The following is a 57,671-nucleotide window of genomic DNA, read 5'->3' on the forward strand; positions in this document are numbered from 1 at the left end:
CGGGACAGCTCGAAGGCGGTGGCCACCACGGCGTCCGTGGTCTGCTCCACGCGGACGATCTCCACCAGGGGCATCTGGGCCACCGGGTTGAAGAAGTGGAAGCCCACAAGGCGCTCGGGGTGCTCCAGCACCTCAGCCATGCCGGCCACGGACAGGGAGGAGGTGTTGGTCATGAGGATCGCGTCCTCGCGGACGATGCCCTCGAGCTCGCGGACCACGGTGCGCTTGACCTCGAGCTCCTCGAACACGGCCTCGATGACCACGTCGGCGTCCGCGTAGACGGACTTGTCCGTGGAGCCGCTGATCAGGCCGGCCAGCCCCTCGCCCTGCTCGGCGGTGAGGCGACCGCGCTCGACCTGCTTGGACACCTGCTTCTGCACGAAGGCGAGGCCGCGCTGCACGCGCTCGTCGTCCATGTCCGTCATCACCACGGGCACCTGCAGGTGCTGGGCGAACAGCAGGGCGAGCTGACCGGCCATCAGGCCCGCACCGACCACGCCGACCTTCTTCACCGGCATCGCACGGTCCGCACCCGGATCGCCGACCGGCTTCTTCGCCCTGCCCTGGACCAGGCCGAGGAACGCGTAGACGGTGTGGCGGAACTCGTCCGAGGCGATCAGCTCGGACAGCGCCTCGGCCTCGGCCTGCGCAGACTCGGCGCGTGTGCGGGTCCTGGCGCCCACGAACAGCTGCTCCAGGCGGCGGCGGGCCGGCAGGTCGGCGCCGGGGCGGGCGGCCTGGAGCGTCGCGAAGGCCTCGACGGCGCGGTCCCAGGCGGCGTCCGAGGTGTCCCGGTCGCGGTGGGCGGCCAGCTCGGCGGCCACGGCCTCGTCACCGGTGACCAGGGCGCCCGCCAGTTCGAGGCCGGCCTCCATCAGGTCGCCGTCGACGATGCGGTCCATCAGGCCCAGCTCGTGGGCCTCGGCGGCCTTGAGCAGACGGTTGTTGTCCAGCGGATTCTTGAGGACCACCTGCACGGCGGCCTCGGGGCCGATCAGGTGCGGGACGCGCCAGACGCCAGACCAGCCGGGGATCAGCCCGAGGCGCACCTCGGGCAGGCCGAATCCCTTCGCGTCGGCGGACACGATGCGATGGTCCGCGGCGAGAGCCAGCTCCAGGCCGCCGCCGAGGGCGAGGCCGTTGACCAGGGCGACGGTCGGGGCCGGGAACGCGCTGATGCGGTCGTAGACGGCATGGCCGAGCAGCGCGAGGTCGGCGCCTCGGGAGGTGTCCTCGAAGGAGGCCACCAGGGACAGGTCGGCGCCGGCGGCGAAGGTGCCCTCCACGCCGGTGTAGGCCAGCGCCTGGATCTCACCGGCCTCGGCGCGGCGGGCCTGGGCCTCGACCACGCGGCCGAGCTCCAGCAGGGTGCGCGGGCCGAGGGTGGCCGGGCGGCGGGGTCCGGCGCCGTTGTCCAGGGTCAGCAGGGCGAGCGTGCCGGCGCCGCCGGGCAGCTCGTGGTCGGTCACCTCGGCGGTGGTCAGCACCTCGTCCGGCGCCATGGCGGCGAGGGACTCGAACTGCTCGAGCGGGGCGGGGGTGTGCGCGGTCATGAGGCTCCTGTTCGTCGCGAGAGAGGGAGGCGTACCGCGTCTCATGCTTCCCGACGACGGCCGCTCGCCTCTGTCCTGTCCGTCACATTACCCGTGGGTAACCTTCCGGCGCATCCGCGCCGCGCTCAGACCGGCATGGGGTTGAGGAAGGAGACCGTGAGGATCGCGGCGGTCTGCTCGACCTGCCAGGGGCGGGCGCCGAGCCCGGCGAGGGCCTCCGCCACGGACTCCGGGGTCACGACCGCCGGCGGGTTCCAGCAGATCCGACGCAGGGTGTCCGGGGTGAGCAGGTTCTCGGTGGGCATGCCGATCTCGGCGGCGCGCCGGGCGACCCAGGGCTTGGCGGTGCGCAGGCGCGCGTCGGCCTCCGGGCAGCGGTCCTTCCACAGGCGGGGCTGCGGGGGACCGTCGCCACGGCCGCGGCGGTGTACCTCCGGGGCGTCGCCGTCGGCGGCGCGGTCCCGACCGGCCTTGATCGCCGCCACCCACCGGGCCGCCTCCCGACCGGCGGCGCGGCCGTGGAAGCCCTGGGTGGCGCGCAGCTGTGGGACGGTGCGCGGCTGGGCCTTCGCCGCGGCCACGATCGCCGAGTCGGGGAGCAGGCGGCCGGGGGCGATGTCCCTGTGCCGGGCCAGGTCGTCGCGGGCCTGCCAGAGCTCGCGCAGCACGGCAAGCTGGGTGCGGCTCTTGAGCGCGTGCGCTCCGGAGGTGCGGCGCCACGGGTCCTCACGCGGTCCGGGAACGGGGGTGGTGCGGATGTGCTCGAACTCCTGCTCGGCCCACTCGCGCTTGCCCTGGGACTCGAGCAGCGCGAGCAGGGCCTCGCGCAGCTCCACCAGCAGCTCCACGTCGAGGGCGGCGTAGGTGAGCCAGGACTCGGGCAGCGGTCGGGTGGACCAGTCCGCGGCCGAGTGCTCCTTGGCCAGGGTCACGCCGAGCATCTGCTCGAGGACCGCGGCAAGGCCCACACGGGGCAGCCCGGCCAGACGGGCGGCGAGCTCGGTGTCGAAGAGCCGGTCCGGCCAGAGGCCCAGCTCGGACAGGCAGGGCAGGTCCTGCGTGGAGGCGTGCAGGATCCACTCGACGCCCTTCAGCGCCGCCACGAGCGGGGACAGGTCGTCGAACGCCTCCGGGTCGATCAGCCAGATGCCGGAGCCGGTGCGCTTGAGCTGCACGAGGAAGGCGCGCTGGCCGTAGCGGATGCCGGAGGCGCGCTCGGCGTCGACGGCCACGGGTCCGGTGCCGCCGGACAGGGCCTCCGCGCAGGCGGCGAGACCGCCGGGAGTGTCGGTCAGCAGGGGGACCCCGTCGGCCGGCTCGGTGATGAGGCGGGGTGCCTCGGAGGCGGCGGTCTGCGTCGCGGCGGGGGAGCCGCCGTCGTGCTTCTGCGACGAACGGCTGGAGGGGGTGCGGGTCATGCGTCCTTCCTGGGGACGGGCAGGGCGGTGACGCCGTCGGGCTGCGGGGGCAGGCCCGCGAACGCACAGACCATCTCGGCCCAGGCCTCCAGGTGGGCGCCCATGGCGCGGCCGCCCGGCGTCCAGGAGGCGCGCATCTCGATCTCGGTGGCGTCCGGGCGCTCGGCGAGGGTGCCGAACGACTCGGCCAGGATGCGGGTGGCGGTGCCGCCGGCGGCCGTGTAGTCCGCGTGGCGCAGCTCGAGGGAGTCCACGAGCCAGGTCCAGGCGACGGCGCCGAGCATCGGGTCCTCGGCGACGTCCAACTCCAGGCCGGCCTTGATGTAGGTGACCACGCGGAAGGTGCCCTGCCAGAGCTCCGAGCCCTCCGGGTCATGGAGGAGGACGAAGCGGCCGGTGGCCACGGCGGGGGGGATGTCCTCCGCGTCGGACAGGGGGCGCACGTCCGCGGCCAGGGCCACCGCGTGCGGGGCCAGGCCCTGGGGTGCGGCGATCTCGCGCAGCCGGACCTCGCGGCGCGGGGAGGCGTCCCGCAGCTCGCGCAGGGCAGTCCGGAAGGCACCGGGCAGGGCAGGGGACGCCCCGGGACGTGCTCCGTTCTGCAGTCCGACGAGGGTCATACGGAACAGCGTAGGACCGGCCGGCCCGGACACGGCGAGGGCGCGCCGGTGTCGGGCCGGACAGGCTCCGCTCAGGGCACGAGGGCGCGCCGGTGGCGGGCCGTATGGGACCCTCGCACGCCGCGGGGGCGACGGCTCAGCCGTGCGCGGCGACGGCCTCGGCCACGGCGTCGGCGAAGTCGTCCACGTCCTGCTCCGTGGTGTCCCAGGAGGTCATCCAGCGGACCTCGTGGCGCTGCGGGTCCCAGTCGTAGAACGGGAAGCGGGCGCGCACCTGGTCCGCGGCGGCCGGGTCCAGCACCGCGAAGAGCGTGTTGGCCTCCGGACGCTGGGTGAGGACCACGCCGTCGATCTGTTCCACCCGGGCGGCCAGGCGGGCGGCCATGGCGTTGGCGTGGCCGGCCAGCCGGATGCCGAGGTCGTCCGTGAGCAGGGCGAGCAGCTGGGCGGAGAGGTAGCGGTGCTTGGAACCGAGCTGCATGGACGCCTTGCGCAGGTAGCCCAGCGCCTTCTCGGCACGCTGCGCGGCCGAGGACGCGTCCCCGCCGGGCAGGTCCGCGGCGGTGATGTGCCCGGCGGCGAGTATCGCGTCCGGGTTCAGCACCACGATCGCCTCCGCGCCGAGGCCTCCGGCCTTGGTGCCGCCGTAGGACACCACATCCACGCCGGCGTCCGTGGTGAAGGCGCGCAGCGGCACGCCGAGCGCGGCGGCGGCGTTGGAGAGGCGGGCGCCGTCCATGTAGACGGTCAGGCCGGCCTCGTGCACGGCATCCGTGAGCGCCTTCACCTGCTCCACGGAGTAGACGGTGCCGACCTCGGTGGCCTGGGCGATCTCCACCACGGCCGGCTGCACGGCGTGGACGAATCCGTCCCGGTGCACGTGCGGAGCGATCAGCTCCGGGGTGAGCCGGCCGTCCGGGGTGGCCACGGACAGCAGGGAGGTGCGCCCGATACGCTCGGGGGCGCCGCCCTCGTCGTGGCGGATGTGAGCACACTCGGCGGCCAGGACGGCGCCCCACGGCGGAAGCATCGCCTGCAGGGCCACCACGTTGGCTCCGGTGCCGTTGAACACGGGGACGGCGAACGCCTGCTCGCCGAACTCGGCGCGGACGGCCTCGCCGAGGGCTGCGGTGACGGGATCGTCCCCGTAGGAGCGGGCGTGGCCGGAGTCGGCGGCGGCGAGGGCGGCCCAGACGTCCGGGTGGACGGGGGCGTAGTTGTCCGAGGCGAAGGCGCGCGGGCCGGTCATCGTCAGGCGGGTCCTTCCGGCTGCAGGGTCAGGGAGATCGAGTTGATGCAGTAGCGCAGGTCCGTGGGCGTGTCATAGCCCTCGCCCTCGAACACGTGGCCCAGGTGGGAGGCGCAGGCGGCGCAGCGGACCTCCACGCGGCGCATGCCGAGCGTGGTGTCCTCCCGATACTCCACGCGGTCCTCGGCGAGCGGGGCGAAGAAGGACGGCCAGCCGCAGTGGGCGGAGAACTTCTGCTCCGAGCGGAACAGCTCGGCGCCGCAGGCGCGGCAGGCGTAGACGCCCACCGTGTTCGTGTCCCAATACTCGCCGGTGAAGGCGCGCTCGGTGCCGGCGCGGCGCAGCACGTGGAACTCCTCGGGGGACAGGCGCGCGGCCCAGTCCTCGTCGGTCAGGGTGCGGGGATCCTCCGGAGTAGATCCGGTGGTGGGGGTGGACTCGCTCATGGGCGCGACTGTACTCCGCACTGCCCCGGACACGCCGGGGACGGGTCGCGCCGTGTCACCGTGCAGACGCGGCCCAGGAGCATGAGGGACAATGGCGGGCATGTTCGGAGACCTGCCGCGCCCCGCCACGTCCGCCGCCCCGCTGCGCGAGGACGTGCTGGACCGGGTGCGTCGGTCGGTGAGCCGCGGCCTCGACGCGGCCCGCACCTCCCTGGACCTGTCCAAGACGGCCGCCCGCACCTCCGTGGACAAGTCCGTGGACGCGGCCCGTTGGTCCCCGCTGGTGGCCTCCCTCGGGCTGTCCGCCGCGTTCGTGGTGTTCGGCGCCTCCTCGACGCTCGCCTCCGTCTTCGCCAGGATCGTGGTCACCCCCGTGCGCAACCACGCCGAGGACGTGGAGGTCCTCGCCGTGATCGACGGCGACGACGGCACCCGGGTCATCCTGTCGGCGGACTCGGAGACCACGGCCCCGGGCACCTATTCGCTCACCTTCGACGGCGGCGCCTCCTGCGCGCGCATCGGCCGGATCGTCTCCTTCGACCCCCGCGACGGCACCGTGGAGCGCGAGGTGGAGCACGTGTACTCCGGCGACCTGCACGCGGCCGCCCGCGGCCGCTTCACCGGCTTCGTCTACCCGACCCCGCAGGACGCCGGGTTCGACGCCGTGGACGTGGAGGTCCCGGTGGAGAACGGCACGGCCCCCGCCTGGCGTGTGGACCCGCCGGCCGCCGAGGACGGCACGCCACGGGCCGGGGACGGGATGTGGGCGATCATGGTCCACGGCCGCGGGGCCCGCCGCAACGAGGGCATCCGCGCGGTGCGCAGCGCCCAGAAGCTCGGCATGACCTCCCTGCTGGTGTCCTACCGCAACGACGGGGACGCCCCGGACGCCGAGGACGGCCGCTACGGTCTCGGCACCACGGAGTGGCACGACGTCCAGTCGGCCATCCGGTACGCCCTGGACCAGGGCGCCGAGGACGTCGTGCTGTTCGGCTGGTCCATGGGAGGGGCCGTGGCCCTGCAGTGCGTGGACCGCTCCGAGCTCGCCCACCGGGTGCGCGCCATCGTGCTCACCGGCCCCGTGGTCGACTGGATCGACGTGCTCAAGTACCAGGCCGGGCTCAAGCGCATCCCGGAGGCCGTCGGACTCGTCGGGCGCTGGCTGCTGTCCAACCGGGCCGGGCGCCTCGTCACCGGCCTGGCCGCCCCCGTGGACCTGAAGTCCCTCAACTGGGTGGCCCGCGCCGAGCAGCTGCGCGTGCCGACCCTGATCATGCACTCCGAGGACGACGACTACGTGCCCGTCGGCCCCTCCATGGAACTGGCCGAGCGCAACCCGGACCTGGTCCGCTTCGTCCGCTTCACCCGGGCCCGTCACACCAAGGAGTGGAACGTGGACCGGCGCAAGTGGGACCACACCGCGCGCGGCTGGCTGCGCGCCGTCCTCAACGCCACCCGTCCCGGCGCCGCCCGCTGAGCAGACGCCGCCGGGAAGCCCTGGGCCGCCGGGAAGCCCCGGGCCGCCGGGGAACGCAGAGGGCCGCCGGGGAACGCCCCGTCACCGTGTGAGCGCCCCGGCCGGCATCAGGGCTACGAGACCAGCAGGCCGCGGCGGCGCAGCAGCGGCTCCAGCTCGGCGTCCCGGCCGCGGAAGGCCCGGTACGACTCCATCAGGTCCCGGGTGTTGCCACGGGACAGCAGCTCGGAGCGGAACCGCTCGCCGTTCTCCCGGGTCATGCCGCCGTTGGCGCAGAACCACTCCACGGCGTCGGCGTCCAGCACCTCGGCCCAGATGTACGAGTAGTACCCGGCCGCATAGTCGTTGCCGAAGATGTGCTTGAAGCAGCCGGTGCCGTAGCGCGGGGGCACCAGCGAAGAGTCGATGCCCGCCTCGGCCAGCACCTGCTCCTGGAACGCCAGCGGGTCCGCGGTCGCCGCGTCCACGGTGTCCTCGGTGAGGGTGTGCCAGGCCATGTCCACGATCGTCGCGCCGAGGTACTCCACCGTGCGGTAGCCCTCGCCCCACAGATCCGCGGCCTGAAGACGCTCCAGCGTGCCGGCCGGCAGCGGCTCCCCGGTCTCCACATGACGGGCGTAGACGTCCAGCAGGGACGGCTCGCGCAGCCACACCTCGTTCACCTGGGACGGGAACTCCACGGTGTCCCGCGGCACGGACGTGCCGGTCAGCGAGGCGTACTGACCCTGAGCCAGCAGGCCGTGCAGCGCGTGGCCGAACTCGTGGAACAGCGTGGTCGCCTCGTCCAGCGTGAGCAGGGCAGGCCGGCCCTCCGCCGGGGCCGGCACGTTCATGGTGTTGAAGACCACCGGGCGCTCGCCGAGGGCGTCGGCGCGGTCGCGGACGGTGTGCATCCAGGCGCCGCCGGACTTGGTGGCGCGGGCGAAGAAGTCGCCCACGAACAGTCCGATCGGCTCGTCGTCCCGGCAGACCTCCCAGACGCGGATGCCCGGGCGGTACATGTGCTCCGCCAACTCCGGGCGCTCGGCGAAGGTCAGGCCGTAGAGGGCGCCGGCGGCGGCGAACACGCCGTCGGTGAGCACGCGGTCCAGTTCGAAATGCGGGCGCAGGGCGGCCGCGTCCACCGCGAACTGCTCCCTGGCGTAGGCGGCGGACAGGTGCGGCCAGTCCCAGGGGGCCACGGCGCCGCCGTCGGGGGAGACTTGTGCGGCGTCGGCCTTCGCGTTGGCCATGGCCGGGCCGGCCATCGACGCCAGCAGCTCCTGCACCGCGGCCACGGACGGGGCGGCGCGGTCCTTGAGCGCGTGCTCGGCCCAGCACTCGGAGCCGAGCAGACGAGCCTTGCGCAGACGCAGCCGGACGATCTCCATGGCCACGGACAGAACCTCGTCCTCGCCCTCGGTGCCGCGGCCGATCGAGGCCTCGAACAGGTCGCGGCGCAGGTCGGCGTCCTCGAGCTGCGCCAGCTGCGGCTGGGAGACGAACAGGGACAGCGTGAGCAGGTGCTTGCCGGGGTGGCCGGCCTCCTCGGCGGCGCGGGCGGCGGCCTGCACGTCGTCGGCACCGAGACCGGCCAGGCGGGCCGGATCCTCCACCAGCACGGCGCGCTTGGCGGTGTCCGCCACGAGGCGGCGGGTGTAGCGGGCGCCCGCGGTGGCCAGCGCGGTGTTGATCTGCTGCAGCTCGGCGCGGTCGGCGGCGGACAGGTGCGCCCCGGCCAGCTCGAGGCGCTGGGAGAAGAGTTCGTGCAGGCGCGCGTCCTCGCCGGTGAGGCCGGACGCGTCCACGGCGGCCACGCGCTCGGCCAGGCGCGGGTCCAGCAGCAGGGCGTCCTCGTGGGCGGCCAGCTCCGGCATGAGCTCCTCGGACAGGGCCTGGCGGGTGTCGGTGCCGTCGGCGCTGACGAGGGTGAAGAACATGGCGGCGGAGCGGCGCAGCAGGTCGCCGGTCAGCTCGAACGCGCGCACGGTGTTCTCGAAGGTCGGGGCCTCGTCCGAGGCCAGGATCGCCTCGACCTCGCCCCGCTGCGCAGCCATGCCGGCGCGGACGGCCTCGGCCAGCTGTGCGTCGGAGACGGCGGCGAAGTCGGGGAGCCCGTAGGGGAGCGGAGAAGGGGAGGAGAGAGGGTGGTCGGCGGGCAGGGAGATGCCCTGCGTCATCTGCGGTGAGTCCATGGGCGCAGTCTAGGTGCCCGGCCGGCCCGTCCCCTCCGGCCGCCCGCGCCGGTCGGCCTGCCGCCGGTCGCCGAGCACCGACGCGCTCCTGTGACGCGCGCCCGCGGTCGGACCGGGCCGCGCCGCTAAGATGGTGCGCCGAGACATCCCGACGTCGCCGAACCGCGAAGGAGCATCATGGCCGGTCATTCCAAGTGGGCCACGACCAAGCACAAGAAGGCCGCGCTCGACGCCAAGCGTGCCAAGGCCTTCGCCAAGTACATCAAGGGCATCGAGGTCGCCGCCCGCGCCGGAGGTCCCGACCTGGCCGGCAACCCGGCCCTGGACCTGGCCGTCTCCAAGGCGAAGAAGAACTCCGTCCCCAACGACAACATCGACCGCGCCATCAAGCGCGGCGCCGGCCTGACCGGCGAGGTCGTGGACTACACCGAGATCATGTATGAGGTGCGCGGCCCGTCCGGCTCGGCCCTGATGGTGGAGTGCCTCACGGACAACAAGAACCGCGCCGCCTCCGACGTGCGCGTGGCCGTGACCCGCAACGGCGGCACGCTGGCCGACTCCGGATCCGTGGCCTTCCTGTTCGCCCGCAAGGGCGTCGTCCGCCTGCCGGCCGAGGGCAACACCGAGGACGGCCTCCTCGAGGCGATCCTCGAGGGCGGTGCGGACGCCGAGGAGGTCCAGCAGGACGGCGACGTGTTCGAGATCGTCTCCGAGGCCTCCGACCTGCGCGCCGTGGCCGAGGCCCTGGACGCCGCCGGCATCGAGTACGAGTCCGACGAGGCCGAGTTCCTGCCGTCGATGAAGGTGGAGCTGGAGGACGCCAAGTCCGCCGCGACCTTCCTGAAGCTCGTGGATGCGCTCGAGGAGCTGGACGACGTGCAGAACGTCTACTCCAACGTGGACATCCCGGAGTCCGTCCTCGCCGAGCTCGACGAGGACTGATCCGACTGGCGGAACGAGTCGGCCACGGCACCCTGCGCGTCCTGGGCGTCGACCCGGGACTGACCCGCTGCGGCATCGCCGTCGTGGAGGTCGACGCGCGGCGCCGCGGACGGCTCGTCCACGTCCGGGTGTCCGGCACGCCGTCCGACGCGCCGCTCCACGAGCGACTGCTGCACCTGGACCGGGAGGTCACCGAGGTGCTCGAGCGGTACGCCCCGCAGCGGGCCGCCGTGGAGCGCATGTTCGCCAACAACAACACGCCCACCGTGCTGGGCACCGCCCAGGCCGCCGGCGTGGCCATCACCGCCGCCGCCCGCTGCGGGCTGGAGGTCGGCCTGCACACCCCGTCCGAGGTGAAGGCCGCCGTCACCGGCCACGGCAACGCGGGCAAGGAGCAGGTCACCGCGATGGTCACCCGCATCCTCGGCCTCGACGCCCCGCCGCGTCCGGCCGACGCCGCCGACGCGATCGCCCTGGCCCTCGCCCATGCCTGGCGCGGCACCGCCCTCGGCCGGGCCTCAGGGCAGACCGGCCTGGCCACCGGCTCCATGACCTCCCGCGGCGGACGGTCCCGGTTCGCGGAGGCCGCCGACTCCGCCGGGCGCCGGCCCGTCGGCGCGGGGACGTCGCTGACCAGGGCGCAGGAGCAGTGGCTGGCCGCCGAGCGCTCCGGGGCGGCCACGGGCGCCGCCCGCCGCCGCTGACGCCGCCCCTTCCCGACGACGGCCGCGCACCCGGCGCGGTCCCTCGCCACGGCCTGCGGTCGGGTGCGTCCGGGCACCGAGCCGTTCGATAGTATGTTCGAACGCCGGCGGTCCGAATGTGTCCGTCCGGAGAAAGGACCTGTGCCGTGATCGCCTCCCTGACCGGGACCGTCGAGTACGTCGGACTGGACCGCGCCGTCATCGTCTCCGGCGGCGTCGGCCGCCTCGTGTTCGCCACGCCGCAGACCCTGTCCGCCCTGCACGAGGGACGCGAGGCGTGTGTGCACACCCACCTGGTGGTGAAGGAGGACTCGCTCACGCTCTTCGGGTTCGCCACCCGTGCCGAGCAGGAGGTCTTCGAGATCCTCCTCGGCGCCAACGGCGTCGGCCCACGCCTGGCCCTGGCCGTGCTGGCGGTGCACCCTCCTGAGGCGGTGCGCGTGGCCGTCGCCCAGGAGGACGAGAAGGCCCTGACCCGGGTGCCCGGCATCGGCCCGAAGCTGGCGAAGAAGATCCTCGTGGAGCTGGCCGGCAAGCTGGCCCCGACCGGCGCCGAGACACCCGCCGAGGCCGCGCAGGACCAGGTGCCCGCGGCGCCGGCGGAGGACTGGCACGCGGACGTCGTCGAGGCGATGGTCGGCCTGGGCTGGTCCGAGAAGGAGGCCCTCAAGCGCGTCGAGGCCACCCTCGCGGCCCACCCCGAGCTCGACGAGGGCCGGGACGTGGCCGCCCTGCTCCGCGCCACCCTGCGCGACGTCGGTGCCGCCGCCACCGTCCGGAGCGGCCGATGAACGGCGGCGGAACCGACGCCGGGGACCGGGGCGCGGACCGCGTCGTCGCCGGGGACGCGGGGGAGGACGAGCGCCGCCTCGAGGCCGCGCTGCGTCCGAAGCACCTGGACGAGTTCGTCGGCCAGCAGCGCGTCCGCGAGCAGCTGGACCTGATGCTGGGCTCTGCCCGCCTGCGTGACCGCGCCGCGGACCACGTGCTCCTGTCCGGACCGCCCGGGCTCGGCAAGACCACACTGGCGATGATCGTGGCCGCGGAGATGAACGCCCCGCTGCGCATCTCCTCCGGGCCGGCCATCCAGAACGCCGGCGACCTCGCGGCGATCCTCTCGTCCCTGACCGAGGGGGAGGTGCTGTTCCTGGACGAAGTCCACCGCATGTCCCGTCCGGCCGAGGAGATGCTCTACATGGCCATGGAGGACTTCCGGGTGGACATCGTCGTCGGCAAGGGCGCCGGCGCGACCTCCATTCCGCTGGAGCTGCCGCCGTTCACCCTGGTCGGGGCCACCACGCGCGCCGGCCTGCTGCCCGGGCCGCTCCGCGACCGCTTCGGGTTCACCGGGCATCTCGAGTTCTATTCGACCGAGGAGCTCGAGCTCGTCCTGCGCCGCTCCGCCCTGCTGCTGGACATGGACGTCACCTCCGCCGGCTTCGCCCAGATCGCCTCCCGCTCCCGGGGCACGCCGCGCATCGCCAACCGGCTGCTGCGCCGCGTGCGCGACTGGGCGCTCGTGAAGGGCCTGACGACCGTGGACGCCGAGGCCGCCGGCCGGGCCCTGCACATGTACGACGTGGACGAGCGCGGCCTGGACCGCCTCGACCGTGCCGTCCTGAACGCCCTCTGCACCGTCTTCGACGGGGGACCGGTCGGCCTGTCCACCCTCGCGATGGCCGTCGGCGAGGAGACAGAGACCGTCGAGACGGTCGCGGAGCCGTTCCTCATCCGCGAGGGCCTGGTCGGCCGCACGCCGCGGGGCCGTGTCGCGCTCCCCGGAGCCTGGGAGCACCTCGGGCTCCCGGCCCCGGAGCGGGGCTGAGCGGAGCGGGCCACATGCCCAGGCCAGGCGCCACGGACAGGTGCCTGGCCGTCGTCGGGCATCAGACGCCCTAGACTGGTCTGCACTGTGCGCACCCCCACACCCCGGACGGGTGTGCCTGCGCACGTCCTCATCCCCGACGACGACGGAGAGTGTCTCTCGTGACCACCCTCGCCCTGTCCATCGCAGACATGCCCATCGTGCTCGGCCAGCAGGCCGAGGGCGGCGGCGGAAGCATGTTCCTCCTGCTCATGTTCGGCGTCATGGCGCTGCTGCTCTTCTTCTCCTTCCGCAAGGCCCGCAAGGCCCAGCAGGCGCAGACCAAGATGCGCACGGAGCTGACCCCGGGCGTCGAGGTCATGACCGGCTCCGGCATCTTCGGCCACGTCGTCGCCGTGAACCAGGATTCCCAGCGCGTGACCATCGAGGTCGCCCCGGGCACCCACATGGACGTCCACCTGCAGGCCGTCGCCCAGATCGTGGAGCCGGACTCGGTCGCCTCCTCGGGCACCTCGGGCGCCGTCGCCCCGGACGACCAGGACCGGGCCGAGCAGGGCGCCGAGTACGGCGAGCCGCAGGCCCCCGCCGACGAGGACGTGGACCGCCACCGCATCCAGCTCAACGGCGAGGACCAGCCCCGCCACGACGAGCGTCCCTGACCTGTCCGTCCGCGACCCGGCCGCCCCGGCCGGGTCGCTCGATCTGTGGAGAGCCTGAACGCCCATGGCATCGAAGACCCCCGCGAGCGCGGCACGTCGCACCCTGACGTGGCTCGGCGCGCTCATCGCCCTCATGGCCGTCGTGCTCGGCATCGGTGTGGCCACCCATCAGGCCACCTGGGCCCCGCGCCTGGCCCTCGACCTCGAGGGCGGCACCCAGATGGTGCTCGCACCCGAGACCGCAGGCGGCCAGCGCGTCACCCCTGAGCAGCTCGACCAGGCCGTGGAGATCATCCGCGCCCGCGTGGACGGCTCCGGCGTCGCCGAGGCCGAGGTCGCCACCCAGGGCGCCGAGAACGTCGTGGTGGCGATGCCGGGCACCCCGGACGAGCAGACCCGCCGCCTCATCCAGGCCTCCGCGGACATGGAGTTCCGCGCGGTGCTGCAGTCCGGTCCCGCCGAGCCGGTCGCCGAGGACCAGCGCACCCCGAAGGACGACTTCCCGAAGCCGGAGGGCGAGCCGAAGGACGCCTACGACCCGAACTGGCTGACCCCGGACCTGCTGGACGAGTTCCAGAAGACCGACTGCACCGTCCCGCGCGACCCGGGTGCCGAGCCGCTGCCTACGGACAAGGCGGCCGTGGTGTGCCAGACCGCCACCGAGGAGCAGATCGCCGAGGGCACCGGGCAGAGCGCCAAGTACATCGTCGGCCCCCAGGTGATCCCGGGCACCGACATCGCCGACGCCACCAACGACATGGCGAACACCTCCACGGGCGTCTCCACCAACCAGTGGGTCGTCAACCTCTCCTTCAACAGCGAGGGCACCGAGAAGTTCCGCGAGGTCACCCAGAAGCTCACCCCGTACCCGGAGGGCGACCCGCGCAAGCAGTTCGCCATCATCCTGGACGGCACCGTCCTCTCCGCCCCGCAGTCCCAGGCCGTCATCCCCAACGGCCAGGCCCAGATCTCCGGCCCGGGCTTCAACGAGGTCACCACTGCCGAACTCGCCGAGCAGCTGTCCTACGGTGCCCTGCCGATCAGCTTCACCATCGAGTCCGAGCAGCAGATCTCCGCGACCCTCGGCCAGGACCAGCTGTTCTGGGGCCTCGTCGCGGGACTCATCGGCCTGCTGCTGGTGGCCGCCTACCAGTTCTTCCAGTACCGCGTCCTCGGTCTGCTGACCTTCGCCTCGATCATCGTGGCCGGCGTCATCACGTGGCTCGCGATCTCGCTGCTGGGCTGGTCGGACAACTACCGCCTGTCCCTGGCCGGCATCGCAGGCCTGATCGTGGCGATCGGCCTCACCGCCGACTCGTTCATCGTGTACTTCGAGCGCATCAAGGACGAGCTGCGCGCCGGCAGCGCGATCGACGCCGCTGTCCGCGAGGGCTGGAAGCGCGCCTCCCGCACCATCTGGGCCTCGAAGGCCGTGAACCTGCTCGCCGCTGCGGTGCTGTACTTCGTGGCGGTCGGCAACGTCCGCGGGTTCGCCTTCACCCTCGGCCTCACCGCGATCGCCGACCTCATCGTGGTCTTCTGGTTCACACACCCCATGATGGTGCTGCTGTCCCAGACCCGCTTCATCGGCGGAGGCCACCGCATGTCCGGCCTCGACCCGTCCCTGCTCGGCCGTGAGCCGCTGTACAAGGGTGCCGGGCGCGTGCGTGAGTTCAAGACCCCGCCGAGCGATCAGACGGCACAGGGGGCCTCCGGCGGTGCCGAGCGGCGTCGCCGCCGCTCGCGCGGGGAGGCGGCCCGCCGCCAGACCATCGCCGAACGCCGTCGCGCCGAGCGCGAGGCCGCCTCGCCGGCCGCCGGCACCACCACCACCACGTCCCAGCGCACCCAGGAGGACGGCCAGTGAACCGCTTCGCTCAGTGGGGCAACGCCCTCTACACCGGACACAAGTCCTACCCGTTCGTCCAGCGCTGGAAGACCTGGTTCGCCGCCGCGGCGATCCTGCTCCTGGTCGCCGGCGGCCTGACCCTGATGCGCGGAGGCTTCAACCTCGGCATCGAGTTCCGCGGCGGCTCCGAGTTCGTGGTCTCCTCCGTTCAGAACACGGACGTCGCCGCGGGCGAGCAGGCCGTGCGGGACGTCGCCGCCGACGGCATCGCCACGGTCACGAACATCGCCCCGGGCACCATGCGCGTGCAGACCGAGCGCATGGACGACGCCCAGACCCTGCAGGTCGCCCAGAACCTCCAGGACGCCTACGGCGTGACCGCGGACCACGTGACCTCGAACTTCGTGGGCCCCACCTGGGGTGCCGCCGTCTCGCAGCAGGCCCTGATCGGCCTGGTGATCTTCGTGGTCCTGGTGACCCTGTTCATGGCGCTGTACTTCCGCACCTGGAAGATGTCGCTGGCCGCGGTGATCGGCATGCTCTACGTGGTGGCACTGACCGCCGGCATCTACGGCGCCACCGGCTTCGAGGTCACCCCGTCCGCCGTCATCGGCTTCCTGACCATCTTGTCCTACGCCCTCTACGACACCGTGGTGGTGTTCGACAAGATCCGCGAGAACACCCAGACGGTCCACGAGGACGCCGACCGGACCTTCGCGGAGAACGTGAACCTCGCCGTGAACCAGACGCTGGTCCGCTCGATCACCACCTCCGTGGTGGGCATCCTGCCGGTGGGCTCCATCCTGTTCATCGGCGCGGGTCTGCTCGGTGCGGGCACCCTCTCCGACATCGCCCTGGCCATCTTCGTCGGCATCATCGTCGGCACCATGGCGACCCTGTTCATCCAGGCACCGCTCTACGCCCTGCTGCGCCGCGGAGACGGGGACGTCACCGATCACGACGGCGCCGTCCTGGCCCGTCGCGAGTCCTCGGGCCGTGCCCCGGAGGGCGCGACCGAGGGCGTCGACGGGACCGAGCCGGCCGCCAGGGCCTGACCTGGGACCACACGGCAGGCCGCACGTCCGCCGGACACACGCACACGCCGCACGGCGGCGCGAGCGCGGGGAGGTAGACTCCCCGCTATCGCGCCGCCGTTCGCGTCGAGACGGGACACCCCACGTCCCGGGGAGGAGACACGCAGCCATGACCCCGCCCTCCGTGTCCGACGCCGACGCTCGCCGCCCCGAGAAGTCGCCCCGTCCCCGTGGCCGCATGGCACGTCTCACCGGCCGGCACGCCACCGAGTACTCGCCCATCCTCGAGCCGCTGATGCGCACCCTGCGCACGCGCTCCCCGCGGACGGACTTCAAGGAGGTCATCCGCGCCTACACCGTGGCCGAACGCTGCCACGAGGGCCAGATGCGCCGCTCCGGGGACCCCTACATCACCCACCCGGTGGCCGTGGCGACGATCCTCGCCGAGCTGGGCCTGTCCGGGCCCACGATCTACGCCGCCCTGCTGCACGACACCGTGGAGGACACGGACTACTCGCTCGAGCAGCTGCGCAAGGACTTCGGCGACGAGGTCGCCGTGCTGGTGGACGGCGTGACCAAGCTGGACAAGGTCACCTACGGAGCCGCCGCGCAGGCCGAGACCGTCCGCAAGATGGTCATCGCCATGGCCCAGGACGTGAACGTCCTGCTCATCAAGCTCGCCGACCGGCTCCACAACGCGCGCACCTGGCGCTACGTGTCCCCGGCCTCCTCCGCCAAGAAGGCCCAGGAGACCCTGGACATCTACGCGCCGCTGGCCCACCGGCTCGGCATGAACACGGTCAAGTGGGAGCTGGAGGACCTGTCCTTCGCCGCGCTGAAGCCGAAGGTCTACGCGGAGATCGTCCGCCTGGTGGGCGAGCGCAACCCCGAGCGCGAGAAGCACATCGAGCGCCTGCGCGAGGAGATCAGCGCCCGGCTGCGGGACAACCGCATCAAGGCCACCGTCACCGGCCGCCCCAAGCACTACTACTCGATCTACCAGAAGATGATCGTGCGCGGGAAGGAGTTCGACGACATCTACGACCTCACCGGGATCCGCGTGCTCGTGGACTCGGTGAAGGACTGCTACGGCGCGCTCGGCGTCCTCCACGCGCAGTGGAGCCCCCTGCCGGGTCGGTTCAAGGACTACATCGCGATGCCGAAGCTCAACATGTACCAGTCCCTGCACACCTCCGTGATGGGACCGGGCGGACGTGCTGTGGAGATCCAGATCCGCACCTTCGACATGCACCGCCAGGCCGAGTACGGCGTGGCCGCGCACTGGATGTACAAGGCCAACGCGGCCGCCGGGACCGCGAGCTCGTCCACGCCGCAGTGGCTGCGCTCGGTGATGGACTGGCAGAAGGACACCCGGGACCCGGACGAGTTCCTGCACTCACTGCGCACGGAGATCGACGCGGACGAGGTCTACGTCTTCACACCCAAGGGAGAGATCCGCTCCCTTCCCGCCGGCGCGACCCCCGTGGACTTCGCCTACTCCGTGCACACCGACGTGGGCCACCGGACCATCGGTGCCCGCGTGAACGGCAAGCTGGTCCCGCTGTCCTCCCAGCTCCAGCACGGCGACACCGTGGAGGTGTTCACCTCCAAGGCCGAGAACGCCGGCCCCAGCCACGACTGGCTCGGCTTCACCGTCTCCCCGCGCGCCAAGTCCAAGATCCGCCACTGGTTCGCCACACAGCGCCGCGATGAGCAGATCGAGCGCGGCAGGCAGTCCCTGACCCGTCAGCTGCGCCGCGAGAACATGGCTGTCCAGAAGGTCCTCGGCGGCGAGGAGCTTCCCGCCGTGGCGGCCGAGCACGGCCTGAACGACCTGGACGCCCTGTTCGCGCAGATCGCCGACGGCCACCTCTCCGCACAGAACGTGGTGGAGAAGGTCCAGGCGAAGCTGGCCCCACCAGAGGAGTCGCCGACGGTGCCGTCCTCCGAGACCGCGCTGGGGGAGATCGAGCTCGAGGAGATCGTCAAGCGTCCCGTGAAGCGTCCACCGTCCTCGGACGGCGGCGCGACCGGCGTGCTGGTCCAGGGGAACGCGGGGATGATGACGAAGCTGGCACGCTGCTGCAATCCGGTGCCGCCGGATGAGATCTGCGGCTTCGTCACCCGCGGCTCCGGCGTGTCCGTGCACCGCAGCGACTGCAACAACGTGGACACCCTGCTCGAGCAGGAGCCCGAACGCCGCGTGGACGTTGCCTGGGCCCCCACGCGCAACGCCGTGTACCTGGTGGAGATCCAGGTGGAGGCGCTGGACCGCACCTCGCTGCTCTCGGACGTGACCCGTGTGCTCGCGGAGAACCACGTGAACATCCTGTCCGCGTCCGTGAACACCACGCGGGACCGGGTGGCCATGAGCCGGTTCGTCTTCGAGATGGGCGACCCGATGTACCTCAACCACGTGGTCAACGCGGTCAAGCGGATCGACGGCGTCTTCGACGTGCGCCGCACCTGACGGCTGCGCCGGTCAGGACAGCAGCTCGGCCAGGCGCCGGCGGGCCCGGACGATGCCGGGCCTGCGCCGCGGCGGCGCCAGCCGTTCGACGAGTCCCTCCGCCCCGAACCGGGCGATCAGCCGCGCCGCCGCCCGGCCCTCCTGGGAGCCGTCGGCCAGCAGCAGGTCCTCCACTGTGCGCCCCACCGTGGTCACGCGCACCGGGCCGAGAAGCACGACGTCCGCCTCGGCTGGCGCGGCAGACCCTCCGACGGCGGCCACGTCCGCCTGCGTGAACGTCCACCCGGGCCCGTGGTCCCGTGCCGGCGGAGGCCGGTGGTAATGGGCTACGGCGATGTGTAGCGTGCGCGGCAGCGGGCCTCCTGCGTGCAGCCACGCCGCCGTCAGCCCCATGGCCGTCCACCCTGCCGTCAGCAGCGGGCCGGCCACGAGCCAGACCGCGTCCGCGCGCATGAGGGGGTCCACCGGGCGGTCCGCCGGAGCGTAGACCCGGCCCAGCAGGTGGTGCAGGGCCCCGGCCGAGACCAGCGTCTGCAGCTCCGCGTCCGCGAAGTCCGGACCGGCCGCCCAGACCTCGGTCGTCACCGTCCGGTCGGTGGGCGGGGCCGGGATCGGGCCGGGCACTGCGGCGGCGATGGGGACGGGCGCGTCGGCGGCGGAGGATCTCATGGCGTCCATCCTGCGCCAGGTGCGCGCCCGCTGCCGCCGGGGTGTGGACAACGCAGACGGGCGGCCCGGCCGAATGCCGGACCGCCCGTCGGGCGCAGGCCGCGTCGTCCGCGGCGGGACAGGCTCAGGCCAGGTCGGCGGCGGAGGCCTCCAACGCCTTCTTCCACTGCAGGCGGGCGTCGAGCGCCTCCTGGGCCTGGGCGATCTTCTTCTCATCGCCGGCGGCCTTGGCCTCCTCCAGCTCCGCCTCGAGGCCGGCGATGGTCTCCTCCAGCTGGGTCAGCGCGGAGTTCGTGCGGGCCTTGGTCTCCGGGTCGGTGCGGCGCCAGTGCTCGTTCTCGGCCTGCTTGAGGGCGTCCTCCAGCTCGCGGAAGCCGGCCTCCATGCGGCGCACGTCACCGCGCGGCACTCGACCGGCCTCCTCCCAGCGGCCGCGCAGCTCGTTGAGCGCAGCACGGCCGGCCTTGACGTCCGTGAAGGGCAGGAGCTTCCTGCCGTCGGCCAGGATCTGCTCCTTGACCTTGAGGTTGGCGCCGTATTCGCGGTCGATCTCGGCGTTGGCCTCTTTGCGGGCAGTGAAGAACACGTCCTGTGCGGCACGGAAGCGGGCCCAGAGGGCGTCGTCCTCCTTGCGGGAGCCACGCGGTGCGGCCTTCCACTCGCTCATCAGGTCGCGGTACTTGCCGGTGGTCACGCCCCAGTCTGTGGAGGAGGAGAGCTCCTCGGCGCGGGCGATGAGGCGCTCCTTGACCTGCTTCGCCTCCGCGGACCGGGCGTCCAGACGGGAGAAGTGCGCCCGGCGGGTCTTGTCGAACTGGGTGCGGGCGCCCCGGAAGCGCTTCCAGAGGCCGTCCTCGACCGACTTCGACAGGCGCGGGCCGGTCTTCTGGGCGGCCTTCCACTCGTCGAAGAGCTCGGCCATGCGCTTGGAGGCCTTCTTCCACGGCATGCGCTCGGCCGGGGTGGCGGCGAACTCCTCGGCCTCGGCGACGATCGCCTCGCGGGCGGCGAGCTGCTCGGCCTGGGCGGCCTGACGGGCCTCGGCCTCGGCGGCGCGGTAGTCGCCCAGCAAGGTCTCCAGAGCCGCCAGACGGGTGCGCAGCGCGTTGATGTCGCCCACCATCTGGCGCTCCTGCACGGTGGCCTTCATCTGGTTGAGGGCCTTCTGGAGCTCCGAGGACGGTGCGCCGGCGGCGATGCGCTGCTCGAACAGCGCCATCTGTGCGCGGACGTCGTCGTACTTGCGCACGAAGTAGGCCACGGCCTCCTCTGCGGTGGCGTCGGGGACCTGGCCGACGGTGTGCTCCTCCTGGCCGTCCAGCAGCACCACGTGGCCGTCCTCGGTCACGCGGGCGAACTGCGCGGCCGTGGCCGGATCGGTCGGCTCGACGGTCGGGGCCGGGGCGGCGGGCTTGGCTGTCGCCGGGGCGGCTGCGGCTGGGGTGGCCGGCCTGCCCGGCTTCATGGCGGCCGGGGAAGGAGCAGCCGGCTTCGCCTCGGTCTTCTCGACCTCCGGGGCCGCGGGCTCAGCCTGGTGCCCGGCCGGTGCCTGCGCGGCGTCGGCGGTCGGCGCGCTCTCGACCTGCGCCTCGGCGGCGTCGGCGGTCGGCACGCTCTCGACCTGCGCCTCGGCGGCGTCGGCGGTCGGCGCGCTCTCGACCTGCGCCTCGGCGGCGTCGGCGGTCGGCGCGCTCTCGACCTGCGCCTCGGCGGCGTCGGCGGTCGGCACGCTCTCGACCTGCGCCTCGGCGGCGTCGGCGGTCGGCTGCTGGTCGTCGGACTTCTGATTCTCAGTGGTCACCGCTGGAACTCTCCCTGGACGGGCCCGTTCGCGCTGACGTGCGCGGGCGGGTCGGGATGGACACGAACAGGGCAAGCCTAGCCGCGAAAGCACGGAAGCGCCCGGCAACCCCGGCCACCTGCGTGGGCGAGGCGGTGGACGAACCCGACGGCCGTCGTCGCGCCCCTGGTCACGGGTGCTCCCGGGCACCCCGCCGGGGGGAGGGCCACGTCCCGGACCGCCGCCGCACCGGCCGCACCGCAGCGGGGCCGCCGCCTAGACTGGGCGGGTCAGTCCCGTCCGCACGACGGCCCGATCCGAGACGAAGGAACCCCATGGCCCGCAAGTCCTCCCTGTCCGGCTTCCCCGAGTGGCTCCCCGCTGAGCGCGTCGTCGAGCAGCATGTGCTGGACACGCTGCGTCGGACCTTCGAGCTGCACGGGTTCGCCGGGATCGAGACCCGCGCCGTGGAGACCCTGGGCCAGCTGCTGCGCAAGGGCGAGGTGGACAAGGAGGTCTACGCCGTCTCCCGGCTGGCCGAGGACCAGGAGGTCGCCGAGGGCCGGCGCCCGGCGACGTCCCCGGACGACCCCAAGCGCCTGGCCCTGCACTTCGATCTCACGGTGCCCTTCGCCCGCTACGTGGTGGAGAACGCTGGCCACCTCGCCTTCCCGTTCCGGCGGTACCAGATGCAGAAGGTCTGGCGCGGCGAGCGGCCGCAGGAGGGCCGCGCGCGCGAGTTCACCCAGGCGGACATCGACATCGTCGGTGACGGGCAGCTGTCCCCGCGCTATGACGTGGATGTCGCCCTCGTGATGGCCGAGGCGCTCGGCGCCCTGCCGATCGGCGACTTCCTCATCCGCATCAACAACCGCAAGCTCGCCGAGGGCTTCTACCGCGGCATCGGCCTGACGGACACCGCCGGCGTGCTGCGCAGCATCGACAAGCTCGAGAAGGTCGGCCCCGAGGAGGTCGCCCGCCTGCTGCAGGAGGAGGTCGGGGCCTCCGCCGAGCAGGCAGAGCAGGCCCTGGCCCTGGCCGCCATCCGCACCGAGGACACCTCCTTCGTGGAGCAGGTCCGCGCCCTCGGTGTGCAGGACGACCTGATGGAGGAGGGGCTCACCGAGCTGGCGGAGGTCATCGGCACGATGCACCGCCGCGCCCCGGGCCGGGCCGTCGCCGACCTCTCCATCGCCCGCGGTCTCGACTACTACACCGGCACCGTGTACGAGACGGTCCTGGTGGGCCATGAGCAGCTCGGCTCCATCTGCTCCGGCGGCCGCTACGACGCCCTGGCCTCCAAGGGGAACCGGACGTTCCCTGGCGTCGGCCTGTCCATCGGCGTCACCCGGCTGGTGATGCGCATGCTCTCCCAGGACATGGCCGTCGCCTCCCGGGCCGTTCCCACCGTGGTCTACGTGGCCCTGACCGCGGACGAGGACTGGTCGGCCGCCCAGGACGTGGCCGGCGTGCTGCGCGAGCGCGGCATCGCCGCCGAGGTGGCCGTCACCGCCGAGAAGTTCGGCAAGCAGATCAAGTACGCGGATCGCCGCGGCATCCCGTATGTCTGGTTCCTGGGGGCGGGGGAGTCCGGCCATGAGGTCAAGGACATCCGCTCCGGGGACCAGGCGCCCGCCGACCCGCAGACGTGGATGCCTCCGGCCGAGGACCTGGTCCCGCAGGTGACCGCAGGCTGAGCGGGCCCCCCTCCGTGGAGCAGTGGGAGACACGACGTGGTACCAGCCTCAATGACGACGTCGTCCGGTGACGGGGAGAGCTCGCCGTCCTCCGAAGGGCTGCCCCCGGTCGAGGAGATTCAGGCCCAGCTGGCGGAGGTGGTGAGTCATCTGCCTGATCTTCCCCTCCACTGGGAGGTGACGGCCGGGCAGGCCCCTGCCGGGCACCCCTGGGTGCGGATCGCCGCGGTGCGACGCGGTCTGCTCGGCGAGCCGACCGTCGTCGGCGCCTTCCGGATCGATGAGCGCGAGGCGGTCTTCGACGTCACTGCGGAGCGTTCGCCCGAGGGCGCGCTGGTCCATAACGCCCTGGCCCGGGTCGCGGCACAGCACTTCCCCGCGGCATCCGTTCCCGGACGGCCCGGCAATCGTTACTCGGTGCGCTGGTGCGGCCCGGATCCCGACGACGCCCCGGCCGGTGAGTACGTGGTGCAGTGCGCCGGCACGGGTGCCGAGACCGCTCGGATACGGTGCCGGCCGCTGACCCCGGGCCGGTCATGGGGGTTCCAGGTCGTCCGGCCCGATTCGACGTCGTCGTCCTGGTTCGAACTGTCGCTCGATCGCGTGGTCGACGAGCGCCTGGGGGAGCCGGACTCCACGTTCTGGGCCGTCTACAACGGCATCGACGACGACAGCCGGGTCCTCGCCCACGCCACGATCCCGGAGTCCGGCAGCGTCGTCTGGCACACCCATCCGGCGCTCATGCCGGACGCGGCCTCCGACGCCGGGGAGATGCTGCTCGCCCTCGTCGAGGCGCTCGCGCAGCTGCAGCTCACGACCGGTCCGTGGCCCGCATGGGCGCCGCCACCGCGGTGACAGGAGCAAACGACGCAGTGCGGGCCCAGACCTGCGCGGTCCGGTCTTCCGACGCTCAGCGGCCGGCCCGGTAGTCGTCCTTGGCACGCACGAACGCGCGTCCTCCGGCACCCACCAGGAACACGCCGAGCATGGCGAGCACGGACATCGGCGGCAGGGTGAACGCCAGCACCAGGCAGAGGACCAGGCCGAGGATGTTCACGGCACGGGGCACACGCAGCGGGCGGGCGCCGGAGAGCGTGAGGGCGGAGAGATTCGTCACGGCGTAGTAGACGAGCACGCCGAAGGAGCTGAAACCCACCACGGTCAGGATGTCCGTGGCGACCACGAGCAGGACCACGGCGACGCCCACCACCGTCTGCCCGACCCAGGGCGTCTGCGCCGGTCCGCCGACCTTCGCCAGCGGACGCGGCAGGTCGCCCTCACGGGCCATGGCCAGGGCCGTCCGGGAGATGCCGGTCAGCAGGTTCAGCATGGCGCCCACGCACGCCAGGGCGGCCGCCACCAGGGCCACCCAGCCCCATCCGGTGCCGAGCGTGGCCTCGAGCCCGGCGCGCACCGGGGCCTGGGACAGCGCCAGCCCGGTCCCGCCGAGGGCGCCGAGCAGGCCTGCGGCCAGCAGCACGTAGAGCACCACCGTGAACGCCAGGGCGCCCAGCACGGCGCGCGGGATGGTGCGGCGTGGGTCGATGACCTCCTCGCCCATCGTGGCGACGCGCGCGTAGCCGGCGAAGGAGAAGAACAGCAGGCCCGCCGCCATGAGCACCCCCAGCGCGGACGGATCCCCGAGCGCCTCCGCGCCCTCGGCGTCCCCGCCCCGGTCCCCGAGGGCCAGCCCGGCCACCACGGCCAGGGCCAGGACCGCCAGGACGGGGATGAGGATCGCCACCGTGACCTGGGCGGTGCGGGTCGCGCCCAGCACGGCCACCACGGTGAGCACCACGACGGCGGCGACGCCCACGACCCGGGCGAGCAGGCCGTCGTCGGGAAAGACATAGAGGCCTACGGTGGCCGCCATGGCGGCCACGGACGCGGTCTTGCCGGTGACGAACCCCCAGCCGGCCAGGAAGCCCGGCCACGGGCCGAGCTGCTCGCGGCCGTACACGTAGGTCCCGCCGGAGGCCGGATGCACGGTGGCCAGCTGGGCGGTGGACAGGGCGTTGCACGTCGCGACGACGGCCGCCAGGCCCAGCGCCAGGTACAGGGCACCGGCGTGGCCGCCGGTCAGCGCGGCGGCCAGGCCGAGCGCCGTGAACGCGCCGGCGCCCACCATCGAACCGACGCCGATCACGGTCGCCTGGGGCAGGGTCAGGGTGCGCTGCAGGGTGCCGGACACGGCCGTCCTCTTCCTCGGGTGCGGTCGGTGGAGGGGGTGCCGGTAGACTCTGGGCGGTCACACCCCTGTCCCGTATGACTACCACAGCGGTGTGGCACCCCCATGAACCCGCGACGACGTCCGGCGACCCCGGACGAGGAGGAACCCGTGCTTCGCACCCACACCCTCGGCGAGCTGAATGCCTCGCTCATCGGCCAGACCGTCACCGTCACCGGCTGGGTGGCCCGCCGCCGGGACCACGGCGGCGTGGCCTTCGTGGACCTGCGCGACCGCTCCGGCTTCGCCCAGATCGTCGTCCGCGATGAGGCGGACTTCGACCCGCTGCGCAACGAGTGGGTCCTGAAGGTCACCGGCGTCGTCGAGCGTCGCCCCGAGGGCAACGAGAACCCGAACCTGCCCTCCGGCGAGATCGAGCTGATCGTGGACGAGCTGACGGTCCTCAACCGTGCCGCCGCCCTCCCGTTCCAGGTGGACGAGCACGTGGAGGTCGGCGAGGAGACCCGCCTGCGCCACCGCTACCTGGACCTGCGCCGTCCGCAGCCGGCCAAGATCATGGCCCTGCGCTCCGAGGCCAACCGCATCGCCCGCGAGCTGCTGCACTCCGAGGGGTTCCTCGAGGTCGAGACCCCGACCCTCACCCGCTCCACCCCGGAGGGCGCCCGCGACTTCCTGGTCCCGGCCCGCCTGGCCCCGGGCTCCTGGTACGCCCTGCCGCAGTCCCCGCAGCTGTTCAAGCAGCTGCTGCAGGTGGGCGGCATCGAGAAGTACTACCAGCTGGCCCGCTGCTACCGCGACGAGGACTTCCGCGCGGACCGTCAGCCGGAGTTCACCCAGCTGGACATCGAGGCCTCCTTCGTGGAGCAGGACGACATCATCACCCTGGGCGAGAAGATCGTGCAGGCGCTGTGGGCGAAGGTCGGCGTGGACGTCGACCTGCCGATCCGCCGGATGACCTACGACGAGGCCATGACCAAGTACGGCTCGGACAAGCCGGATCTGCGCTTCGGCCTCGAGCTGACCGACCTGACCGAGTACTTCAAGGACACCCCCTTCCGCGTGTTCCAGAACGAGTACGTCGGCGCCGTCGTGATGCCCGGCGGCGCCTCCCAGGCGCGCCGCACCCTGGACGCCTGGCAGGAGTGGGCCAAGCAGCGCGGCGCCAAGGGCCTGGCCTACGTGCTCATCCAGGAGGACGGCACCCTCACCGGCCCGGTCTCCAAGAACATCACCGAGGAGGAGAAGGCCGGCCTGGCCGCCGCCACCGGCGCGAACCCGGGCGACTGCATCTTCTTCGCGGCCGGCAAGCCGAAGGAGTCCCGCGCGCTGCTCGGCGCCGCCCGTGTGGAGATCGGCCGTCGCTGCGGCCTGTTCAAGGACGCCGGCCCGGAGGTTCCGGTGCACGAGGCCGACTGGTCCTTCGTGTGGGTCGTGGACGCCCCGATGTTCGAGCCTGCGGCGGAGGCGGAGGCCTCCGGCGACGTGGCCGTCGGCTCCGGCGCGTGGACCGCCGTGCACCACGCGTTCACCTCGCCGAAGCCCGAGTTCATGGACACCTTCGACACCGACCCGGGCTCCGCCCTGGCGTACGCCTACGACATCGTCTGCAACGGCAACGAGATCGGCGGCGGCTCCATCCGCATCCACGACCAGGACGTGCAGAAGCGTGTCTTCGAGGTCATGGGGCTGTCCCAGGAGGACGCGGAGGAGAAGTTCGGCTTCCTGCTCGAGGGCTTCAAGTTCGGCGCCCCGCCGCACGGTGGCATCGCGTTCGGCTGGGACCGGGTGGTGGCCCTGCTGGCCGGCACCGACTCGATCCGCGAGGTCATCGCGTTCCCGAAGACCGGCGGCGGATACGACCCGCTGACCGCGGCCCCGGCCCCGATCACCGCGCAGCAGCGCAAGGAGGCCGGCGTGGACGCCAAGCCGGAGGACAAGAGGGCCGCCGCCGAGCAGAAGGAGGCCGCGAAGGGCGAGGCGAAGGGCGAGGCGAAGCCCTGATCCCGGACCGGGCCTGACGGCTGAGCGGGCCTGACGCCTGACCGGGCCTGGCGGCTGAGCGGGGCCCGTGGGGGACCCTGCGTGGACGTGGCCGGTCTCAGACGAGGAATCGTCCTGAGGGCGGCCACGACCGTTCACGGTCGGGGTTGTCCACGTCCGCGGCTGTTCCTTCAGCCCCGGCGCGGGCTCGTGAGCTCGTCCGAGTCCACGATCAGCGTGAACGGGCCGGAGTTGGTCAGCGTCACCTCCATCTGGGCGCCGAACACGCCGCGCTCCACGCGCACGCCGGCGGACTCGAGCTCGGCCATGAACCGCTCGTAGAGCGGCTGCGCCCGGTCGCCCTTGGCCGAGCGGGTCCAGGACGGTCGGCGGCCCCTGCGCACGTCCCCGTAGAGGGTGAACTGGCTGATCACCAGCGCCGGGGCTTCGGCGCTGAGCAGGGACCGTTCGTCCTCGAGCATCCGCAGCCCGGCCACCTTCTGCGCGACCTGCACGGCCTCGGCCTCGGTGTCCTCCACGCTCACGCCCAGCAGGACCACCAGGCCCTCGCCCTCGAACCGTCCCACCTCCTCTCCGGCGACGGTCACGGACGCGGAATCGGCTCTCTGGCATACGGCTCGCATGGGCACCATGCTCGCACGCCCCGTCTCCGGCACGTCCCCCAGAGGACGCACGCCCCGCCCTCGGCGAGCCCCGTCACCCGGCGAGCCTCGCATTAGACGCACGCCCCGTCTCCGGCGCGTCCCCCAGAGGACGCACGCCCCGTCTCCGGCACGTCCCCCCAGAAGAATGCACGCCGACGGAGCGCACCTGACAGCGTCAGGTGCGCTCCGTCGTCGGGATGGGTGCGGCGCGGCCGTGCTATGACCGACCGTCTGTGTGCGGTGCGTCGGAATCCGGCCCGTCAGGACGTCGATTCCGACCCGTGGCACACAGCCGACGTCCGCGGCCGGCTCACTTCCGGGTGGGATTCACCTCGTAGACGGTGGTGGAGCCGGAGACCTCGTTGGCCACGATCAGCAGGGCCACACCGGACGGGGACTCGGAGGCGGGGACGAACTCGAGGCCCTCGGCGCCCATGTCGCCGTAGTTCGCCTCGTCGCCCTCCTCTGCGTCCCAGTTGCGCTCGTTGACGTAGTCCACGAAGGTCGCGGCGGTCGGGTCGGTGATGTCGAAGACCATCACGCCGCCGATGCGCTCCAGTCCCAGGAAGGCGTAGGTGCGGCCCTGGACCTTGCCGACCACCACGGACTCCGGCTCCGGACCCTTGTCGTCGGAGCGGCTGTCGAAGGACGGGGTCTCGTCGTTGTTGGCGTTGAACGCCTCGACCGGCAGCTCGCCGGCGGCGATCAGGTCCGCGATGGTCTGCTCCACCAGGCCGGCGGAGTCGAAGAGGCGCTCCCCGTCCGCGGTGTAGACGGAGAAGCCGCGGCCGCCCAGGGTGTGCAGCTGGGCGATGCACTCGCGCTCGGCGTCCCAGCCGAGGTCGGTGAGCACGTTGAGGCGGCCGAGGTTCTCGTTCTTCTGCAGTTCGGCGGCATTCGGGTACTCGGCCTCGCAGAGGGTCAGGTCCTTCACGCGCTCGGTGTCCACGTAGTCGCCCCACTCGCGGGAGTCTCCCTCGTTGGCGGTGAGGATCAGGTCCTGGCCGCGGTGGCGGTAGACGTCGATGCCGTCCGGCATGGGGACCCCGAGCACCGGCCAGTGACGCAGCTCGATGCCGGAGTCCCGGTTGGAGGCGTCGAACTTCCCCTCGGTGGACCAGTCGGTGAGCTGCAGGGCCCAGAGGTCCTTCAGGGAGGCCGACTTCAGGTCCACGGCTGCCACCGCGTTGGCCTCCTGCACGGAGACGTAGGCGGTGCGGCCGGTCGGGTCGATGGTGACGTACTCCGGCTCGAGGTTGCGGGCGATGTACCCGGCGTCCGGCTGGCCGGCCGGGGTCTGCACGTCCGGGCCGAACACGCGGACGCCCTCCGGCAGCTCGGTGCCCTCGTCGAAGGCGCGGAAGTCCACGGTGCGCACCGAGTCCTGGGAAAGGCGGGAGAACTGCTTCACGCTCTTCGGGACGGTGATCACGGAGATCGAGCCCTCCGGGTCCACGGAGAAGTCGTCGGCCGGCTCGCCCTCGTTGGCCACCACGGCGTAGCCGCCGGAGAAGGCCACGGAGTCCGGGAGGGCGCCCACGCGGACGGCGCCGAGCGGGGCCAGGGTGGAGGTCTGGAAGAAGGCGACCCAGCCGAGGTCGGTCTTCTCCGGGGCCTCGACCGAGACGGCCATGATGCCGCCGTGCACGGCCACCGAGTTCACGGTGGAGCCGGCCGGGATCACCGAACCGTCCGCGGCGGCCACGCCGGCCATCTCGAGGGTGGAGGAGTAGGTCGGGGCGGCGGCGCTGTCCACGTCCAGCACGTCCACGGCGCCGTTCTCCGCGTTGACCACGAAGAGGCGGTCGGTCGAGGCGTCGAAGGCCGGGATCTCGGCGGCCGAGGTGTCGAACACGCCGGTCTCGTGGGTGCCGGCCGGGGACAGCTCCACGGTCTTGCCGGAGGGGTTGGCCTTCTGGCCGTGGCCCTTGCCGTGGTTGCCCGCGTGGTGGCCCTTCTGCGCGGCGGCCGAGTGCGGGGCCGGGGCGGCGGTGGTGGCGGGGGCGAGGACCGCGGCGGACAGGGCCGTGGCGGTCAGGGCGGTCGCGGCCGCGGCGGCGACGGTGCGGTGCAGGGTGCGCATGGGCGGGGAGACTTCCTTCGTCGGTTCGGCCGTCGGGCGCAGCGCAGCGCCCGGGCATCGGCGGGGGACCCGTCCACCTGACATGTCCCGGGTGAACCCAGGGTGAGCGCTGTGTGACGCGGCCGGCGCGGGGAGCGGAACGGCCGTCGTCGGGACGGCGGCCGTCAGCACGACGGCGGGCCGGAACGGGCATCTCCGCCGCTGCCAGGGGCCCCGTCGCGCAGGATCGTCCCCGCCCCTGCGCGGGTGCAGTGCGGCGGCGGATGCGGGCGCCTGCACGGACTGCCGGTGTGCACCGCGCCCCGCCCGTCCACCGTGTCCGGCCGAAGCCCTAGGCTGGTGGGGCCATGAACGACCTCTTCACCTCCGCCCAGAACCCCGACGACGGCGCCTCTCCCTCCGGCGACCGCCGGGCCTCGGGCGTGTCCCGCCAGGCCGAGGCGTCCGTGCGCTCCTCGGCCGCGCCGCTGGCGGTGCGCATGCGTCCGAGGTCGGTGGAGGAGATCCTCGGCCAGGACCACCTGCTCCGCCCCGGTTCCCCGCTGCGCAAGCTCGCCGCCGCCTCGGGCGAGGGCTACACGGGTGCTGCGGGGCCCAGCTCGATCATCCTGTACGGGCCGCCGGGCATCGGCAAGACGACCATCGCGCACGTGATCGCCCGCGGCGAGGGCCGGAGGTTCGTGGAGCTGTCCGCCATCTCCGCCGGTGTGAAGGACGTCCGCCAGGTGATGGACCGCGCCCGCGAGGAGCGCGACCTCTACGGGCGCACCACCGTGCTGTTCCTGGACGAGATCCACCGCTTCACCAAGGCTCAGCAGGACGCGCTGCTGCCGGGCGTGGAGAACCGCTGGGTGGTGCTCGTGGCGGCCACCACGGAGAACCCGAGCTTCTCGGTGATCGCCCCGCTGCTGTCCCGCTCCCTGCTGCTCACCCTGCGTCCGCTGCAGGACGCGCACATCGAGGGGCTGCTCGCCCGGGCGGTGGAGGACGAGCGCGGCCTGAACGGCGCCGTGGTCCTCTCCGAGGCGGCCCGGGACTACCTCGTGCGCATGGCCGGCGGCGACGCCCGCCGTTCCCTGACCGTCCTGGAGGCCGCCGCCGGCGTCGCCCTGGACCGCGTGGAGCAGGAAGGCCTCGACGAGGACGAGGAGGGCATCACCGTCACCGAGGCCGACGCCGCACAGGCCATGGACCGCGCCGTCCAGCGCTACGACAAGGACGGAGACCAGCACTACGACGTCATCTCCGCGTTCATCAAGTCCATCCGCGGCTCGGACGTGGACGCCGCCATGCACTACCTCGCCCGGATGCTGGAGGCGGGGGAGGACCCGCGGTTCATCGCCCGGCGCCTGATCATCTCCGCCTCCGAGGACGTGGGCATGGCCGACCCCACCGCGCTGCAGACCGCGGTGGCCGCCGCGCAGGCCGTGCAGCTGATCGGCATGCCGGAGGGGAGGATCGTCCTCGGCCAGGCCGTCACCCACCTGGCGACCGCGCCGAAGTCCAACGCCAGCTACAACGCGGTGAACGCCGCCATCGCGGACGTGCGCGCCGGCGGCACCGGCCAGGTCCCGCCGCACCTGCGCGACGCCCACTATCCGGGCGCCGCCGCCCTCGGCCACGGCAAGGGCTACGTGTACTCGCACGACGAGCCACACGCCGTCGCCCGCCAGCAGTACGCCCCGGACCCGCTCGTGGGGAAGGACTACTACGTCCCCAAGCCGATCGGCCACGAGAAGCGCCTGGCCGAGCAGGTGGCCGCGCTGCGCCGCATCCTCCGCGGCGCCGGCTGAGACACCTGGTAGAGTGGTCCACCGTCTGGCAGGCGTCGCGTCCCGGACGATCCCCCTCACCCCGCTGAGAACGGGCACCTGTGTGCCCGGCACGGCTGCGTGGGGGAGCGCGGCGCCGTGGTGACGACGGGCCCGCGATGCGCCCCTCAGCCCTCCGACGGATCGACCGGAGGCCAGGTTCCGCACCGTTCTCGACCCCGCACGGCCACGCCGTGCCCGGGCGCTTGACGGCGGCGCGGAGACAAACCCGAACGGCATCGCACGTCAAGGAAAGTGAGGACCACCCATGAGTGGCAACCTGCGCACCCGCCGCACCGTGCGGCACTCCCGCGCCCTGGGCATCGCCCTGACCCCGAAGGCCGAGAAGTACATGGAGCGTCGTCCGTACGGCCCCGGTCAGCACGGCCGCGCCCGTCGCCGGGCGGACTCCGACTACGCGGTGCGCCTGAAGGAGAAGCAGCGCCTGCGCGCCCAGTACAACATCCGCGAGGCCCAGATGCGTCGCTACTTCGAGGAGGCCAAGCGCACCGAGGGCCTGACCGGTGAGAACCTGGTCGAGCTGCTCGAGATGCGCCTGGACGCCCTGGTGCTGCGCGCCGGCTTCGCCCGCACCATCCAGCAGGCCCGCCAGTTCGTCGTGCACCGCCACATCACCGTGAACGGCAAGCGCGTCGACATCCCGTCCTTCCGTGTGAAGGAGGGCCAGGTCATCGAGGTGCACGAGCGCTCCGCCAAGTTCGAGCCCTTCCAGGTCGCCGCCGCCGGCGCCCACCAGCAGGTCCTGCCGGCCACCCCGGGCTACCTGACGGTGGAGATCGACAAGCTGCGCGCCACCCTGTCCCGCCGCCCCAAGCGCTCCGAGGTCCCGGTGACCTGCGAGGAGCAGCTTGTGGTTGAGTACTACGCGCGCTGATCCCGTCCCCGTCAGGCCGCCTCGGCGGCTTCACGACGACGTCACGCGTCTCCGGCAGGCCCGGCCCCTCGTCGAGGGGCCGGGCCTCCGGCGTGTCCGGGCCCGTCCGCTGTGTGCGGAATCTCGGGGCCAGGCCCGGGGATTCTGCGGCGTTCTGCCGCTGACCGGCGGTAAAGTCGTCCAGGACCGTGTCCCAGATCGACGAGCGCCCGCGCAGCGGGGCAGAAGGTGGGCAGCGATGATCAAGCAGGTGCTGATGCTCGGCGCCGGTGCCGCCGCAGGCTGGATCGGCCACATGGCCCTGGGCAGGGGCCGCGACGCCGCGGCCGTCAAGGCCGAGGAGACGCTGCGCACCACCCTCCATCCGTCCACTCTCGGCCGCAATGCCGGGGCCGCCACCGCCACCCTGCTCGCCGAGGGCGCCCGTGGCTTCGCCGCCCAGCTGCGCGAGGAGGTCCCCGCCTGGAGGACCGTCTCCGACCGCCTCGGCACCCAGGGCCGCCAGACCATCAGCGGCGAGACCGTGGACGCCCCGTCCGCGGCGGGCACCGGCGCCCCCGGGCAGGGCGCCGCCGGATCCGCCGCCGCGCAGGGCGCCGCGACCGGGCACGAGACCACCACGACCCCGCAGACCACCTCCGAGGAGCACACCGCATGAAGACCCAGGACATCGCCCAGCGCTGGCTGGACTTCTTCGAGAAGAAGGGCCACACCGTGGTCCCGTCCTCCTCCCTGGTGTCCCCGGACCCGTCCCTGCTGTTCACGGTGGCCGGCATGGTGCCCTTCATCCCCTATTTCCTGGGCGAGCAGACGCCGCCGTACGAGCGCGCCGTGTCCGTCCAGAAGTGCATCCGCACCGCGGACATCGAGGAGGTCGGCAAGACCGTCCGCCACGGGACCTTCTTCCAGATGTGCGGCAACTTCTCCTTCGGCGACTACTTCAAGGAGAAGGCCATCCCGATGGCCTGGGAGCTGCTCACCACCCCGCAGGAGGAGGGCGGCTACGGCCTGGACCCGGACCGTCTGTGGGTGACCGTCTACAACGACGACGACGAGGCCGCGCAGATCTGGCAGGACGTGGTGGGGCTGCCGGCCGAGCGCATCCAGCGCATGGGCGAGGAGGACAACTACTGGAACACCGGCCAGCCCGGCCCGGGCGGCCCGTGCTCCGAGATCTACTTCGACCGCGGTCCCGAGTACGGCGTCGAGGGAGGCCCGGCGGCGGACGACACCCGCTACCTGGAGATCTGGAACCTCGTGTTCATGCAGTACCGCCTCTCCGAGGTCCGCTCCAAGGACGACTTCGACATCGCCGGCGAGCTGCAGCACAAGAACATCGACACCGGCCTCGGCCTCGAGCGCCTCGCCATGCTCCTGCAGGGCGTGGAGAACATGTACGAGACGGACCAGGTGCGCCCGGTCCTGGACCGCGCCGCCGAGCTGGCCGGCGTGGAGTACACCTCCACCGAGGACCCGAAGGACCCGCACTACGACGACGACGTGCGCCTGCGCATGATCGCCGACCACGTGCGCTCCTCGCTGATGCTCATCTCGGACGGTGTCACCCCGGGCAACGAGGGCCGCGGCTACGTGCTGCGCCGGCTGATCCGCCGCGTCATCCGCGCCATGCGCCTGATGGGGGTGACGGACCCGGTGCTGCCGGAGCTGCTGCCCGTCTCCCGTGACGCGATGGCCGGCACCTACCCGGTGGTCGCCGAGCAGTGGGACCGCATCCGCCGCGTGGCGTTCAACGAGGAGAAGACCTTCTCCCGCACCATCGCCGCCGGCACTGCGCGCCTGGACGCCGCGGTCTCCACCGCGAAGTCCGAGGGGCACGGTCTGGCCGGCAGGGACGCCTTCGAACTGCACGACACCTACGGCTTCCCGATCGAGCTGACCCTCGAGATGGCCGCTGAGGCCGGCGTCGAGGTGGACGAGGCCGGCTTCCGGGCGCTCATGCAACAGCAGCGCGACCGCGCCCGTGCGGACGCCAAGTCCAAGAAGTCCGGCCATGCGGACACCGAGGTGTACCAGCAGCTGCGCGGCCAGGGGCAGACGCACTTTACCGGGTACACCGAGTTCGCCACCGAGTCTGTCATCCGCGGCCTGATCGCGGACGGCGCCTCCGTGCAGTCCGCCTCCGCCGGCCAGGAGCTGGACCTGGTGCTCGACGCCACCCCGTTCTACGCGGAGGCCGGCGGCCAGGCCGCGGACCGCGGCGTCATCACCGGCGACGGCTTCGAGCTGGACGTCCTGGACGTCCAGGCCCCGGTGAAGGGCCTGTCCGTGCATCGCGTCCGCGTCAGGCAGGGCGAGGTCTCCGCCGGGGCCGCCGCCCTCGGATCCATCGACGTGCAGCGCCGCCTGGACGCCGAGAAGGCGCACACCGGCACGCACATCGTGCACGCCGCCCTGCACGAGATCCTCGGCAGGGAGGCCACGCAGTCCGGCTCCTTCAACAAGGAGGGGTACCTGCGCTTCGACTTCCGCTGGTCCGAGGCCGTCTCCCCGATGGCCCGCTCGGAGATCGAGGACCTCGCCAATGTCGCCATCCGGGACAACCACACCGTCCTGACCAAGGAGATGTCCCTGGACGAGGCCAAGGCCATGGGCGCCCTGTCCCTGTTCGGCGAGAAGTACGGCGACCGCGTCCGCGTGGTCGAGATCAACGGCGACTTCTCCCGTGAGCTCTGCGGCGGCACCCATGTGAACCGCACCGCGGAGATCGGCGCCCTGACCCTGCTCGGCGAGCAGTCCGTGGGCTCGGGCAACCGCCGCGTGGAGGCCCTCGTGGGCCTGGACGCGTTCCGACACCTGGCCGCCGAGCGCACCCTCGTCTCGGACCTGTCCGAGATGTTCAAGGCTCCGGCCGACCAGCTCAAGGACCGCATCGGCGCGACCATGGAGAAGCTCAAGGCCGCCGAGCGGCAGATCGCCGAGCTCAAGGCCGCGCAGCTGCAGGCCGAGGCCGGCCGGCTCGTGGCCGAGGCGCAGGAGGTGACCACCGCCGGCGGCACTGCCGTCAGGGTGCTCGCCCACCACGCCGGTGCCGTGGACGGCGGCCAGCTGCGCTCGCTCGTGCTGGACCTGCGCACGCGACTGGAGTCCGCCGCCGGCAACGCCGCGGGCACCCCGGTGCTCGTCGCCATGACCGCCGAGGCCAAGGGGCGTCCGCTCATCGTGGCCGCCACCAACGAGGCCGCCCGCGCGGCGGGCCTGAAGGCCGGTGCCATGGTCAAGGTCGCCACCGGCGTGCTCGGCGGCGGAGGCGGCGGCAAGGACGACGTCGCCCAGGGCGGCGGTCAGGACGCCGCCAAGGTGGACGAGGCCCTGCGGGCCGTGGCCGAGGCGGTCCGCTCCGCGTGATGACCGAGCAGCAGCCGGACATCGGCACCGACGCCGTGCGCCGCGGGCGCACCCTCGGCGTCGACGTCGGGCGCGCCCGCGTCGGCCTGGCCTCCGCGGACCCGGACGGGCTGATCGCCACCCCGCTGCGCACCCTGCGGCGCGACGCGAAGAAGGGCTCGGACGTGCGGCTGGCCGTGCAGGAGGCCCTCGAGGCGGAGGCGGTGGCCGTCTACGTCGGTCTGCCGCTGAACCTGCAGGGGCAGTGGACCCCGTCCACCGAGGACGCCGTGGCCTACGCGTCCCGGCTCGCCGAGGCCTTGGCCGAGGCCGGCTCGGGCGCCGTCGTCCGCCTCGTGGACGAGCGCATGTCCACAGTGACGGCGCAGCGCGGGCTGCAGGCCTCGGGGCGCTCCGTCAAGGACAGCCGTGAGGTGATCGACCAGGCCGCGGCCGTGGCCATCCTGCAGGCTGCCGTGGACACGCAGCGTCGGACCGGCGCGTGGGCCGGCGACCCCGTCGACGACGTCATCCGGAAGGAGACCCAGTGACCCGCCCCGGAGACGAGACGCCCCCGGAGGCCGACCCGCATCAGGGTCCGTTCGAGAGCCTGCCGTCGAGCGTCCCGGACGACGACCTGGTCGACACCTTTCGCCTGCCGGGTGAGCCGGCTCGCAGCACGGAGGCCGCCCCCGTGCACCCGGACGGTCCCGCGTCGCCGCCGGAAGACCATGCCGCCGGTCAGGCCGGTCAGGACCCTGCCGCGTCCGCCGGCGCCTCCGGCCCTCCCGACGACGGCCGCCCTGCCGGGCAGGGCGTCTCGCCCGGGCCGACGGACGACTCCGACGGCGCCCCTGCCGCCGGCTCCGGCGACCGGCGCACCTCAGGTGCGGGCCGTCGTCGTGACGAGGAGCTGTATGCCCCCGGCGAGGAGCCGCGCGAGGTGGACCCGGACGACGCCGGCTGGTCCCTGCTCGGCGCCCAGGACGACCGCGAGGACGCGCAGGGTGAAACGGAAGAGGACCCCGTGGCCGCCGAACGACGACGCCTCCGCCGTCGCCGCCGGATCCGAGGCATCATCGTCATCGGCGTGCTGGTCCTGCTGATCGGCTCGATCCTCTCCCGTGTCATCGGCGGCCTGCTGCCCGGCGACGCCGCAGACCACCCGCGCACCAGCGGGGACACGGTCACCTTCACCGTCAACGACGGCGAAGGCGCGATCCTCATCGGCCGGCGCCTCGAGGAGGCCGGGATCGTGGCCTCGGCCGAGGCGTTCAGACAAGCCGCCGAGATGTCCCCGGGCAAGCACATCCAGCCGGGCGAGTACGACATGCAGGAGCAGATGACCGCCGAGGACGCGGTGGAGTCGCTCCAGGGCGCCGGCCGCGGGGCCGTCGCTTACGTGGCGGTCAACCGGGGCGAGCGCCTGCAGGAGGTCCTCGACTCCCTGGCTGCCGCGACGCCCCACGACCGCGCCGAGTTCGCCGAGGCCGTCTCCGACCCCCAGAAGTACGGGCTGCCCGAACAGGCGACGACGGTCGAGGGCTACCTGGCCTCGGGCGAGTACCGCCTGCCGCTGAAGGACTCCGCCGAGGACATGGTCCGCGCGCTGATTGACCCGACCTTCGCGGAGCTGGAGAAGATGGGGGTCACGGACCCGGACGAGCAGTTCCGCACCGTCACGATCGCCTCGATCGTGGAGGCCGAGGCGCTCCCGGACGACTACCCCATGGTGGCCGGCATCATCGAGAACCGTCTGAAGCCGGACAACCGCGAGACCGACGGTCTGCTGCAGATCGACGCGACCGTCATCTACGGCCTGGGCGAGCGGCGCCTGCAGTTCTCCTCCGCCGAGCGCCGCGACAAGTCCAACGAGTACAACACCTACGTGTACAAGGGCCTGCCCCCGGGCCCGATCGGCGCCCCGTCCCTGAAGGCCATCGACGCGGCGGCGAAGCCGAAGGAGAACGACTACTACTACTGGGTCACCGTGGACATCTCCACGGGCGAGACCAAGTTCGCCAAGACCTACGCCGAACACCAGAAGTACCAGGACGAGTACCGGGCCTACTGCCGCGAGAACCCGGACATCTGCTGACCCGCCCGACGCGCCCCGGCCCGCCTCCGACCGACGGGGACAGGACCGCAGGCGCTTGGGGGAGAGGACGCCATGCATCGCCACGCCGTCGTGATCGGCAGGCCGATCGACCACTCGCTGTCCCCACAGCTGCACCGTGCCGCCTATGCCCACCTGGGCCTGCCGATCGACTACGGGCGGCAGGACCTGGCGCCCGAGGAGCTTGACGGCTTCCTGGCCGCCTGCCGTGACGGGTACGTCGGCCTGTCCGTGACTATGCCGCACAAGCAGGCCGCGGCCGCCGCCGCGACGAGCCGGTCGGCGCGCGTGCAGCTGCTCGGCGCTGCGAACACGCTGGTGTGGGGGCATCCGGAGCACGGGCACCACGGCCTCGGCGATACCGACAGGGGGAGCGGGAACGGAGCCGCGCACCAGGCCGACGAGGTGGGGCCCTGGGCCCACAACACGGACGTCGAGGGGATCGTGGGCGCCCTGCGCTTCGCCGGCCTGCGCCCGCTGACCGGCGCAGAGACGGTCGGCGTCGTCGGCAACGGCGGCACGGCCTCGGCCGCTGTGCTGGCCGCCTCCGTGCTGAAGGCTGGCCGGATCGACCTGTTCGTCCGCAGCGCCGAGCGTGCCGCGCCGCTGGTGGCGCTGGCGCGGGAGTGCGGGATGCAGGCACAGGTGCGCGGCCTGGACGAGCTGGCCGCGGCCGCGCCGGGCCTGGCCGCCGTGGTGTGCACGCTGCCGCCGAGGGCCGCCGACCCCCTCGCCGAGCAGCTGGCCTCGGCCCATCGTGACGGTCATGTCCCGGCAGCGGCGGACGGGACGGTCCGCGGCGACGCCGGGCTGCCGCCCCTGCTGGACGCGGCCTACGACCCGTGGCCCTCGGCGATCGCCGGCGCCTGGCAGGACGCCGGAGGCGCGGTGGTGTCCGGCGTGGAGATGCTGCTCTACCAGGCAGTCGAGCAGGTGCGCCTGTTCGCCGCGGCAGCGGTGGCCCAGGGAGCCGAGGCTGCCCTGCGCGAACGCGTGGAACGGGCAGACTGGGCCGAGGTGACGGACGTGATGGCACGGGCCGTCGGCCTGCCACCGCGCCACTGATCCGGGCGTGCCACTGCTCCAGGCGTGCCGAACCGGGAGTCGGAGTCGGCCCTGGCGACGGCCCCGGTCCTGGTGACGGCCCCCGGCCCAGAGGGGACCACATCCTGGACCGGCAAGTTCGGAGAGTGGACATGCGCGGGGCGAGGGGCCGTCGTCGTGGAGCAGGCGTGAGAGACTGCCGGGCATGGTGCGTTGGCTGACCGCGGGTGAATCGCATGGACCCGCCCTGACCGGAATCATCGAAGGGCTGCCCGCAGGCGTCCCCCTGACCACGAAGGACGTCCAGGACGCCCTCGCGCGGCGACGCCTCGGCTATGGGCGCGGCGCACGCATGACGTTCGAGCAGGACGAGGTGACGCTGCTCGGCGGCGTCCGCCACGGCCTCACCCTCGGCTCCCCGGTCGCGATCCAGGTGGGCAACACCGAGTGGCCCAAGTGGGAGAAGGTCATGTCCGCCGACCCGGTGGACGAGTCCGACCTGGAGGGCCTCGCCCGCGCTGCGAAGCTCACCCGCCCGCGGCCCGGCCACGCCGACCTCACCGGCATGCAGAAGTACGGCTTCGACGAGGCCCGTCCGCTGCTCGAGCGCGCCTCCGCCCGCGAGACCGCCGCCCGCGTCGCCCTCGGCACCGCCGCCCGGAGCCTGCTCGCCGAGCTCGGGGTGCGGATCGTGTCCCACACTGTCGCCTTCGGTGGAGTGAGCCTGCCGGCCGACGCCGACGTCCCGCTCCCCGAGGACGAAGCCCGTCTGGACGAGGATCCGGTGCGCTGCACCGACCCGGAGACCTCCGCAGCGATGGTCGCCGAGGTCGACGCGGCCCGCAAGGAGGGCGAGACCCTCGGCGGCGTGGTCGAGGTGCTCGCCTACGGTGCCCCCATCGGCCTCGGCTCCCACGTGCACTGGGACCGCCGCCTCGACGCGCGTCTGGCCGGTGCCCTCATGGGGATCCAGGCCATCAAGGGCGTGGAGGTCGGCGACGGCTTCGACACGGCTGCCCGGCGCGGCAGCGACGCCCACGACGCCATCGTCCGCGGCGCGGACGGCCGGCCCCGCCGCGCCACCGACCGTGCCGGGGGCATCGAGGCCGGCATGTCCACCGGCGAGGTGCTGCGCGTGCGCGCCGCCATGAAGCCGATCGCCACCGTCCCGCGCGCCCTGGGCACCGTGGACGTGGCCACCGGGGAGGACACCACCGCCCACCACCAGCGCTCCGACGTGGCCGCCGTGCCCGCCGCGGGCATCGTCGCCGAGGCCATGGTGGCCCTTGTCCTGGCCGACGCCGTGATGGAGAAGTTCGGCGGCGACTCGCTGCCGGAGACCAGGCGGAACCTCGAGGCCTTCACCGCCTCGCTCACCCCGCTGCCGGAGCCGACCGGCGAGGCGTCCCACACCCCCATGGGGGACCCGCTGCCGTGAGCCCGACCACCCCCGGCGGCCAGGCCTGGCGCCGGACGGTGCAGGCCGTCGAACGCGAGCTCGAGCGGCTCCGCGTGCCCTCGGCCTGGCTCTGGCGCTGGCGGCTGCGGCGGCGGATCGTGCTGGTCGGCCCCATGGGATGCGGCAAGTCCACCGTCGGCCGGGAGCTGGCGCGGCTCGTGGGGTGTGCGCACCTGGACGCGGACGCCGTCTTCACCCAGGCGCACGGGCCCATCCCGGAGTTCTTCGTCGAGCACGGCGAACCCGCCTTCCGCCGTGCCGAGGAGCAGGTCATGGAGCACCTGCTCAGCCGCCACCGTCCGTTCGTGCTCTCCTGCGGCGGGGGCGCGGTGCTCAGCGCCGCCACCCGGCGGCGCCTGAAGGAGTCGGACGACCACGTGGTCCACCTGGACGTGGCCCCGTCCGACGCCCTGCGCAGGGTGCGCGGCGGCCATGGCCGTCCGGCGCTCAAGGGCGACCCCCAGGGGAACTGGGAGCGGCTGCGCAACGAGCGCGACCACCTCTACCGCGAGGTCGCGGACGTGACCATCGACACCACGGGCCTGAGCTCCCAGGACGTCGCCTGGCGTATCGTGGAGTCGGTCCGCCGCCGAAACAAGGAGTGACCGACGCCGATGACCGAACGCCCCCAGGAGCACGAGCAGACCCGCGCCGACGCGGTCTCCGCCGACCCGACCGACCCGGTGGGCGCCCCCGACCCGGGGACCGGCGAGGCCACGGTCATCCCCGTCTCCGGAGGCGCCGCAGCCGCTGCCCGCGGAGGCTACGACGTGGTCGTCGGCCGCGGCCTGCTCGGCCGCCTGCCCGCCATGCTGGGCCCCCACGTCCAGCGGGTGCTGATCATCCACCCCCGCGCCCTGCGCGCCACCGGCGACGTGGTCAAGAACGACCTCGAGGCCGCGGGCCTCACCGCCCTCACCGCAGAGATCCCGGACGCCGAGGAGGGCAAGCACCTCCAGGTCGCAGGCTTCTGCTGGACGGTCCTGGGCCAGAACAACTTCACCCGCTCGGACGCGATCGTCTCCGTGGGCGGCGGAGCCGTCTCCGACCTGGCCGGCTTCGTGGCCGCCACCTGGCTGCGCGGTGTGCGCGTGGTGCACATGCCGACCACCCTGCTCGGCATGGTCGACGCCGCCGTGGGAGGCAAGACCGGCATCAACACGGCCGAGGGCAAGAACCTCGTGGGCTCCTTCCACCCGCCGGCCGGCGTGCTCGCGGACCTGGACACCCTGCTGACCCTGCCGGCCAACGAGCTGATCTCCGGCCTCGCCGAGGTGGTCAAGTGCGGCTTCATCGCAGACCCGACCATCCTCGAGCTCATCGAGGCCGACCCGGAGAAGGCGCAGAACCCCCACTCCGCCGTCCTGCGGGAGCTCATCGAGCGTGCGATCGCCGTCAAGGCCCAGATCGTCACCGACGACCTCAAGGAGACCGGCCGCCGCGAGGCCCTCAACTACGGCCACACCCTGGCACACGCCATCGAGCTGGCCGAGCGCTATCAGTGGCGCCACGGGGCCGCCGTGTCCGTGGGCCTGGTCTTCGCCGCCGAGCTCGCCCGCTCCCTGGGCCGCATCGACGACGCGACCGCGGACCGCCACTGGTCCGTGCTCCAGTCCCTCGGCCTGCCGGTGTCCTACCGCGGCGACCGCTGGCAGACCCTCCTCGAGGGCATCCAGCGCGACAAGAAGAACCGCGGAGACCGGCTGCGCTTCGTCCTGCTGGACGGCATCGGCCAGCCGTCCACCGTGGATGTCCCGGACGCCTCGCTGCTGTTCGCGGCCTACCAGGAGATCGCCGAGTGATCCCGGGCCTGCCGTAGACTGGCGGGCGCACATCCGACAAGAAACCGTATCCACTCGCGCGTGCGCTCACCGCCGCGCGTCACGACCGTGGGAGAGAGAACGTGGCAAGCACCAGCGACATCAAGAACGGCGCCGTCCTCAAGCTCGAGGGCCAGCTCTGGAACGTCATCGAGTTCCAGCACGTCAAGCCGGGCAAGGGCGGCGCGTTCGTGCGCACCAAGCTGAAGAACATCACCACCGGCAAGACCGTGGACAAGACGTTCAACGCCGGCGCCAAGGTCGAGCTCGCCACCGTGGACCGCTCGGACTACGAGTACCTGTACCAGGACGGCGAGGACTACGTCTTCATGGACGTGAAGACCTACGACCAGATCCCGGTCTCCGAGGCCGTCGTGGGCGACGCCGCCAAGTACCTCCTCGAGAACGCCAAGGTCACCATCGCCATGAACGAGGGCAGCCCGCTGTACCTCGAGATGCCGGCCTCCGTGGTCCTGGAGATCACCTACACCGAGCCGGGCCTGCAGGGCGACCGCTCCAACGCCGGCACCAAGCCCGCCACCGTGGAGACCGGCGCCGAGGTCCAGGTCCCGCTGTTCGTGGAGCAGGGCACCAAGATCAAGGTCGACACCCGCACCGGCGACTACCTGGGCCGCGTCAATGACTGAGTCCGCCTCCTCCGCCAGGCGCGGCGGGACGGCGCGCAGCCGGTCCCGCCTGCGCGCCGTCGAGATCCTCTTCGAGGCGGAGCAGCGCGGCACGACCCCGGACGAGGGCATCCGTGCCCGCGTCGACCACACCGACCTGCGCGTCAACGCGTACGCCCAGCAGGTGATCGACGGCGTGATCACCGAGCAGGAGCGCCTCGACGAGGCCCTGACCTCCTACTCGCGCGGCTGGTCCCTGGACCGCATGCCCGCCGTCGACCGCGTGATCCTGCGCGTCGGGGCATGGGAACTGCTGTTCAACGACGAGGTCCCGGACGGCGTCGCCGTCGCCGAGGCCGTCACCCTCGCCCAGCAGCTGTCCACCGACGAGTCCCCGGAGTTCGTCAACGGCCTCCTCGGCCGGCTCCAGCAGGTCAAGCCGACCCTGCTCGCCTGAGACGCACCCCACACGCCCGAGGGTCCGGAGCCTGTCACAGAGCAGGTCTGCGGGCCCTCGGTGTTGGTAGGGTGGGAACCGCGCGCTACGGCCTGTGGGCCGAGCGGCCCGCACGCCCGGCAGACCGGGCACGATCGCATCCTTTAACGTCCGTCCCGTGAGGCGGGGAAGGAGGCGCCGGCATGGGAGCAGATCCCACCGCACCTCGCTCTGACCGAGCCCGAGCCGCCCGGACCGTGCTGTCCGGAGCGGACATCCAGCGCGTGCTCACGCGCATCGCCCACGAGATCCTGGAGTCCAACCGCGGCGCCCAGGACCTGATCCTGTTGGGCATCCCCAGCCGTGGCGTGCCGCTGGCGCAGCGCCTCGGCGAGATCGTCGCCCGCATCGACCCGTCCTTCGACGCCGCCGCCTCCGTCGGCCAGCTCGACGTGACCCTCTACCGCGACGACCTGCGCCGCTCCACGTCCCGCACCCCTGCACCGACCCGGGTCCCCGACCGCGGCCTGGACGGCGCCGTCGTCGTGCTCGTCGACGACGTGCTGTTCTCCGGCCGTACCGTCCGTGCCGCCCTGGACGCCGTCGCCGACCTGGGCCGTCCCGCGGCCGTGCGCCTGGCCACCCTCGTGGACCGCGGCCACCGCGAGCTGCCCATCCGCGCCGACTTCGTGGGCAAGAACCTCCCGACCTCCACCGCCGAGCGCGTCCACGTGGTCCTGTCCGAGACGGATGGGACGGACGTCGAGGACGCCGTGGTCATCACCGACGCCGAGAAGGAGGCCTGAGCCGTGCGCCACCTGCTCTCCACCGTGGACCTCGGCTATGAGGACGCCCTGGCCATCCTGGACACCGCCGAGGAGATGGCGGCCGTCAACGAGCGCGAGGTCAAGAAGCTTCCGTCCCTGCGCGGCCGCACCGTGGTGAACCTCTTCCTCGAGGACTCCACCCGCACCCGCATCTCCTTCGAGGCCGCCGCCAAACGCCTCTCCGCGGACGTCATCAACTTCTCCGCGAAGGGCTCCTCGGTGTCCAAGGGCGAGTCCCTGAAGGACACCGTGCAGACCCTGGCCGCGATCGGCGCGGACGCGATCGTCATGCGCCACTGGTCCTCCGGCGCCGCCCAGCAGCTCGCCGAGTCCGGCTGGGTGGACGCCGCCGTGGTCAACGCCGGCGACGGCACCCACGCCCATCCGACCCAGGCCCTCCTGGACGCCTTCACCCTGCGCCGCCGCCTCGCCGGCTCGCGCGGGGTGGACTCCACCGGCACGGACCTGACCGGCATGCGCGTGGTGATCGTGGGGGACATCCTCCACTCCCGCGTCGCCCGCTCCAACGTCTGGCTGCTGCACACCCTCGGCGCGGACGTGGTGGTCGCCGCCCCGCCGACCCTGCTTCCGGTGGGCGTGGGCAGCTGGCCCTGCCGTGTCACCTACTCCCTCGACGAGGCCCTCGCCGAGCGGCCGGACGCCGTCATGATGCTGCGCGTCCAGGCCGAGCGCATGGGCGGTGCCTTCTTCCCGTCCGCAGGGGAGTACACCCGCTCCTGGGGTCTGACGGCAGAGCGCTTCGCCCTGCTGGACTCCCGCGGCGGACAGGTGCTGCAGCAGCCCGTGGTGATGCACCCCGGCCCGATGAACCGGGGCCTGGAGATCTGCGACGCCGCCGCGGACTCGCCGCACAACACCGTCCTCGAGCAGGTGGCCAACGGCGTCTCCATCCGCATGGCCGTCCTGCACCTCGTCCTGAACAACGACCCGGAGGCCTGAGCATGACCGCCACCACCACCGACGCCCCCGTCCTGCTGCGCGGCGCCACCCTCCCGAACGGCGGGAGCGCCGATGTGCTCGTCGCCGACGGCCGCGTGGCCGCCGTGGACTCCTGCGCCGCCGACCAGTCCCGGGACGTCGAGACGATCGACTGCGCCGGCCTGGTCCTGCTGCCGGGCCTGGTCGACCTGCACACCCACCTGCGCCAGCCCGGCAAGGAGGACGCAGAGACCGTGGAGACCGGCACCCGCGCCGCCGCCATGGGCGGCTTCACCTCCGTCCACGCCATGGCGAACTCCACCCCGACCGCGGACACCGCCGGCGTGGTGGAACAGGTCTGGCGCCTCGGCCGCGCCTCCGGCTGGTGCGACGTGCACCCGGTCGGCGCCGTCACGGTCGGGCTCGCCGGCCAGTCCCTGGCCGACCTCGGTGCCATGGCCGACTCCCAGGCGAAGGTGCGCATGTTCTCCGACGACGGCATGTGCGTGCACGACGCCGTGCTGATGCGCCGCGCGCTCGAGTACGTGAAGGCCTTCGGCGGCTTCGTGGCACAGCACGCCCAGGAGCCGACGCTCACCGCCGGTGCCCAGATGAACGAGTCCGAGCTCTCCGGCGTCCTCGGCCTGGCCGGCTGGCCCGCCGTCGCCGAGGAGGCGATCATCGCCCGTGACGTGCTGCTCGCCCAGCATGTGGAGTCTCGTCTGCACATCTGCCATGTGTCCACGGCCGGCTCCGTGGAGATCATCCGCTGGGCCAAGGAGCGCGGCATCGACGTCACCGCCGAGGTCACCCCGCACCACCTGCTGCTCACCGAGGAGCTCGTCCGTTCCTACAACCCGGTGTTCAAGGTCAACCCGCCGCTGCGCCGTGACGAGGACGTGCACGCCCTGCGGGCCGCGCTGGCGGACGGGACCATCGACACCGTGGGCACCGACCACGCCCCGCACACCGCCGAGACGAAGCAGTGCGAGTGGACCGTGGCGGCCATGGGCATGACCGGGCTCGAGACCGCCCTGCCCGTGGTGCAGGAGGCCATGGTGGAGACCGGCCTGATGGACTGGGCCGGCGTCGCCCGCGTCATGTCCGCGACCCCGGCGCGCATCGCCGGCCTGGAGGACCAGGGCAACGTGGAGGAGGACGGCACCCCGGTCGTCGGCTCCGTGGCCAACCTGCTCCTCTGGGACCCGGCCGTGCGCTGCGTCGTGGACCCCGCCACGCACACCACCAAGTCCCGCAACAGCCCCTACGAGGGCCGCGAACTGCCCGGCCGCACGGTGCACACCTTCTACCGCGGCCGCCGCGTGGTGGCCGACGGCGTCCTCGCGGAGCCGTTCCGCCACGCCCCGGTGGAGGAGGCCCGGTGAGCCCGACGACCCTCACGGCCGGCCAGGCCGTGCTGCTGGCCTCGGGCGTGCGCCCCGTGCCGCCGGCCTCCCCGCTCAAGGACTACTCCGAGCACTACGTCTCGATCATCGCCTGGACCCTCGGGGTCATCGTCGTCCTGGTCGGACTGCTCCTGTGGGGGTGGACCGCACGCAAGCGCCGCCAGTCGGGCATCGCCGCTCCGGAAGCCGTGCCCGCCGCACTCTACGAGGTCGAGCCCGCCGCCGGCTCCCAGGGCATGTACGTGGGCACGGTGCTGGGTCAGGACCGCCTCGACCGCGTCGCCGCCCATGACCTCGGCATCCGCTCCGAGGCGCGCCTGGAGGTGCACACCCTCGGAGAGCACGCCGGCGCTGTGGTGCTCCGCCCGCGGGTGGAGAACGTGTTCGTGCCCGCCGCCGCGCTCCGCGAGTGCGGCACCACCGGCGGCATGGTCGGCAAGTTCGTCGAACCGGACGGACTGGTCGCCTTCACCTGGGACCTCGGGGGCACCGAGGTCACCACAGCCTTCCGACCCCGCGACCCGCAGGACCGCCACGCCCTGCTGGACGCCCTGCAGACCATCATCGACCGCACCGCCACCACCGGTGCCGCACAGGAGGACGCCCGATGAGCCCCACCACCGACCCCGCGCTGCTCGTGCTCGAGGACGGCACAGTCCATCGCGGCCGCGCCTACGGCGCCCGCGGCGCCACCCTGGGAGAGGCCGTGTTCACCACCGGCATGACCGGTTACCAGGAGACCCTGACCGACCCGTCCTACGCCGGCCAGATCGTGGTGCAGACCGCACCGCACATCGGCAACACCGGCGTCAATGCGCAGGACAGGGAATCCCGCGCGATCTGGGTCGCCGGCTACGTCGTCCGCGACGCCGCCCGTCGCCCCTCGAACTGGCGCTCCGAGCGCTCCCTCGACGAGGAGCTGGAGACCCAGGGCATCGTCGGCATCCAGGACGTGGACACCCGCGCGATCACGCGCACCCTCCGGACCGAGGGCTCCATGAAGGCCGGCGTGTTCTCCGGCGAGCAGGCCGAGCGCCCGGTCGCCGAGCTGCTGGAACAGGTCCGCTCCCAGCCGTCCATGAAGGGCCAGTCCCTCGCCGAGACCGTCTCCGCCGCCGAGGCCTACGTCGTGTCCCCGGCCGAGCACGGCTGGGCCGGCGAGCCGGTCGCCCGCATCGCGGCCCTTGACCTGGGCATGAAGGCGGCCACGCCGCGCCACCTCGCCGCCCGGGGCGTCGAGGTGCACGTGCTGCCGGCCACCGCCGACTTCGCGGCCATCCAGGCCGTGGACCCGGACGGGGTGTTCCTCTCGAACGGTCCGGGTGACCCGGCCACCGCGGACCGCCAGGTTCAGACACTCCGCGAGGTCCTGGATGCCGGCCTGCCGTTCTTCGGCATCTGCTTCGGCAACCAGATCTTCGGCCGCGCCCTGGGCTTCGGCACCTACAAGCTGCCGTTCGGCCACCGCGGCCCGAACCAGCCGGTCATGGTCAAGGAGACCGGCCGCGTCGAGATCACCTCCCAGAACCACGGCTTCGCCGTGGACGCCCCGCGCGGCGAGGCCGTCGAGGCCCCCGAGTCCCGCTACGGCCGCGTGGAGGTCTCCCACTGGTCGCTCAACGACGACGTCGTGGAGGGGCTGCGCCTGCTGGACCGCCCGGCCTTCTCCGTCCAGTTCCACCCCGAGGCCACCGCCGGTCCGCGCGACTCGCTCGGCCTGTTCGACCGCTTCGTCGCCCTGCTCACCGAGCACCGCGACTCCCGTTCCGCCCGCACCGCCGAAGGAGCCTGACCCATGCCCAAGCGCACCGACCTGAACTCCGTCCTGGTCATCGGCTCCGGACCGATCGTCATCGGCCAGGCGGCCGAGTTCGACTACTCCGGCACCCAGGCCATCCGCGTGCTCAAGGAGGAGGGCGTCCGCGTCGTCCTCGTGAACTCGAACCCGGCGACGATCATGACCGACCCGGAGCTGGCCGACGCCACCTACGTCGAGCCGATCACCCCTGAGGTGGTCGCGAAGATCATCGAGAAGGAGCGCCCGGACGCGGTGCTGCCGACCCTCGGCGGGCAGACCGCCCTCAACACGGCCATCGCCCTGGACAAGGACGGCGTGCTGGAGAAGTTCGGCGTCGAGCTCATCGGCGCGAACATCGACGCCATCGAACTGGGCGAGAACCGCGAGAAGTTCAAGGGTGTGGTGGAACGCTCCGGGGGCGAGTCCGCCCGCTCCGCGATCGTCCACACCATGGACGAGGCCCTTCAGGCCGTGAAGGAGCTCGGCTACCCGGTGGTGGTCCGCCCGTCCTTCACCATGGGCGGCCTCGGCTCCGGCATGGCCTACGACGAGGCCGACCTGCACCGGATCTGCGGCGCAGGCCTGCAGTACTCGCCGACCTCCGAGGTGCTCCTGGAGGAGTCCATCCTCGGCTGGAAGGAGTACGAGCTCGAGATGATGCGCGACCGCAACGACAACGTCGTGGTGGTCTGCTCCATCGAGAACGTGGACCCGGTGGGCGTGCACACCGGCGACTCCATCACCGTCGCCCCGGCGATGACCCTGACCGACCGCGAATACCAGAGGCTCCGCGACATCGCGATCAACGTGATCCGCGAGGTCGGGGTGGACACCGGCGGCTGCAACATCCAGTTCGCGGTGAACCCGGAGGACGGCCGCGTGGTGGTCATCGAGATGAACCCGCGCGTCTCCCGCTCGTCCGCCCTGGCTTCGAAGGCGACCGGCTTCGCGATCGCCAAGATCGCCACGAAGCTCGCCCTGGGCTACACCATGGACGAGATCCCGAACGACATCACCCGCAAGACCCCGGCCTCCTTCGAACCCGTGCTCGACTATGTGGTGGTGAAGGTTCCGCGCTTCGCGTTCGAGAAGTTCCCGGCCGCGGATCCGACCCTGACCACCACCATGAAGTCGGTGGGCGAGGCCATGGCGATCGGCCGCAACTTCACCGAGGCCCTGCAGAAGGCGCTGCGCTCCCTGGAGCAGAAGGGCACCGAGCTGTCGTTCGATCAGGAGGCGGACCCGCACGCCCTGCTGGCCGCCGCCCGCACCGCGACCACCGAGCGCCTGGCCCAGACCCAGCAGGCCCTCTACGCCGGGGCCACCCTGGAGCAGGCGTTCGAGGCCACCGCGATCGATCCGTGGTTCCTGGACCAGTTCATGCTGATCAACGAGATCGCGGACGAGGTCCGCACGGCCGGCCAACTCACCGCGCAGCTGCTGCACCGCGCCAAGCGCCACGGCTTCTCCGACGCCCAGATCGGTCAGCTGCGGCACATGGACCCGGCCGTGGTCCGCGGCGTCCGCCACGCCCTCGGCGTTCGCCCGGTCTACAAGACCGTGGACACCTGCGCCGCCGAGTTCGAGGCCTTCACCCCGTACCGCTACTCCAGCTATGACCTGGAGACCGAGGTGGAGTCCCACGAGTCCAAGTCCGTGATCATCCTCGGCTCCGGTCCGAACCGGATCGGCCAGGGCATAGAGTTCGACTACTCCTGCGTGCACGCCACCATGGCCCTGCGGGAAGGCGGCTACGAGACCGTCATGGTCAACTGCAACCCGGAGACGGTGTCCACGGACTACGACATCTCGGACCGCCTGTACTTCGAGCCGCTCACCCTCGAGGACGTCCTCGAGGTCATCGCGGCCGAGGAGGCCTCCGGCGGCGTGCTGGGCGTCTTCGTGCAGCTCGGCGGCCAGACCCCGCTGAAGCTGGCCCAGGAGCTCGCGGACGCCGGCGTGCCGATCCTCGGCACCTCGCCGGAGGCGATCGACCTGGCCGAGCACCGCGGCGAGTTCGCCCGCGTGCTGGACAACGCGGGTCTGATCGCCCCGAAGAACGGCACCGCCGTGTCCTTCGAGGACGCCAAGCGCGTGGCCGACGCGATCGGCTACCCGGTCCTGGTGCGCCCGTCCTACGTGCTGGGCGGCCGTGGCATGGAGATCGTGTACACCGAGGAGGCGCTGGCCTCCTACGTGGAGCACGCCACCGAGATCACCCCGGACCAGCCGATGCTGGTGGACCGCTTCCTCGAGGACGCGATCGAGATCGACGTGGACGCCCTCTACGACGGCAGCGAGCTGTACCTCGGCGGCATCATGGAGCACATCGAGGAGGCCGGCATCCACTCCGGCGACTCCGCCTGCGTGCTCCCACCGGTGACCCTCGGCCCGGACGTGCTGGATCGCGTGCGCACCGCCACGGAGCAGATCGCCGCCGGTGTGGGCGTGCGCGGCCTGATCAACATCCAGTTCGCCCTCGCCTCGGATGTGCTGTACGTGATCGAGGCGAACCCGCGCGCCTCCCGCACCGTGCCGTTCGTCTCCAAGGCGACCGGCGTGCAGCTGGCCAAGGCGGCCGCGCTGATCGGCGTGGGCCGCACCCTCGCCGATCTGCGCGCTGCCGGCGTGCTGCCGTCCCGCTACGACGGCGGCACCCTGCCGATCGGCGCGCCGGTGGCGGTCAAGGAGGCCGTGCTGCCGTTCACCCGCTTCCGCACCGCGGAGGGCCGCGTGGTCGACTCGCTGCTGGGCCCGGAGATGCGCTCGACGGGCGAGGTCATGGGCATCGACAAGCACTTCGACACCGCGTTCGCCAAGTCCCAGTCCGCCGCCGGCGGCCCGCTGCCCACCTCGGGGCGCGTGTTCGTGTCGGTCGCGAATCGGGACAAGCGCACCCTCGTGGGCCAGGCCAAGCGCCTCGTCGACCTCGGCTTCCAGGTGGTCTCCACCGGCGGCACCGCCGAGGTGCTGCGGCGCAACGGCATCCCCGCGGAGGTCGTGGCGAAGATCGCCGACGCCGGGCACGAGGACGGCGCGGGCACCGTGCTGGAGCAGCTGCACGCCGGCACCGTCGATCTCGTGCTGAACACGCCCTCCGGCGGCGACGCCCGCACGGACGGCTACGAGATCCGCGCGGCCGCGACGTCGCTCGGCGTGCCGGTGATCACGACCACGGCCGAGTTCGGGGCCTGCCTGCAGGCGATCGAGGCCCAGCGCCAGTTCGAGTGGTCCGTGACCTCCCTGCAGGAGCACGAGTCGCGTCTGCAGACCGCGCTGGACGATCAGGCCGGGGAGCGCGCCGCCGCAGAGGCTCGGGCATGACCGCGGAGGCGACCGCGCGCGTCGGCACCGCCGGGCGGGCCCCGTTCGGGGCCCGCCTGGCGGCGACCATGGAGTCCGTCGGTCCGCTCTGCCTGGGCATCGACCCGCACCCGGGCCTGTTGAAGGACTGGGGGCTCGACGACACGGCGGCCGGCCTCGAGGCGTTCTCCCTGACTGCGTTGGAGGCTGCGGCCGGAGGCGGTTCCCCGCTGGTGGCCGCCCTGAAGCCGCAGGTGGCGCTCTACGAGCGCCACGGTTCTGCCGGCATGGCCGCGCTGGAACGGCTGCTCGCCGAGGCCCGGGAGGCAGGGATCCTCACTATTGCCGACGCCAAGCGCGGGGACATCGGCTCGACCATGGCCGGCTATGCCGCCGCCTGGCTCGCCGACGGCTCTGCGCTGGCCGCCGACGCTGTGACCCTGAGCCCGTTCCTGGGCTTCGAGTCGCTGCGTCCGGCCCTGGACATGGCGGCGGAAACCGGCCGCGGCGTCTTCGTCCTGGCGCTCACCTCGAACCCGGAGGGCGCCTCCGTCCAGCACGTGGGGCACGATGACGGCTCGGCCGCCCCGTCTGCATCCCCCGCCTCGGCGGGCTCCCGGCCCGCAGAGGCCGCGCGGGGGGCCGCCGGCGGCAGCGTGGCGGCCCGGATCGTTGCCGCCGCGGCCGCGGAGAACGCGCTCAGGGCAGGCGGGGACCGTCTGGGCCCGGTCGGCCTGGTGGTCGGCGCGACGGTCGCGGACCGGGCCCGTGAGCTCGGTATCGACCTGTCCGCCGTGCGCGGTGCCCTGCTGGCACCGGGCTACGGGGCGCAGGGCGCGACGGCCGAGGGCATGCGCAGCGGCTTCGCCGACGCGTGGCCTGCCGTGCTGGCGACGAGCTCCCGGGGCATCCTGAGGGCCGGGCCGACCGTCGCCGGGCTGGCGGAGGCACTCCGCACGAACCTGTCTGACCTTCAGGGATGACATGCACAGGCGGCGGTGCGTGACGGTCCGTGTCCCCGGTGATACTTTTTCGCATCGACATCGGTCTGATGTCTGACCTGAACTACAGTGGCTCTCAGGTTCCGCAAGAACCTGCCACAGCCACAGCATCGAGAGAGGTTTTCCATGGCACTGCGCGAACTCAGCGTGGAAGAGCGGGCCGAGGCCAGGCAGAAGGCGCTGCGTGCCCGCCAGCAGCGCGCGGAGCTGAAGAGCGATTTCGCTGCGGGCAGGGTCTCCCTGCAGGAGGTCTTCGCCCGGGCGGACGAGGATCCGGCCGTCGGACGCCTGCGCACGGTCGACCTGATCCAGGCCCTGCCGGGCGTCGGTGAGATCCGGGCCCGGCGAGTGATGGAGGTCTGCGGCATCTCCCCGGTGCGCCGCCTCAGGGGCGTCGGCCGTCGCCAGCGGGAGGCCCTCATCGCCTACATCGGCCGCTGAGCCGGACGCTCCCTCACCGTCGGGGCAGGGGAGCGGCAACCGCGGCGACCGGCCGCAACGCCACGAAGGAGCACACCGTGACCGAGAACCCGTCCATGGGCCCGCCGCCCGCCGTCCCGGGCGCACGGCCGAGCCGCAAGGATCCGCTGACCGGCCCCGGAGTGACCGTGCTGGCCGGCCCCACCGCCGTGGGCAAGGGCACCGTCTCCGCCTACATCCGGGACAACTACCCTCAGGTGTGGCTCTCGGTGTCCGCCACCACCCGTGACGCCCGGCCGGGCGAGGAGGAGGGCGTCCACTACTTCTTCGTCACGGCGGACGAGTTCGACGACCTCGTCGCGCGGGACCAGATGCTCGAGTGGGCGGTGGTCCACGGGGTGCACCGCTACGGCACCCGCCGGGACAGAGTGCAGGAGGCGGTGGACGCCGGCCGGCACGTGCTGCTGGAGATCGACCTCCAGGGCGCACGCCAGGTGCGGGAGGCGATGCCGGAGGCGACCTTCGTGTTCCTGTCCCCGCCGAGCTGGGACGAGCTGGTCAGCCGCCTGACGGGCCGCGGCACGGAGTCGGCGGAGGAACAGCGCCGCCGCCTCGAAACCGCTAGACTGGAGCTCGCCGCCGAGCCGGAGTTCGACGCCGTCGTGGTCAACGACCGCGTCGAGAGCGCCGCCAAGGAGCTGGTCCGCCTGATGGGACTGGACCCGCGCGCCTGAGGGCCCCGCCCTGACAGGACCGCCCCGGCTCGCCCCGAAGACCCCATGCGCCCCGCGCGCATCCACGCCACGCAACGACTGGAGAATCCGTGACCGATCAGTACGCCGGCATCGTCAACCCGCCCCTCGACTCCCTGCTGGAGCGGGTCGACTCCAAGTACGCCCTGGTGCTCTTTGCTGCGAAGCGCGCCCGTCAGATCAACGCCTACTACTCCCAGCTGCACGAGGGCCTGTTCGAGTACGTCGGCCCGCTGGTGGACACCGAGCTGAACGAGAAGCCGCTGTCCATCGCCCTGCGCGAGATCGAGTCGGACCTGCTGGTCTCCCGCGAGGCCACCGAGGAGGCCGCCGCCGTGGACTTCGCCGCCGAGGAGTTCGGTGATTTCACCCTCCCCGGTGAGGAGGACCCGTTCGGCGCCGCCGAGGACCTCGAGTCCGCCGAGGAGTCCTCCGAGGACTCCGAGAACGCCTGATCCCATGCGGATCGTCCTTGGCGTCGGCGGTGGGATCGCCGCGTACAAGTCGGCCTCGCTGCTGCGCCTCATGACGGAGGCGGGACATGAGGTCACCGTGGTGCCCACCGTCCATGCCGAGGAGTTCGTCGGACGCGCCACTTGGGAGGCGCTCTCCGGCCACCCGGTGAGCACGGACACCTTCGACGACGTCGACCAGGTCCGTCACGTCCGTCTCGGACGCGAGGCCGAGCTGGTCGTCGTCGCACCGGCCACCGCGGACCTGCTGGCACGCACCGCCGTCGGCATGGCGCCGGACCTGCTGGGCAACGTGCTGCTGACCGCCACCTGCCCGGTCCTGGTGGCCCCGGCGATGCACACGGAGATGTGGCTGCACCCGGCCACCCAGGAGAACGTCGCCGTCCTGCGCCGCCGCGGCGTCACCGTGCTGGAACCGGCCGTCGGCCGGCTGACCGGCAAGGACTCCGGCCCCGGTCGCCTGCCCGAGCCGGAGGACATCTGGGCCGCAGCCCAGGCCCTCGCCGCGGACGCCCCCGCCTTCTCCCGCGGCCGTGCCGTCACCCAGGAGGGCGCGACGACGGCACCGGCGTCCGCCATCTCCGTCGCCACGTCGGACCCCACCGTTCCCGACGCCCCAGGGTCCCTGGGCATCCCGGGCGACCGACCGTCGTCGGGACCCCTGAGCGGGCGTCGTGTGGTGATCACCGGCGGCGGCACCCGGGAACCGCTGGACCCGGTGCGCTACCTGGGCAACCGGTCCTCCGGCAAGCAGGCCGTGGCCATCGCCGAGCAGGCCCTCGCCGCCGGTGCCGACGTCACCCTGATCGCGGCCGCCATGACCGCACAGCCACCGGCCGGCGCCGAGGTCGTGGACGTGGAGTCCACGCAGGAGCTGCTCGAGGCCGTGCTGGAGCATGCCCCGGGCGCGGACGCGCTGGTCATGGCCGCCGCCGTGGCGGACTTCCGGCCGGTGGACGTCGCCGAGACCAAGATCAAGAAGGGCGAGGACGGCTCCTCGCCGACCCTCGTGCTGGAGCGCACCCCGGACGTGCTGGCCACCGCGGTGGCCGAGCGCGCCGCGGGCGCGGACATGCCGGGGCTGATCGTCGGCTTCGCCGCGGAGACCGGGGACGGCGAGTCCTCCGTGCTCGAGTACGCGCAGGCCAAGCTCGCCCGCAAGGGCTGCGAGATGCTCGTGGTGAACGACGTCGGCGCCGGCAGGGTCTTCGGCAGGGACGAGACCGAGGTGACCGTGCTCTTCGCCGACGGTCGCGAGCCGGTCTCACGCGCGGGGGACAAGACGGATGCCGCACGGCTCGTCGTGGAGCAGATGACGCTCGCGCTCTAGCGCGTCCTCAGCGGACACTAGAATCGTCCGCATGACCGATTCGACCTCCACCACGTCTGCTCACGCCCCCTACCGCGGAGTCGGCGGCGGCGACCTGCGCCTGTTCACGTCCGAGTCTGTGACCGCCGGTCATCCGGACAAGATCTGCGACCAGATCTCAGACGCCATCCTGGACGCTCTGCTCGCGGCGGACCCGTCCGCCAAGGTCGCCGTGGAGACGCTGACCACCACGGGACTGGTGCAGGTGGCCGGAGAGGTCAACACCAGCGCCTACGTCGAGATCCCGCAGATCGTCCGCAAGACGATCCTGGACATCGGCTACGACTCCTCGGCCAACGGCTTCGACGGCGCCCAGTGCGGTGTCAACATCTCCATCGGCCAGCAGTCCTCGGACATCCACACCGGCGTCATGACGTCATTGGAGACCCGCGAGTACGGCTCCGCGGACGCCGTGGACGTGCAGGGCGCCGGGGACCAGGGCATCATGTTCGGCTACGCCACCAACGAGACGCCGACCCTCATGCCGATGCCCATCTACCTGGCCCACCGGCTCTCCGCACGACTGACCGAGGTGCGCACGATGGTGGACTCGCCCATGCCCTACCTGCTGCCGGACGGCAAGACGCAGGTGACCATCGGCTACGACGCGCACCACCGCCCGAAGACCATCGAGGCCGTCGTGGTCTCCACCCAGCACCATGACGTGGTGGACCAGCCGACCCTGCGCCGGGACGTGGAGCAGCACGTGGTGCGTCCGGTCATCGAGGCCGCGGGACTGGACGTCTCTGCGACCCGCATCATCATCAACCCCGGCGGCAAGTTCGTCATCGGCGGTCCCGTCGGCGACGCCGGCCTCACCGGCCGCAAGATCATCGTGGACACCTACGGCGGCATGGCCCGCCACGGCGGCGGCGCCTTCTCCGGCAAGGACCCGTCCAAGGTGGACCGCTCCGCCGCCTACGCCATGCGCTGGGTGGCCAAGAACGTGGTGGCCGCAGGTCTGGCGGACCGCGCCGAGTTCCAGGTCGCCTACGCCATCGGATCCGCCCGCCCGGTGGGCCTGTACGTGGACACCTTCGGCACCAACACGGTCCCGGAGGCGACGATCATCGACGCCGTGAACGAGGTCTTCGACCTGCGCCCGCTGGCGATCGTGAACGAGCTGAACCTGCTGCGGCCGATCTACCGCAAGACCGCCGCCAACGGCCACTTCGGCCGTGAGGACGCGGACTTCACCTGGGAGCGCCTGGACCGCGTGGACCGGCTGCGCGCCGCCGCCGGCCTCTGACGGGAGCCCGCCATCAGCGAGGCCCTGTTCGCCCTGCCCGAGCCTCCGGAGCGCAGCGCGCTGCCGGAGTCCGCCGAGGGCTGGCCGCAGCTGCCGGTGGCGAAGGTGGTGCTGGACTCCGCCGTCCCGCACCTGGACAGGGAGTTCGACTACCTCGTGCCGCCGTCGCTGGACGAGGCGGCCGTGCCCGGATCCCGGGTCACCGTCCGCTTCGGCGGCCGTGACCTCACCGGCTGGCTCATCGAGCGGGTCGAGGAGCCTGCCACGGGAGCCCAGCTCATGCCGCTGCGCACCGTGGTGACGAAGGTCCCGCCGCTGACCCCACCGGTGCTCGCGCTGGCGAGGGCCGTGGCGGTGCGCCAGGCCGGCGTCCTCTCGGATGTTCTCCGCGTGGCCGTGCCGCCGCGTGTGGCCCAGGTGGAGAAGGAGTTCCTCGCCGAGCCGGAGCTGGATGCGCCGGTGGCGCTCCCACCCGGACCGGAGGGCGAGCGCGAGGACCAGGTCGCGGACCCGTGCGTGGCGAGGGCCGAGGGACCGGCTGCGGAGGAGGCGAAGGCGGCGGTGAGGTGTCCGGCTGAGGCCGGTGCCGACGTCGGGACCCCGGTGCTTTCGGCACTGGCCGGCGGACATGCCTTCGTCTCCGCCGTCTGTGCCGGAGACGCCCCACGGGCGGCGGCTGTGCTGCCCTCCCGCGTGGGGGACTGGGACGAGGCGGCGGTGTTTGCGGACCTGGCGAAGACCGTGGCGGCCGCCGGACGCTCCGTGGTGCTGGTGGTCCCCGACCAACGCGACCTCACCCGGCTGTGCGCGGCGTTGGATGCGACGGTCGGCGAGCACGCCTACGCCCGGCTCACCGCCGAAGACGGCAACACGCCGCGGTATCGGGCGCACCTGCGTCTGCTGACCGGTCGGGCCCGGATCGCGGTGGGCACGCGGTCGGCGATCTGGGCGCCCGTGGAGGGCCTGGGGCTGATCGCGGTGTGGGACGAGGGCGACGACGCCCTGGCCGAGCCGCGCGCTCCCTATCAGCATGTGCGGGAGGTCGCCCTTCAGCGGGCGCGTCAGGAGGGCGCCGGTGTGCTGTTCGCCGGCCTCGGCCG

The 57,671-nt window shown here is 72.6% G+C and carries 48 protein-coding genes (1 of these 48 running past the window's edge); 37 read left to right on the forward strand and 11 right to left on the reverse strand.

Annotation, left to right across the window (positions count from 1 at the left end; all coding sequences use genetic code 11):
- From MLY01S_RS03670 to msrB, 5 genes are all read right to left on the reverse strand, one after another.
- Nucleotides 1-1,553, reverse strand: a 1,553-nt coding sequence (locus tag MLY01S_RS03670; protein WP_067189423.1) for a 3-hydroxyacyl-CoA dehydrogenase NAD-binding domain-containing protein, incomplete at its 3' end; no start/stop codon positions are given.
- A gap of 125 nt (nt 1,554-1,678) precedes the next feature.
- Nucleotides 1,679-2,971: an HRDC domain-containing protein gene (locus tag MLY01S_RS03675; protein ID WP_067189425.1), complete on the reverse strand. Its 1,293-nt coding sequence runs from the start codon at nt 2,969-2,971 to the stop codon at nt 1,679-1,681.
- Complete coding sequence (locus MLY01S_RS03680) at nt 2,968-3,591, reverse strand: DUF3000 domain-containing protein (protein WP_067189427.1); 624 nt, start codon at nt 3,589-3,591, stop codon at nt 2,968-2,970. Before MLY01S_RS03680 ends, MLY01S_RS03675 begins: the two co-directional genes overlap by 4 nt.
- Nucleotides 3,592-3,727: 136 nt before the next feature.
- Nucleotides 3,728-4,840 carry a threonine aldolase family protein gene (locus MLY01S_RS03685; protein ID WP_067189429.1) on the reverse strand — a complete coding sequence of 371 codons (1,113 nt, stop codon included), beginning with the start codon at nt 4,838-4,840 and terminating at the stop codon, nt 3,728-3,730.
- A 2-nt stretch (nt 4,841-4,842) separates the two neighbouring features.
- Nucleotides 4,843-5,286, reverse strand: coding sequence for a peptide-methionine (R)-S-oxide reductase MsrB (gene msrB / locus MLY01S_RS03690; protein WP_067189431.1), 444 nt, complete (start codon nt 5,284-5,286; stop codon nt 4,843-4,845).
- A 100-nt stretch (nt 5,287-5,386) separates the two neighbouring features.
- Between msrB and MLY01S_RS03695 the strand changes: the two genes are divergently transcribed.
- A complete protein-coding gene (locus tag MLY01S_RS03695; protein WP_245232105.1) occupies nt 5,387-6,763 on the forward strand; it encodes an alpha/beta hydrolase family protein in 1,377 nt (458 codons plus the stop codon).
- A 113-nt stretch (nt 6,764-6,876) separates the two neighbouring features.
- Here MLY01S_RS03695 and MLY01S_RS03700 read toward each other — a convergent pair whose 3' ends face one another.
- Complete coding sequence (locus MLY01S_RS03700) at nt 6,877-8,937, reverse strand: M3 family metallopeptidase (RefSeq protein ID WP_245232106.1); 2,061 nt, start codon at nt 8,935-8,937, stop codon at nt 6,877-6,879.
- 177 nt (nt 8,938-9,114) lie between these two features.
- Between MLY01S_RS03700 and MLY01S_RS03705 the strand changes: the two genes are divergently transcribed.
- The 8 genes from MLY01S_RS03705 (at nt 9,115) to MLY01S_RS03740 (ending at nt 18,420) form a co-directional block, all read left to right on the forward strand.
- Nucleotides 9,115-9,879 carry a YebC/PmpR family DNA-binding transcriptional regulator gene (locus MLY01S_RS03705; RefSeq protein WP_067189435.1) on the forward strand — a complete coding sequence of 255 codons (765 nt, stop codon included), beginning with the start codon at nt 9,115-9,117 and terminating at the stop codon, nt 9,877-9,879.
- A gap of 5 nt (nt 9,880-9,884) precedes the next feature.
- A complete protein-coding gene (ruvC, locus tag MLY01S_RS03710; RefSeq protein ID WP_444542995.1) occupies nt 9,885-10,583 on the forward strand; it encodes a crossover junction endodeoxyribonuclease RuvC in 699 nt (232 codons plus the stop codon).
- Between the two features lie 146 nt (nt 10,584-10,729).
- Entirely contained in the window at nt 10,730-11,374 is a 645-nt protein-coding gene (ruvA, locus tag MLY01S_RS03715) for a Holliday junction branch migration protein RuvA (RefSeq protein WP_067189437.1), read from the forward strand.
- Entirely contained in the window at nt 11,371-12,408 is a 1,038-nt protein-coding gene (ruvB, locus tag MLY01S_RS03720; protein ID WP_067189439.1) for a Holliday junction branch migration DNA helicase RuvB, read from the forward strand. Before ruvA ends, ruvB begins: the two co-directional genes overlap by 4 nt.
- A gap of 161 nt (nt 12,409-12,569) precedes the next feature.
- A complete protein-coding gene (gene yajC, locus MLY01S_RS12765) occupies nt 12,570-13,067 on the forward strand; it encodes a preprotein translocase subunit YajC (RefSeq protein ID WP_067189440.1) in 498 nt (165 codons plus the stop codon).
- A gap of 64 nt (nt 13,068-13,131) precedes the next feature.
- Nucleotides 13,132-14,934, forward strand: coding sequence for a protein translocase subunit SecD (gene secD / locus MLY01S_RS03730; RefSeq protein ID WP_067189442.1), 1,803 nt, complete (start codon nt 13,132-13,134; stop codon nt 14,932-14,934).
- Complete coding sequence (gene secF / locus MLY01S_RS03735) at nt 14,931-15,971, forward strand: protein translocase subunit SecF (RefSeq protein ID WP_067189443.1); 1,041 nt, start codon at nt 14,931-14,933, stop codon at nt 15,969-15,971. The genes secD and secF overlap by 4 nt, the downstream gene beginning before the upstream one ends.
- 148 nt (nt 15,972-16,119) lie before the next feature.
- Nucleotides 16,120-18,420 (forward strand): RelA/SpoT family protein, encoded by a 2,301-nt coding sequence (locus MLY01S_RS03740; protein WP_082739637.1) that lies wholly within the window; start codon nt 16,120-16,122, stop codon nt 18,418-18,420.
- 12 nt (nt 18,421-18,432) lie between these two features.
- On the opposite strand, the gene MLY01S_RS03745 is transcribed toward MLY01S_RS03740, so the two are convergent.
- Complete coding sequence (locus MLY01S_RS03745) at nt 18,433-19,089, reverse strand: hypothetical protein (RefSeq protein WP_245232107.1); 657 nt, start codon at nt 19,087-19,089, stop codon at nt 18,433-18,435.
- A gap of 124 nt (nt 19,090-19,213) precedes the next feature.
- A complete protein-coding gene (locus MLY01S_RS03750) occupies nt 19,214-20,890 on the reverse strand; it encodes a DUF349 domain-containing protein (protein WP_255218002.1) in 1,677 nt (558 codons plus the stop codon).
- Nucleotides 20,891-21,204: 314 nt separating this feature from the next.
- Between MLY01S_RS03750 and hisS the strand changes: the two genes are divergently transcribed.
- Together hisS and MLY01S_RS03760 are read left to right on the forward strand one after the other, a co-directional pair.
- Nucleotides 21,205-22,566, forward strand: coding sequence for a histidine--tRNA ligase (hisS, locus tag MLY01S_RS03755; protein WP_067189445.1), 1,362 nt, complete (start codon nt 21,205-21,207; stop codon nt 22,564-22,566).
- A gap of 51 nt (nt 22,567-22,617) precedes the next feature.
- Nucleotides 22,618-23,421, forward strand: coding sequence for a hypothetical protein (locus MLY01S_RS03760; RefSeq protein WP_067189446.1), 804 nt, complete (start codon nt 22,618-22,620; stop codon nt 23,419-23,421).
- Nucleotides 23,422-23,476: 55 nt separating this feature from the next.
- Here the strand turns inward: MLY01S_RS03760 and MLY01S_RS03765 are convergent, their stop codons facing one another.
- Nucleotides 23,477-24,757 (reverse strand): APC family permease, encoded by a 1,281-nt coding sequence (locus tag MLY01S_RS03765; RefSeq protein ID WP_067189448.1) that lies wholly within the window; start codon nt 24,755-24,757, stop codon nt 23,477-23,479.
- Between the two features lie 147 nt (nt 24,758-24,904).
- Between MLY01S_RS03765 and aspS the strand changes: the two genes are divergently transcribed.
- Nucleotides 24,905-26,755 (forward strand): aspartate--tRNA ligase, encoded by a 1,851-nt coding sequence (gene aspS / locus MLY01S_RS03770; RefSeq protein WP_067189450.1) that lies wholly within the window; start codon nt 24,905-24,907, stop codon nt 26,753-26,755.
- A 170-nt stretch (nt 26,756-26,925) separates the two neighbouring features.
- Here the strand turns inward: aspS and dtd are convergent, their stop codons facing one another.
- Nucleotides 26,926-27,378 carry a D-aminoacyl-tRNA deacylase gene (gene dtd, locus MLY01S_RS03775; protein ID WP_067189496.1) on the reverse strand — a complete coding sequence of 151 codons (453 nt, stop codon included), beginning with the start codon at nt 27,376-27,378 and terminating at the stop codon, nt 26,926-26,928.
- A 331-nt stretch (nt 27,379-27,709) separates the two neighbouring features.
- Complete coding sequence (locus MLY01S_RS03780; RefSeq protein WP_067189452.1) at nt 27,710-29,482, reverse strand: choice-of-anchor I family protein; 1,773 nt, start codon at nt 29,480-29,482, stop codon at nt 27,710-27,712.
- Nucleotides 29,483-29,829: 347 nt separating this feature from the next.
- Here MLY01S_RS03780 and MLY01S_RS03785 point away from each other — a divergent pair, with 347 nt between their 5' ends.
- The 25 genes from MLY01S_RS03785 to MLY01S_RS03905 form a co-directional block, all read left to right on the forward strand.
- Nucleotides 29,830-31,275 (forward strand): replication-associated recombination protein A, encoded by a 1,446-nt coding sequence (locus MLY01S_RS03785; RefSeq protein WP_082739639.1) that lies wholly within the window; start codon nt 29,830-29,832, stop codon nt 31,273-31,275.
- A 286-nt stretch (nt 31,276-31,561) separates the two neighbouring features.
- Nucleotides 31,562-32,188, forward strand: a complete 627-nt coding sequence (gene rpsD, locus MLY01S_RS03790; RefSeq protein WP_067189454.1) for a 30S ribosomal protein S4 — start codon at nt 31,562-31,564, stop codon at nt 32,186-32,188.
- 238 nt (nt 32,189-32,426) lie between these two features.
- The gene (locus tag MLY01S_RS03795; protein ID WP_067189456.1) at nt 32,427-32,846 is read left to right on the forward strand and encodes a hypothetical protein; all 420 of its coding nucleotides are present in this window, start codon (nt 32,427-32,429) and stop codon (nt 32,844-32,846) included.
- Complete coding sequence (alaS, locus tag MLY01S_RS03800) at nt 32,843-35,554, forward strand: alanine--tRNA ligase (RefSeq protein WP_067189458.1); 2,712 nt, start codon at nt 32,843-32,845, stop codon at nt 35,552-35,554. Before MLY01S_RS03795 ends, alaS begins: the two co-directional genes overlap by 4 nt.
- Entirely contained in the window at nt 35,554-36,084 is a 531-nt protein-coding gene (gene ruvX, locus MLY01S_RS03805) for a Holliday junction resolvase RuvX (protein ID WP_087133372.1), read from the forward strand. The genes alaS and ruvX overlap by 1 nt, the downstream gene beginning before the upstream one ends.
- A complete protein-coding gene (gene mltG, locus MLY01S_RS03810) occupies nt 36,081-37,631 on the forward strand; it encodes an endolytic transglycosylase MltG (RefSeq protein ID WP_067189459.1) in 1,551 nt (516 codons plus the stop codon). The genes ruvX and mltG overlap by 4 nt, the downstream gene beginning before the upstream one ends.
- A 72-nt stretch (nt 37,632-37,703) precedes the next feature.
- Nucleotides 37,704-38,714 carry a shikimate dehydrogenase family protein gene (locus tag MLY01S_RS03815; RefSeq protein ID WP_067189461.1) on the forward strand — a complete coding sequence of 337 codons (1,011 nt, stop codon included), beginning with the start codon at nt 37,704-37,706 and terminating at the stop codon, nt 38,712-38,714.
- A 184-nt stretch (nt 38,715-38,898) separates the two neighbouring features.
- The gene (aroC, locus tag MLY01S_RS03820; protein ID WP_067189463.1) at nt 38,899-40,131 is read left to right on the forward strand and encodes a chorismate synthase; all 1,233 of its coding nucleotides are present in this window, start codon (nt 38,899-38,901) and stop codon (nt 40,129-40,131) included.
- Nucleotides 40,128-40,757 carry a shikimate kinase gene (locus tag MLY01S_RS03825; RefSeq protein ID WP_245232109.1) on the forward strand — a complete coding sequence of 210 codons (630 nt, stop codon included), beginning with the start codon at nt 40,128-40,130 and terminating at the stop codon, nt 40,755-40,757. The genes aroC and MLY01S_RS03825 overlap by 4 nt, the downstream gene beginning before the upstream one ends.
- Before the next feature lie 9 nt (nt 40,758-40,766).
- Nucleotides 40,767-41,954, forward strand: a complete 1,188-nt coding sequence (aroB, locus tag MLY01S_RS03830; protein WP_082739643.1) for a 3-dehydroquinate synthase — start codon at nt 40,767-40,769, stop codon at nt 41,952-41,954.
- 101 nt (nt 41,955-42,055) lie between these two features.
- The gene (gene efp / locus MLY01S_RS03835) at nt 42,056-42,619 is read left to right on the forward strand and encodes an elongation factor P (RefSeq protein WP_067189464.1); all 564 of its coding nucleotides are present in this window, start codon (nt 42,056-42,058) and stop codon (nt 42,617-42,619) included.
- On the forward strand, nt 42,612-43,055 hold the full coding sequence (nusB, locus tag MLY01S_RS03840) for a transcription antitermination factor NusB (protein ID WP_067189466.1): 444 nt from the start codon (nt 42,612-42,614) through the stop codon (nt 43,053-43,055). Before efp ends, nusB begins: the two co-directional genes overlap by 8 nt.
- Nucleotides 43,056-43,237: 182 nt before the next feature.
- Entirely contained in the window at nt 43,238-43,840 is a 603-nt protein-coding gene (gene pyrR / locus MLY01S_RS03845; RefSeq protein WP_067189468.1) for a bifunctional pyr operon transcriptional regulator/uracil phosphoribosyltransferase PyrR, read from the forward strand.
- Between the two features lie 3 nt (nt 43,841-43,843).
- A complete protein-coding gene (locus MLY01S_RS03850) occupies nt 43,844-44,821 on the forward strand; it encodes an aspartate carbamoyltransferase catalytic subunit (protein WP_067189470.1) in 978 nt (325 codons plus the stop codon).
- 2 nt (nt 44,822-44,823) lie between these two features.
- The gene (locus MLY01S_RS03855) at nt 44,824-46,185 is read left to right on the forward strand and encodes a dihydroorotase (protein WP_067189472.1); all 1,362 of its coding nucleotides are present in this window, start codon (nt 44,824-44,826) and stop codon (nt 46,183-46,185) included.
- Entirely contained in the window at nt 46,182-46,817 is a 636-nt protein-coding gene (locus MLY01S_RS03860; RefSeq protein WP_245232110.1) for a PH-like domain-containing protein, read from the forward strand. The genes MLY01S_RS03855 and MLY01S_RS03860 overlap by 4 nt, the downstream gene beginning before the upstream one ends.
- Nucleotides 46,814-47,998, forward strand: coding sequence for a glutamine-hydrolyzing carbamoyl-phosphate synthase small subunit (gene carA / locus MLY01S_RS03865; RefSeq protein WP_067189474.1), 1,185 nt, complete (start codon nt 46,814-46,816; stop codon nt 47,996-47,998). Before MLY01S_RS03860 ends, carA begins: the two co-directional genes overlap by 4 nt.
- Before the next feature lie 3 nt (nt 47,999-48,001).
- Nucleotides 48,002-51,328, forward strand: a complete 3,327-nt coding sequence (gene carB, locus MLY01S_RS03870; protein ID WP_067189475.1) for a carbamoyl-phosphate synthase large subunit — start codon at nt 48,002-48,004, stop codon at nt 51,326-51,328.
- Nucleotides 51,325-52,290: an orotidine-5'-phosphate decarboxylase gene (gene pyrF, locus MLY01S_RS03875; RefSeq protein WP_067189477.1), complete on the forward strand. Its 966-nt coding sequence runs from the start codon at nt 51,325-51,327 to the stop codon at nt 52,288-52,290. Before carB ends, pyrF begins: the two co-directional genes overlap by 4 nt.
- 144 nt (nt 52,291-52,434) lie before the next feature.
- Nucleotides 52,435-52,749, forward strand: coding sequence for an integration host factor, actinobacterial type (gene mihF / locus MLY01S_RS03880; RefSeq protein WP_067189479.1), 315 nt, complete (start codon nt 52,435-52,437; stop codon nt 52,747-52,749).
- Nucleotides 52,750-52,844: 95 nt separating this feature from the next.
- A complete protein-coding gene (gmk, locus tag MLY01S_RS03885) occupies nt 52,845-53,462 on the forward strand; it encodes a guanylate kinase (RefSeq protein ID WP_087133392.1) in 618 nt (205 codons plus the stop codon).
- 89 nt (nt 53,463-53,551) lie between these two features.
- Complete coding sequence (gene rpoZ, locus MLY01S_RS03890) at nt 53,552-53,935, forward strand: DNA-directed RNA polymerase subunit omega (RefSeq protein WP_067189482.1); 384 nt, start codon at nt 53,552-53,554, stop codon at nt 53,933-53,935.
- Between the two features lie 4 nt (nt 53,936-53,939).
- Nucleotides 53,940-55,283: a bifunctional phosphopantothenoylcysteine decarboxylase/phosphopantothenate synthase gene (locus MLY01S_RS03895; RefSeq protein ID WP_067189484.1), complete on the forward strand. Its 1,344-nt coding sequence runs from the start codon at nt 53,940-53,942 to the stop codon at nt 55,281-55,283.
- A gap of 31 nt (nt 55,284-55,314) precedes the next feature.
- Complete coding sequence (metK, locus tag MLY01S_RS03900) at nt 55,315-56,571, forward strand: methionine adenosyltransferase (RefSeq protein WP_082739645.1); 1,257 nt, start codon at nt 55,315-55,317, stop codon at nt 56,569-56,571.
- Nucleotides 56,572-56,667: 96 nt separating this feature from the next.
- Nucleotides 56,668-57,671, forward strand: part of the annotated coding region (locus tag MLY01S_RS03905) for a primosomal protein N' family DNA-binding protein (RefSeq protein WP_067189485.1) (this coding region is incomplete at its 3' end). The annotated region continues 692 nt past the right edge of the window; 1,004 of its 1,696 annotated nt are in view.

The sequence above is a fragment of the Micrococcus lylae NBRC 15355 genome, assembly GCF_001570885.1.
GTDB classification, from domain to species: domain Bacteria; phylum Actinomycetota; class Actinomycetes; order Actinomycetales; family Micrococcaceae; genus Micrococcus; species Micrococcus lylae.

What these genes read in the sequence shown, in the direction of transcription:
- MLY01S_RS03675 (WP_067189425.1), bottom strand. Translation starts at nt 2,971, where the DNA reads ATGACCCGCACCCCCTCCAGCCGTTCGTCGCAGAAGCACGACGGCGGC.
- MLY01S_RS03680 (WP_067189427.1), bottom strand. Translation starts at nt 3,591, where the DNA reads ATGACCCTCGTCGGACTGCAGAACGGAGCACGTCCCGGGGCGTCCCCT.
- MLY01S_RS03685 (WP_067189429.1), bottom strand. Translation starts at nt 4,840, where the DNA reads ATGACCGGCCCGCGCGCCTTCGCCTCGGACAACTACGCCCCCGTCCAC.
- msrB (WP_067189431.1), bottom strand. Translation starts at nt 5,286, where the DNA reads ATGAGCGAGTCCACCCCCACCACCGGATCTACTCCGGAGGATCCCCGC.
- MLY01S_RS03695 (WP_245232105.1), top strand. Translation starts at nt 5,387, where the DNA reads ATGTTCGGAGACCTGCCGCGCCCCGCCACGTCCGCCGCCCCGCTGCGC.
- MLY01S_RS03700 (WP_245232106.1), bottom strand. Translation starts at nt 8,937, where the DNA reads ATGGACTCACCGCAGATGACGCAGGGCATCTCCCTGCCCGCCGACCAC.
- MLY01S_RS03705 (WP_067189435.1), top strand. Translation starts at nt 9,115, where the DNA reads ATGGCCGGTCATTCCAAGTGGGCCACGACCAAGCACAAGAAGGCCGCG.
- ruvB (WP_067189439.1), top strand. Translation starts at nt 11,371, where the DNA reads ATGAACGGCGGCGGAACCGACGCCGGGGACCGGGGCGCGGACCGCGTC.
- secD (WP_067189442.1), top strand. Translation starts at nt 13,132, where the DNA reads ATGGCATCGAAGACCCCCGCGAGCGCGGCACGTCGCACCCTGACGTGG.
- MLY01S_RS03740 (WP_082739637.1), top strand. Translation starts at nt 16,120, where the DNA reads ATGACCCCGCCCTCCGTGTCCGACGCCGACGCTCGCCGCCCCGAGAAG.
- MLY01S_RS03745 (WP_245232107.1), bottom strand. Translation starts at nt 19,089, where the DNA reads ATGAGATCCTCCGCCGCCGACGCGCCCGTCCCCATCGCCGCCGCAGTG.
- hisS (WP_067189445.1), top strand. Translation starts at nt 21,205, where the DNA reads ATGGCCCGCAAGTCCTCCCTGTCCGGCTTCCCCGAGTGGCTCCCCGCT.
- MLY01S_RS03760 (WP_067189446.1), top strand. Translation starts at nt 22,618, where the DNA reads ATGACGACGTCGTCCGGTGACGGGGAGAGCTCGCCGTCCTCCGAAGGG.
- dtd (WP_067189496.1), bottom strand. Translation starts at nt 27,378, where the DNA reads ATGCGAGCCGTATGCCAGAGAGCCGATTCCGCGTCCGTGACCGTCGCC.
- MLY01S_RS03780 (WP_067189452.1), bottom strand. Translation starts at nt 29,482, where the DNA reads ATGCGCACCCTGCACCGCACCGTCGCCGCCGCGGCCGCGACCGCCCTG.
- MLY01S_RS03785 (WP_082739639.1), top strand. Translation starts at nt 29,830, where the DNA reads ATGAACGACCTCTTCACCTCCGCCCAGAACCCCGACGACGGCGCCTCT.
- rpsD (WP_067189454.1), top strand. Translation starts at nt 31,562, where the DNA reads ATGAGTGGCAACCTGCGCACCCGCCGCACCGTGCGGCACTCCCGCGCC.
- MLY01S_RS03795 (WP_067189456.1), top strand. Translation starts at nt 32,427, where the DNA reads ATGATCAAGCAGGTGCTGATGCTCGGCGCCGGTGCCGCCGCAGGCTGG.
- alaS (WP_067189458.1), top strand. Translation starts at nt 32,843, where the DNA reads ATGAAGACCCAGGACATCGCCCAGCGCTGGCTGGACTTCTTCGAGAAG.
- ruvX (WP_087133372.1), top strand. Translation starts at nt 35,554, where the DNA reads ATGACCGAGCAGCAGCCGGACATCGGCACCGACGCCGTGCGCCGCGGG.
- MLY01S_RS03815 (WP_067189461.1), top strand. Translation starts at nt 37,704, where the DNA reads ATGCATCGCCACGCCGTCGTGATCGGCAGGCCGATCGACCACTCGCTG.
- aroC (WP_067189463.1), top strand. Translation starts at nt 38,899, where the DNA reads ATGGTGCGTTGGCTGACCGCGGGTGAATCGCATGGACCCGCCCTGACC.
- aroB (WP_082739643.1), top strand. Translation starts at nt 40,767, where the DNA reads ATGACCGAACGCCCCCAGGAGCACGAGCAGACCCGCGCCGACGCGGTC.
- nusB (WP_067189466.1), top strand. Translation starts at nt 42,612, where the DNA reads ATGACTGAGTCCGCCTCCTCCGCCAGGCGCGGCGGGACGGCGCGCAGC.
- pyrR (WP_067189468.1), top strand. Translation starts at nt 43,238, where the DNA reads ATGGGAGCAGATCCCACCGCACCTCGCTCTGACCGAGCCCGAGCCGCC.
- MLY01S_RS03855 (WP_067189472.1), top strand. Translation starts at nt 44,824, where the DNA reads ATGACCGCCACCACCACCGACGCCCCCGTCCTGCTGCGCGGCGCCACC.
- carA (WP_067189474.1), top strand. Translation starts at nt 46,814, where the DNA reads ATGAGCCCCACCACCGACCCCGCGCTGCTCGTGCTCGAGGACGGCACA.
- carB (WP_067189475.1), top strand. Translation starts at nt 48,002, where the DNA reads ATGCCCAAGCGCACCGACCTGAACTCCGTCCTGGTCATCGGCTCCGGA.
- pyrF (WP_067189477.1), top strand. Translation starts at nt 51,325, where the DNA reads ATGACCGCGGAGGCGACCGCGCGCGTCGGCACCGCCGGGCGGGCCCCG.
- mihF (WP_067189479.1), top strand. Translation starts at nt 52,435, where the DNA reads ATGGCACTGCGCGAACTCAGCGTGGAAGAGCGGGCCGAGGCCAGGCAG.
- gmk (WP_087133392.1), top strand. Translation starts at nt 52,845, where the DNA reads ATGGGCCCGCCGCCCGCCGTCCCGGGCGCACGGCCGAGCCGCAAGGAT.
- MLY01S_RS03895 (WP_067189484.1), top strand. Translation starts at nt 53,940, where the DNA reads ATGCGGATCGTCCTTGGCGTCGGCGGTGGGATCGCCGCGTACAAGTCG.
- metK (WP_082739645.1), top strand. Translation starts at nt 55,315, where the DNA reads ATGACCGATTCGACCTCCACCACGTCTGCTCACGCCCCCTACCGCGGA.